Below are 57,671 nucleotides of genomic sequence, written 5' to 3'. Positions count from 1 at the left end.
AACGGACGCAAAAAAAAGGAGATATTTCCTTCTATGCACCATGGGGGAATTTGGCAATTTTTTATAAAGATTTCGGTTATGGACAAGGGCTGGTCAATTTAGGAAAAATTGATGAGGGCAGCGACATGCTGACAAATCAAGGAGCATCATTTGAGGTAACTTTCAAAAAATAATAATGATGAAAAAGCTGGTAAACAGATTTGATAGTAGTATCTAGTAGTTAATCTACAACTAATATCAAATTGGATTTTTAATAAGAAACTCTGGCAATGAGTGTTGACTTAATCTGCGGGTTAAGTGCTAAACTTTTTTAAAAGAATGAACGGAGGAAGTGCTTCATGAGTTTAGATCAAAATTTTTTATGGGGCGGCGCAACAGCAGCAAATCAATGCGAAGGTGGGGTATCTGAAGGTGGTCGAGGGCCTTCAAATATCGATTTTGCCCCTCATGGTGAAGATAGATTAGATGTATTAGAAGGAAGAAAGAAGATGCTTTCCAGAGAAGCAGGCTATTTCTATCCAGCTGTTGAAGCAATCGATATGTACCACCGTTATATGGATGACATTAAATTATTTGCTGAAATGGGTTTTAAAGTTTATCGAATGTCAATTTCCTGGACCAGAATCTTTCCAAATGGAGATGATGAAACACCTAATGAAGAAGGGTTAAAGTTCTATGAAAATATATTCAAAGAGCTGAAAAAATATGGAATTGAACCTTTGGTGACTATTGCCCATTTTGATGTGCCACTTCACTTAATCAAAGAGTATGGGGCCTGGAGAAATCGAAAAATGATCGATTTTTATGTGAGATATGCAGAAACGATTTTAAGGAGATACAAAGGTCTTGTTAAGTATTGGCTTACAGTCAATGAGATCAATATTATGCTTCACATGCCTTTTGTCGGTGGGGGAATCGTTTTTGAAGAAAATGAAAACCAAAAAGAAGTCATGTACCAAGCAGCGCACCATCAGTTAGTCGCCAGTGCATTAGCGACAAAAAAGGCCCATGAAATTGATCCAAATATTCAAGTCGGATGTATGTTAGCGGGAGGGAACGCCTATCCGTATTCGTGCCGACCAGAAGACTATTTTGAGGCGCTGACTCAAGATCGCGAAGGCTATTTCTTCATCGATGTTCAAGCTAGAGGGAAATATCCAAATTATGCCTTAAAGAAATTTGAAAGAGAAAATATTCATGTGGTGATGGAAGAAGGCGATGATCAGATTTTAGCTGATTCAGTCGTAGATTTTATCTCATTTTCTTATTATGCTTCAAGAACTGTTAGTACGCATCCTGAAGAGGCGGAGCAAACAACCGGAAACTTTTTTGGATCGATCAAGAACCCCTATCTTCCTGCCTCTGAATGGGGTTGGCAAATTGATCCGATGGGACTGCGCAGTGCACTAAATCAAATGTACGATCGCTACCAAAAACCATTATTTATTGTCGAAAATGGTTTAGGTGCAGTGGATGTCCTAGATGAGAATGGACAAATCGATGATGAATATCGAATTGACTACATTCGCCAACATATCAAAGCACTGAAGGATGCAGTAGAAATTGACGGTGTTGATTTATTAGGTTATACCTCGTGGGGGTGTATTGATCTGGTTTCTGCAGGTTCAGGTCAAATGAGTAAGCGTTATGGATTTATCTATGTTGATCGTGATGATCAAGGAAAGGGGACATTCGAGCGCTCTAAGAAAAAATCCTTCTATTGGTACAAACAAGTAATTGAATCGAATGGTGAAAATTTAAGTAGCGATCAGCTTGATTACTAAATAGTAGAAATTAGCATAATAAAGGAAGTGAAGATATGTCAAATCCAAAACTGGATAAAGAAACTCTGCCTAAAATTGCATTGGGAACCTGGTCATGGGGAACTGGTTATCGTGGGGGTGATGAGATTTTTGGTAATCAGCTTAGCGAAAAAGAGTTAAGACCTGTTTTTGAGGCAGCTGTAGATAAAGGTTTAGTACTCTGGGACACTGCAGCTGTATACGGGTTGAATGCTTCTGAAGCGATTCTTGGAAAATTTGTAAAGGAAGCAGAAGGTATCTTAATTTCAACAAAGTTTACGCCTCAGTTAGCCAAAGATGATCATGCGGTAGAAACAATGATTGACGGTAGTTTAGAACGATTAGAAGTACCTTTTATTGATATATATTGGATTCATAATCCGTTGGATGTCAGTAAATGGACTGAAAAGATGATTCCTTTATTGAAAAAAGGAAAGATTAAGCATATTGGTGTTTCAAATCATAACTTACAGGAAATTAAACTAGCAGCTGAAATTTTGGCTAAGGAAGACATAACCCTTTCGGCAGTACAAAACCATTATAGCTTGCTCTATCGCGCATCAGAAAAGGCAGGGATTTTGGAATACTGTGAGAAAAATGAAATTTTATTCTTCTCCTATATGGTCTTGGAGCAAGGCGCATTGACCGAAAAATATAGTAAGAAACATCCTATGCCTGCTGAATCACGCAGAGGGAATGCTTTCCCGCCGAGAACTCTGGAAAAGCTAGAGCCATTGATTACGCTCATGAAGGAAATTGGTTTGAGGAAAAATGTGAATGTGGCTCAGATTGCAATTGCATGGGCTATTGCAAAAAATACGATCCCAATAATTGGTGTTACGAAAGTGGCTCAAGTTGAAGATGCGTACCAGGCAAGCTCTTTAACATTAAGTAAAGAGGAAATAGTGCAATTAGAAGCAGCAGCTTCAGCAAGCAATGTTGAAATTCGAGGCGATTGGGAAAAACCAATGAACCAATAAGCCAACAGAAAACTATTTATTTTTGGAGGAATCATTTATGAGAATTAGCGTTAGTGGAAATGGCAAGAAAATTTTATTTGATTTGAATGATAGTTCAGCGGCTTTGGATTTATACAATCAGCTGCCATTAACAATCAATGTTAAAAATTTTAGTACGAATGAAAAAGTATTTTATCCACCAGAGAGCTTAAACGTTAAAAATACTCCTATGGCGAATGCAAAAAAAGGAACCTTGGCTTATTATGCACCATGGGCAGATGTAGTCATGTTCTATGATCACTTTGGGAAGGGTTCTGGGCTTTATGAGCTGGGTGAAGCAGTCTCGGGTAAAGAGTTGATTGAATCATTATCAGGAATTATCGAAATAGAAAAAGTAGAAAAATAGCAGCTTGTATGTTTAAAATTGTCTGGCTACATTTGACGTATTAGTGGAGGATAGCGGTTGTAACAAAGCGTTCAACTCCGAGAAATAATCCGGAAATTGCTGAGAGGCACAGCGAATAGGTTGGTGTCAAACAGTATCTATCTGGAGCTTTTCATATTTTTGTGACTACTCTCCTCATTTTTCGAAAGTGTTGCTTCAGTTACACCGATTATTCGTTATGAAGAGGCTGTGAAGTTTTATGTCACAGCCTTATGATTTTGCTTCCAATTCTTTTTATACTCTTCGATTCGAAGATTTAACTCCTTGACGGTTTCGTTTATTTTATCACATTTGTGGATAAGGTTTTCTTTTTCCTCAACCAAAATTTCGATACGGCCTAACAAAGTATTGTCACCTTCATTACATAACCTTGTATAATCAATCAGCGACTCTGTATTTAGACCAGCCTGTCTCATGCACTGGATAAACTTAATCCATTCGATATCTTTATCTGTATAGATTCTCCCACCGCTTTTGTTTCTTTTGATTGGCGGGATGAAGCCAATTCTTTCATAGTACCTTAACATTGAGGGCGGCACATTTGTTACCTCAGCTGCAGTCAAAATATCCATAGTAATTCTCCTTTATTATCCATTTTTCTTTATAGTACTTCTTAATCTTGAGGTTAAGTCAACTGATTTTTCACCTTATTTAGGTTTATCCCTTGACTTAATCTAAAGGTAAAGGTCTAAGATCATGTTAGAAGAAGGTAAGTGAATCTGATTCGTTCAATTGCATGGAAAAAAGAATTTCTAGGAGGTAGATTTGATGGATAAAGCCAAAGTAACACTACACATTTTCACATCGGTCGACGGAAAAATTACTGGCAGTTATTCTAAGGCAAAGGAATGCAAGCCGGCAAGTGACTTGTTTAAATCAATCGGATTTAAAGATGATCATCCGGATAGCTTTCATTTTCAAGGTTGGATTTATGGGAGTACCACTGCAATGGAGTTCACCAATCACAATACGCCAATCTTAAAAAAAGAGGTAGAAGCAGTTCCAACAGGCGATTTCATTATTAATAAAGGGAAAAACAAATACTTCATCGCTTTTGACAGAAAAGGGAAGCTGAACTGGCAAGACAACAAAACAGCGTATGCCAATGAAGAAGCCTATGTCATTGAAGTCTTAACTGAGCAGGCTTCCGATCTCTATAAAGCGTTTCTAAGAGAAAAAGAAATTCCTTATATTATTGCGGGAAAAGAAGAAATTGATATCCCCATGGTTCTTAAAAAACTTTCATCGATTTTCGGCTTAAAAAATCTATTATTAGGCGGTGGAGGTATCTTGAACTGGAGTTTTCTTGAGGCTGGATTGATTGATGAAATTAGTCTGATTGTAGCTCCTGCTGTTGACGGTGATGCAAATGATACAGCACTGTTCAATTCATCCTTTACTGGAGGTTCTCGTCCAATCGGTTTTACTCTTAATTCAGCCAAAGTCTTAGATGGTGGGACTTTATGGCTTAGATACAGTGTGAACAATAATTTAGTAAAGGAGCAAAATAATGAATAGACCTTATATTTTTTGTCACATGATTACGTCGATTGACGGAAAAATCGACGGAACACACAAATCATTTTCCGAAAGAGGAAAGAACGCATTAGATTTCTATAATATCGCATTTGGGAAAGAAGCCTATTATGCAACGGATGGATGGCTATCGGGGCGTGCAACATCAGAAGCTGCTTTCACGAAAGGAAAGGCGCCGAAACTTGATCGTCTGGATGCGAATGTTCCTGCAGGGGATTACATTGTCGAGACGGATCATAAATACTATGTGTCCATTGATACTGCCGGAAAATTAGGCTGGGAAACGAATAGGGTTCAATATAGAGACACGGAAGCGCACATTATTGAAGTATTAACGGAAAAAGCCAGTGAAGCCTATAAAGCCTTTTTACGACAGTTAAATATTTCCTATGTGATCGCTGGAGAAAAAGAACTTGATATCGATTTATTGTTAAATAAACTGAAAGAAAAATTCGGTATCCAAACGTTAATGCTTGGGGGTGGCGGCGTTTTAAATTGGTCATTCATTCAAGCAGGAGTTTGCGATGAAGTTAGTATGTTAATAGCCCCATTTGCTGACGGTTCTTCAGAAACGCATGCGATTTTTCAAACAAAGGAAGGTGTCAGCCAAGATATTCCTGTTGCTTTTTCATTGGAAAACGTTGAAGAGCGTGAGAATAATGGGGTTTGGTTGAGGTATAAAGTTAAAAATCCTGTATAGCTATTAGAGACAGCAAAACAAATAGTACGGAAGCTAAGCAATAAAACGAATTGGAGGAACAAACAATGGAATATAGAAATTTAGGAAGAACGGGTCTAAAAGTAAGCCGACTAATCTTAGGGACGATGAATTTTGGGGAATTGACTGATGAAGAAACAGCCTTCAAAATTATGGATCGAGCGTTAGAGGCAGGCATCAATGTTTTTGATACAGCTGATGTATACGGCGGCCCTCAAAAGCCTGACATGGAAAAAGGATTTGGAACTTCAGAAGAAATTATTGGTCGATGGCTGGCTCAAGGAAACCGACGGGATAAAATCGTCTTGGCAACAAAATTGTATCAACCGATGGAGACCGGTCCAAATGATCGTGGATTGTCCATGTATCATATTCGTAGAGCCATTGATGCAAGCTTAAAGCGGCTTCAGACTGACCATATCGATTTATATCAAATGCACCATGTGGATCGCAACACAACATGGGAAGAAATTTGGCAAGGAATGGAGCAGCTCGTTCGTGAAGGAAAAATTAGTTATGTCGGTAGTAGTAACTTCGCTGGTTGGGATATCGCGACAGCACAAAGTAAAGCTGATGCTCGACATTTTCTGGGCTTGTCTTCTGAGCAAAGTCTATACAACCTTAGTAATCGTGCTATTGAACTTGAAGTTATACCAGCATTGCGATATTTCAATATTGGTTTGATCCCGTGGAGTCCGATCGGAATGGGACTATTGTCTGGTGATTTTGATCAATCAAAAGGAGGTCGTCGTCAGACTGAAGGATTGAAAAAACAACGAGAACAGCATTTGGATCAATTGGAGCGATATGAAAAATTATGTCAAGAAATTGGTGAGGAGCCTTCTGTGGTTGCATTAGCCTGGTTATTACAAAATCCGGTGGTTAATGCACCGATCATTGGACCAAGAACCGTTAAGCAGTTAGAGCAAAGTCTTCGTGCTTTAGAGGTGACACTTTCAGAGGAAACAATGCAAAGATTGGACGAAATCTGGCCTGGACCTGGGGGCGAGGCACCACAAGCATACGCGTGGTAATGACGAGTAAATGACAGGCATAATTAAAGGAGAGCTTTGACATACAGCAGTCTAAGCTCTTCTTTTTCTAGCGCATATATCAGTCAGTACTAATGAAAAATATTCGACTATGGTTGCGGCTGTTTGATTCAATAGTTGTATCACTTTAGCGTTTAGGACAAAGGTTAGACCAATAGAAAAAGATGAACCTCTTTAAAAAAACAATCTCTTCTATTTGAGTTTTATGGATTGACTTAATCTAAAGGTTAAGCTTTAAAATGAATAATGTAACAAAAAATCAACTGTTGATAGCACAACAAAAGGGAGAGAAAAGATGTACTTAATCAATGTTTCTATTAAGGAAAAATTTTCAAATCAATCAGCAACGGAACGCTTGAAGCAACACCAACATTGGTTTGGAAAATATTTTGATGAAGGAAAGTTCTTGATGGTTGGACCATCAAAAACCCATGAACTCTCCGGAGTTATTCTTGCGCAAGTTGAAAGCCGTGAAGAACTAGATCAAATTCTTTCAGAGGATGTTTACTTTCCAAATGGTGCTATCTATGAAGTAAACGAGTACGTACTATCTAGAATATCCAAAGACATTACTTTGTTTGAAGGTAAATAGGGGGAATAATCAATGAGTAAAATTATGATTCTCGGTGCAAATGGAGCAATGGCACGATTAGTTACAGAAAAACTAGTAAATGAGACAGATCATCAATTGATCTTGTTTTTAAGAAATGCAGATCGGTTACATCAATATAAAAACAATGACCGCGTGCAATTAGTCGATGGAAATGTCTATGACGCGCAAACACTACTTGAGGCAATGAAAAATGTTGATATTGTTTATTCAAATTTAGGTGGTACTGATTTAGACGAACAAATCAATCAAGTTCTTTCAAGCATGAAGAAATTAAACATTAAACGGTTTATTTATATAAGTTCTTTAGGTGCTCATCATGAGGTTCCTGGTAAGTATGGCGAGTGGAATGAACAAGCAATAAAAGACTATTTGCCTGGCTTTAGAAAATCCGCTGACTTGGTAGAAAAATCCGGATTAGAATATACAGAAATTCGTCCTGCTTGGCTAACGAATAAGGATGAAATTGATTATGAAACCACTCAGGTAGATGAACCGTTTAAAGGGACTGAAGTATCAAGAAAAAGCGTTGCAGAATTCGTATTTACTATTTTGAATCAACCAGATTCATATGTAAATAAGAGTATTGGTTTGAATAAACCAAACACAGATGGTGACAAACCAAGTTGGATGTAGAAAACGAAAAAGGAGAAATATTTTATGGCTATCAAAAATAAAGTCGTTGTGATTACAGGTGCTTCAAGCGGAATTGGTAAAGCGACAGCTAATTTGCTTGCGGAAAAAGGCGCGAAGCTTGTTCTTGGCGCTAGACGTGAAGCCAAATTAAAAGAGTTGGCTGATCAAATCAAAGAAAATGGTGGAGAAGCTGTTTATCAGGTCACGGATGTAACCATTCCGGAAGAGAATAACGCGCTGGTAAAATTAGCAAAAGATACCTTTGGAAAAGTCGATGTGATTTTCTTAAATGCGGGCCTAATGCCGAACTCACCATTATCAGCACTTAAGACAGATGAATGGGACCGGATGGTCGATGTCAATTTGAAAGGTGTTTTAAATGGAATTGCTTCGGTGCTACCAACTTTTAAAGAACAAAAATCAGGTCATGTTATCACTACATCATCTGTCGCTGGCTTAAAAGCCTATCCGGGCGGAGCTGTATATGGTGCAACAAAATGGGCAGTACGGGATTTAATGGAAGTCTTGCGCATGGAATCAGCTCAAGAAGGTTCGAATATTCGGACAGCAACAATCTATCCTGCAGCAATTCAAACAGAATTGCTAGATACCATTACCGATACTGAGACTGAAAAAGGAATGTCTGCAACTTATGATAAATATCAGATCGGACCTGAAAGTATTGCTAATATCGTAGCGTTTGCCATTGACCAACCAGAGGATACGAATGTCAATGAGTTTACTGTTGGTCCAACGAAACAACCATGGTAAATATCGTAAAAAGTAAAGAACGACAACTCTAACACCGAATGAACTAGTGAGACTAGAAAAGCAGCAAAGTTTAAAATTCGACTACCAGTACGATAAATAATGGATGAAAACATATATTGATGAATACAAATTCACTCAATAGTCATCAGAATTATCATTAATATTAAAGACTGTAATTTGAAGGATCTGACGAATAAACTAAACGCTAAAGCTAGAAGCCGTTGATCATGGCCTCTAGCTTTTTTCTCTATTTATTTTTCATCTCTCATCCGAAAGTGAAGTATGCAATAAAAAATTCACTTATCCAATTCTGACGGCAATACCTGTTATATAAAAAGACGAAAAACTTTAAAAGTAACAGAAAACAGATACCACTTAGTAGCTCACCTTGACATTGAAAAAGAAATTATAGTATAGTTACTGAGAAGAATTTAAGAGTTAAGCAAAGTTTATTTATGAACGGGGTTGTATTTTTGAGCGTAACAATGTCTATCTAGATGAATTTAATAGCCGATAAGCAAGCATTTATTTGGCGTGTCTATAGATATTCTTACATTCTCAATCATCATTCATATGAACTTGCTTACACCGAGTGTCAGTTGAATAATACCATTGAGAGCTAGGAGAAATCCTAGCTTTTTGCGTGCTTTATTTGACTGCATTCCTTTAGACATCCAACAATAACGGTATCAATCGAACCATCGATTATACTTGCGTGAAGGCGAATCCGATTTTCAATTTTAGGAGGGTTTCACCTTGGAAAAAAGTAACACGAAGCGTCAATGGCGCATGAATGTTCAAATGTTTTTAATGAGTCAATTTTTAACTGGTATCACCAGTATGACCGTTCAGTATGCGATCATCTGGTATCTTACTGAACAAACGAAGTCCGCAACTATGCTGAGCTTTGCGACATTATTAGGCATGCTGCCTATGATTGTTCTGAGTCCTTTCGTGGGTCCATATGTGGATCGCTTGAATAAAAAGGGACTGTTAATTATTCCAGATTTAATTGCGGCTTTATTCGCGATTATTCTATCTGTTACCGGAATCGTTACCGGAACATTCCCGTTTTGGCTGATTTTTGTTTCTCTATTTGTTCGAGCGGTGACGCAAACATTTCAAACACCAACGATTTTAGCAATTCTACCAACCATTGCGCCAAGAGAAGAATTGACTAAAGTGAATGGGCAATTAGGCATGGTTCAATCCGCCAATCGAATCATTGCTCCAGGAATTGGTGCGTTTCTTTTTGCGATTATGCCGTTGCATCTATTATTACTTTTGGACGTTTTAGGTGCAGTATTAGGTCTGCTGTTGTTGATTTTTGTAAAAATACCGAAAACCTCGGAGCATTTCGGAAATACGCTCGCACTGGAAGAGACCAAACAAGGGATCAGAGACCTGCGAAGTAAAAGTGGCCTATGGATCATTGTGCTGATTGGCGCTCTGTCTTCCATCTTTATTATGCCAGCCGCCAGCATGTATCCTTTAATGACGATGGGCTATTTTGATGGCACTGTCAGTGATGCAGGATTGGTTCAAATGATTTATTCTGTCGGCATGTTGGTGGGGGGGTCAATTATTGGAGTATTTGGAAACTGGAAGGATCGAATGAAGCCATTACTATTTTCTTACCTAGTGATTGGTATCACGTTTGCAGCTAGTGGTCTGTTACCTTCAAATAAAACGGGATTGATTTGGTTTATCGTTTTAAGTGCTTTAACTGGAATAGCTGCGCCATTTTTTGATAGCTTATTAATGGCAATGATCCAGCAGAGCTTTCCAGTCAATCAGATTGGACGAATCATGGGTGTAGTAATGGCCTTGTTAAGTTTATTAGCATCATTGGGCTTGATTTTCACAGGTCCAATTGCAGATCTGATTGGTGTAGAAAATGTTTTTGTCATTGCAGGACTGGGCATTATCTTATGTGCCATTATCAATTGGTTAATTGCGCCAGCAAGAGATTACGATAAACAGCTACAAGAAAAAAGTATACTTGATAGTTCAGATTAAGAAGATTGTTTGATGTGGGACTTTCTATTTTATGAGAGTTGCCAATGATAAACATTTAATTAAAAGCCATTTCACTCAACGGATTGCGAGTTTGCCTGATTATATTAAGGCTTACTTGCCGAAATTGTTGTACGAAACTTGAATAACCAGTAGAAGAAATTTCACATTCCCTTTACGGAGAGGAATGTGGAATTTTTTTTTTGCTGAAATAATGGTGTGATTTAAGGAACCAGTTGCGACATTATCTAAAGTCTATTTATGGACAAATAAAAGCTTACTCCTCGCGTTTTTTTTATAATCGATCAGAAGAACGTACCAGTGAATCCGTCCATTTTGTTTATATTTGGTTTGAAATCGTATTCAAAAGCAAGTCGATTTCTAATAGACTATTGATACACAAAGGAGGAGTAAGAAATGTTAATGGAACAGCAGAGAAAACAGATCGTCGAATATGGGAAACGGTTGATTACCAGTGGATTAACCAAAGGAACAGGCGGAAATATCAGTATTTATGATCCAGAACTCGATTTAATGGCCATTAGTCCAAGTGGGATTGATTATTTTGAAACGTTACCTGAAGATGTGGTCGTGACTAAATTATCGGGTGAAATTGTTGATAGTGAACGTAAACCTTCCAGTGAACTAGACATGCATCGGATTTATTATATGCGCCGACCAGATATCCGTTCTGTTGTCCATACCCATTCACCGTTTAGTACGACGATGGCTACTTTACGCTGGGATTTACCAGCATCGAACTATTATATTGCTATTGCTGGCGGCAAGGAGGTCCGCTGTGCCGAGTATGCATCCTTTGGTACTTGGGAGCTGGCAGAAAGTACCTTTAAGGCAATGGAAGATCGCTATGCGTGTTTCCTGGCGAACCATGGATTACTGGCTGCTTCCTATGATTTACCCAATGCTTTTTCAATTGCAGAGGAAACAGAACGAATGGCGGAAGTTTATTGGCGCGCAAAATCAGTAGGCAATCCAGTGATTTTAGACGATGCTGAAGTGGCGTTTATGCTTGAGAAGTTTAAATCATACGGTCAAAAATAGTGTAGTTAGGTGGAGGATGACGTTGAACGTAAAGGATATTTTGAGAGAGGACTTAGTTGATTTATCAGTTGAAGCAGCCAGCTGCACGGATCTTTTTATGAGGATATCGGACGTTTTATTTAGTAAAGGATATGTAGTACAGGAATACGGGCAGCAGCTTCAAAAAAGAGAACACGCGTTTCCGACCGGGTTGGCGACCAAAACAGTGGACGTCGCCATTCCTCATACAGACGCAGTTTTTGTCAAAGAACCATTTGTTTATGTTTTGAAGCCCAAAACGAAGATCGCCTTTCATCAAATGGGGACATTCCCAGAAAATGGGGTACTGGTTCATCCCAAATTAATCTTCATTTTAGGGTTCAGCAAGAATGATATGCAGCTGGCTTTATTACAAACATTAATGAAAATATTCAATGACGAGACGATGATGGATCAACTAATTGAGGCAGAGACAGAGAAGGAACTTTTTGAATTGCTAAGAAAACAAATAGACGATATCGGGGGAGAAAAAGAATGAGAACATTAAATATTGTTTCAGTGTGTGGGTCAGGTACAGTAACCAGTTCAATGATTGCCAACAAGGTAAAGGATCTATTAGAAGATAATGGATTTAACGCAAAAACTGTAGAAGTGAATCCTGGTGGAGTAGATGGCGTATTAAGCAGTGGCACCTTTGACATGATTGTTCATACAAGTCCTTTAATTAGCACCTATGAGATTCCAACCATCAACGCAGTAGGATTCTTAACCGGAATGGGAGAAGAAGAATTTATTGAAGAGCTGTTAGAAACCGCTAAAGATTTAGTAGGCTAAGGGGGAATAACCATGTTACAAGTATTGTCGAGCGTTATGGACGCATTTGGTGCATCGATTGTCGTTCCATTTGTCATTTTCATTATTGCCATGTTCTTAAAGGTAAAACCTAAGCGAGCCTTTCAAGCGGCTTTAAATGCCGGCATCGGGTTGACCGGCTTCAATATGTTGATTGGTGCTTATACTCCTATTGTAACTCCAGTGGTGAACCGGATGGTAGAACATACCGGAGTGAACCTGCGGATTTTAGATACCGGCTGGCAGGCAACGAGCGTGGTGGCTTACTCTACCCAAGTGGGAATGATCTTCTTAGGTGTAGGTTTATTAATCCAAGTTCTGCTTTTCCTATTAAAATTCACCAATATTTTTATGGCGTCGGATTTATGGAACAACTATTCATTCATGCTTTGGGGATCCATGCTGTATATTGTAACGAACAATCTAATCTTATCCATCGGCTTAATGCTGTTAGCAAATCTATTTACACTATTGTTTACAGAAGTTGTGGCGAAACGTTGGAGCAATTATTATGGTTATCCAGGAACCACGATTTCAGCGCCACATGATGTGACTCAGGTGCCATATGCAATTGTCATGGATTGGATTTTGAACAAGCTGGGGGCTGACAAGATCAAATGGAACCCAGAAAATGTCCAAAAACGTTTAGGCTTCTTAGGTGAACCAGTAACGCTTGGATTAGTTCTAGGTTTACTGTTAGGTATGGCGGGGAATTTTATGCGCTTAAGCGAGCTGGCTGCATGGGGTGAAATCGCTAGTGTAGGAATCGCAACCGCAGCTATTATGGCTATTTTCCCTAAAATTGCTGGGATTTTTGCTTCAGCCTTCACCAGCATTACCGACGCAACCAAGAAATCCGCAAAGAGCTCCGGCAAAGGCCGAGAATGGTATTTGGCAATTAATGATGCTGCCGGCTACGGAGAACCTGCAACGCTCTTAACAGGTCTATTGTTGATTCCAATTATTTTGATCCTAGCAATTGTTTTACCTGGAAACGAAACCTTACCGATGGTGGATTTGATTGCGATTCCGTATATTATTCAACCAATTATTGCGATTTCTAAAGGCAACATTTTTAAATCCCTAATTTCGGGAACCATTATTTTGTCAGTCAATCTGTATATCATTACAGCAGTTGCACCAATATTTACCGAAGTGGCTAAAAGTGTCGGCGTGTCCATCCCAGAAGGCGCATTATTGATTGCCAGCTTTGTTGTATTGGGAAATTATTTCTTGGGATCGTTGTTCCTAATTTTCCTGACACAAAATCCCCTATTTATTGGCTTGGCCGTTGCTGTCTATATTGTATTGTTTATCGTAGTAAAAATGAAAAAAGAAAGTATTGTGGGCTATTTAGAACAAGCTGGTGAAATTAAAGAGCTGGAGCCGGTTGATACTAAACAAGAAGTATAAAGGAGTATTGGATCATGAAAGTTGTAGTAATTGGAGATGCATTAGTCAAAAGTGAAACCCTGATCGAAGCAGTTAAAGAAATGTCCTTTGCCAAAGACCAAGTGTTGGATATCGCGGTGTATGAATGGTATTCAACCTTAAGCAAGGACGAGTTTCAGGAACATATATTAGCCATTGAACGAGGTGGCCCTGAAGCAGTTGAGATTCCAGCGGGGATATTAGTCGATTTAGCCGAGGCAGATTATTTATTTTGCCATTATGCCCCCATATCAAAGGCGATGCTGGAGGCCGGAAAAAATCTGAAGCTGATTGGCACCTGCCGAGGGGGAACGGAAAATGTTCATCTAGAGACAGTAAGGAAGTTAAACATTCCCTTCCTGCATGTCATTCGCAATGCAGAACCAGTGGCAGATTTCACTGTTGGATTGATGTATGCCGAAACACGCAATATTGCTCGCGCGCATGCAGCAATTAAAGCAGGCAAATGGGAGAAAAGCTTTGCAAATGATCCTTACAAAACAATATTGCCTAATCTAACTGTTGGGATTGCCGGTGCTGGATATATTGGAAAGCAAGTAATTGAACGACTGAATGGGCTCAAAGTTCCCGTAATGGTCTATGACCCCTTTGTAAATCAACAACGAATAGAAGAGGAAGGGTTGAAGGTCACGTTTGTTTCAGAGCTTGAGGAGCTGTTTAGTCAGGCCGATATTATCTCCTTGCATATGCGGGTAACAGAAGAAACCAAGCACATGGTGAATCACCGCTATTTGAAATTAATGAAGCCTAGCAGTTATCTCATTAATACAGCAAGAGCTGATTTAGTCTGCAAAGAAGATTTACTAGACGTATTGGCCGCCAAGAAAATTGCTGGAGCAGCACTAGATGTCAGCTGGACAGAGCCGATTGATGCAGAAGATCCATTGCTAAAGCTAGATAATGTGACACTAACGCCGCATATTGCCGGCGATACAGTCGATGCTATTCCTCGGTCTCCGTTTTTGTTAAGAAAAGTAGTCAATGAGTATTTAGACAAAGGCTACAGTGATATGGAAGTCCGGTAATTCATAAGCTAGGATAAAGTCTCGCAGACTTTATCCCAGCTTGTTGCTGTTTTGGAGGTGATTTGTAATGAAAGATGAAGCACTTGATATGTTAACGGAAATTGTCCGTTCACCAGGCATTGACCTGAAGAGTCTGCAAAAAAAGCTGACCATGGATGCAGTCAAAAGTGAGTCTACACTAAAGAAAATCAACGTAATGCTTGAGGAACATACCTATCCTCCCGTTGTCAGAAAAAACAAGCAATTATGGGTCAGTTTAGATTTAGAAGAACTAGAACAATTGGAACAGCTAGTGGAAACCGAACAGCTGTATGCCTTAAGCCGCAAGACTCGGTTGATTCTAATAATCCTTATAATTTTTACTCAAAAACAGACATCGCTAAAATCATTGGCAAATCAGCTATATGTCAGTAAGAACACGATTGTGAATGATTTAGCCGTGCTCAAAGAGGATTTAATGCAGGAAAACATCCAAATAGGTTATTCCAGAAAAGAAGGCTATTACTTTTTAGGCAAAGAAATCGCCATACGAATTATGATTATCCGTCAGCTGCACTTTTTAATCGATGGAAAAGCGCAGGAAAAATTACTAGTTACGTATACGGACATTGAACTAACTGAATTATACGAAGAAAAAGAAAAGCTGTTTAAGCTGGAGAAATTACTACATACACAATTTTCGAATCGCCAATTAATGCTGCTTTACTTGTTGATTCCTTTACTAAAATTACGCGCCACAAATTATCAGGAAATATCTACCAGAGAGTATCAAGAAATTATTCAAATTATCGCAGCTTCAGATTATCAGCGAATTATTCAGGCAATGAAGAGTTCGAAGTTATACAGCGAGGCATCTGAAAACGAGAAGGCTTTTTTAGTGATTCAATTGCTAAGTGCGAATGTTATTAAAAGCCGCGGTGAAGAAATGCCGCAATTAGGAGAAGTGATTGATGCAGTGATTGAACGCTTCGAACGACGATCCGTAATTTTTTTCGAAGACCGAAAACGATTAAAGCAAATGCTGTATCAGCATCTTGGACCAGCGATCTATCGAATGAAATACGGTATTCCCTACGAAGATCATGATATAGAACCCATTATCAAAGAATACCAAGGCGTTTTCCCGATGGCGAAACAAGCTCTGCGTCCCTTGGAAAATTATTACCAAATTCAGTTTACAGAAATAGAAACCGTCTATGTAGGACTGATTTTTCAAAGCTTCTTGACTCAAGGACATTTAATGAAACAGCAGCAACGAGTTCGTGCTATGGTGGTATGTGAGAACGGGGTGTCTGTTTCAAACCTGCTATACGAGACACTCAGTCAATGCTTTCCCATGATTGATTTTGTTTGCAACATTTCAGCTCGTGAATTCTATGAGAATCCCTTAGTCTATAAAGATATAGCCGTTGTCTTTTCGACGATTTATCTGCGAACCACTAAGAAAATCTTTGTCGTATCTCCTTTACTTACCCAAGAGGATCGACAGCGCCTAATCCGGATAGTTAATAAGGAACTCTACAATAGAGATCAAGGAATTAATGTAGAAGACATTTTGACTTTGGTCAAAAAGGAAGTGTCCTTGCCGGATGAAGAAAAGCTTCGGGCACGATTAAATGAATACTTTAATCTGCCAAAGAAGCAAGAGCTAGTCACAATGGATTCCAAATTCCATCGTTTATTGCCAGAAGAGCGGATTAAACTTTCTAAGCGGCAGTTTTCATTCGACGAGGCAATTCAATGTGTTGCTGAACCATTGCTTAGAGATAACTTGATTCAGCAATCCTTCGTGGACAAGATCATCGAAAAATATGATGAACGATTCCCTTATTTTGTCATCGCACCAGGAATAGCGATTCCACACGCAGGCTTCAATGACGGAGTGAACGAGTTGGGTTTTAGTCTATTGAAGCTGGATCATCCAGTACGATTTTCTAGTAAGCTGTCGGTTCGTGTTCTTTTAATGATCGCACCCGTAGATAATTACCTTCACCAAACAGCGGTACAAGCATTCTACAACTGTATGCTGAAGGAGGATTATCGAGAAGAGCTTTTCGGTTTACAAACAGCTGCAGAGATAAAGCAATTTTTTCAGAGAACTATTCAATAGGTAAAATCGATCAACCAGCAGGGATAACTTGCTGGTTTTTTTGAGGGGAGAATACGCTATCCATCAATTTCACGTGCAAAAATCCTAAGCAGCTGTCTGTATCACGTCAGTTTCTCAGGAACAGCAAATAAAATCATTCATAATCATTTATCTGCTAAATTGTAAATTAAGAATCATTCATCCCCAACCAACCCACCTTCGCAATGCTTTCAAGGCATAGTACCCCCTCAAAATAAGCATTGGCAGTAGAACAAATTCTCGGGTAAGTTTACTTAATAGAAGGATTAGCTAAATAATCCTTAAAGGTTTTAGAACCGAGAAATTTAATATGCTTTAGGAGAATGGAAAAATGAACAAAAAGAGTTTCCCGTTAATTGGTTTATTGTCTGCCGCTCTTGTTATTGCTTCTGCACCAGCTATTTCAGCAAATATTCCAGCAATCAGTGCGGCTTTCCCCCATATTTCGGCAACGAACATCAGCTTATTTACTACGATACCTTCACTATTTTTGATAGTAGGTGTCTTTCTTACCACAATCGTAGAACAAAAGATCGGTAAGAAAAAAACTATTCTAACAGGTCTATTAATGGTAGGAGTTTTCGGAAGTTTGCCCTTCTGGTACAGTCAGTCCTTTTGGGTATTGTTTGCTTCTAGATGTCTTTTAGGAATAGGGATAGGGCTATTCAATCGTCTCGTTATCCAAATGATCGGTTTATTGTATCAGCGACACCCTGCAAAGAAGGCTCGTGCACTAGGACTAGAAAGTGCTTTTGAAGGGTTAGGCGGTATCTTAATGACGGTTACGGTGGGCCAGTTGGTTAAAATATCCTGGCAATGGTCCTTTATCGTTTATGGTTTAGCCTTTTTAGGCTTTCTATTGATTTTCTTATTTGTACCGGATAAGGAAGCGACTACTCAGCCGAACCAAATAGGTAATCAAACCAAGGTACCACAAGAGACCAGAAAGAAGATGGTTAAGTTAGCCTTGCTGCTATTTCTAATCGTTACCTTTTTTATCATCTACAACCTTCAGATTACACCGTTGTTAATTGAACAAGGCATCGGCAATGCCACACAAGGCAGTAATATGATTGCGGCTATTTCCATCGGTGCCTTTACAGCGGGCAATCTTTTTGGCAAAACCTATAGCTGGTTAAAAAATTATATTGTACCGATTGCTGCGGCCACTGCAGGCTGCTGTATATTTATCACTACCATTTCATCAGCTGTTTGGGTATCTCTGATTTGTTCCGCTGGACTAGGTTTTTCTTTTCGCAATATCATGCCCTACTTTAACCATTTATATACAGCAGGGAATGAAGCAAGCAGTAAATTTGGTACCACCGTGGTATTGATCGCCTATAATTTAGGCTCCACCTTATCACCTTATGCAATTAAAATCTTCGACAGTGTATCTACTGATAGTCAACCCTCTGTCTTATTAACGTTTGTAGCTGCAGGATTCATTGGCATTGGCTTGATTACCTTGGTTTTCAATAAGAAACTATTCGGATCAATTGAAGCATAGGGACTCAAACGAATCGATGAAAACTTCTTTTTAATTCTCAAAAACACGTTCAATTTCAACACCTTTAAAGTTGAAATCTTCAAAAGAATTATAAAAAAATGATAAAAACTTGACCATTATCCCAGAAATGATATAATCAATCGGCCAATGTTGTTTAATGATTGGTTCTAAGGGTGATATATCAATAGATAATTACCTTATTGAAAATTATTATGATGAATTTTACAAAGTATTGTAAATTTAATCGAAGGGATGAACAATGATTACTAATTTGAAAGAAAAAACGGTACTTGCAAGAGTAATTATGTATGAAGAGTGTGAAGAGATAGGCTGCGACATAGAATATAGTGAATTTGAATCGGGAAATGATTTGTTTGAGAATCCAACTGCAGGTTTGTCATGGTTTGTAGAGGGAGTAAGTGTTGAGCAGTACAACCAAACATATTGGTTAGAGGCTTTAGTTGAAGGAATTGAAGTATTTTTGACAAAAGATCACTTATTTGCTGATGCTAGTAAGCTAGTTATCGATATCATTCAGCTACCGTCAGATATTTTACCAGAACTACCCTTATATCCAGTGGATAACATTGAGGTATTCCTAAAGAAAAGAATTAAAGATAAGAGAATACAAAATTTAGAGATTAGTTTTTTTGGTTGATAGCACAATCATTATTCTATGAAACTACACAGTTATCAAAGTAATAATTACACTTCAGAAGACAAAAGATAAAATTTAACGGCAATACCAAACACCGACCTTAAACAAGCCACTAATTCATTGGCTTGTTTTTTTAATTCAAGAATACGAGTTATTATCTGGAAACAGTGGAAGAATAAGGGGAAGAGAATTCGTTTCTTGGTTCAGTTAGGAATATCAGAAGAAGAGACAACAATTGACACTATAGTCTAATTAGAGTATATTGTTCACATCAAAGAAACAGAGGTGCAAAAATTGAAATCAATTTTATTAATTGGACAATCTAATATGGCTGGACGTGGCTTTTTACATGACGTTTCGCCAATCTATAACGAAAACATCGTCATGCTCCGGAATGGACGTTGGCAGATGATGGCAGAGCCTATCCATAATGATCGCGAAGTCGCTGGGGTTGGACCAGGGGCATCCTTTGCTGCCGCATGGTCACAGGATCATCCTGGAGAAAAAATCGGCTTGATTCCTTGTGCCGAGGGTGGCAGTTCTATCGATGAATGGGCACCGGATCAAATGATATTGCGCCATGCAATTTCTGAAGCACGCTTTGCACTAGAGACAAGTGAATTAATCGGAGTCTTATGGCACCAAGGGGAAAGCGACAGTTTAGATGGTCGTTATGTAGAATATGCTCAAAAATTGCAGACTGTCTTTTCGTATATTCGGGAACAACTTGGGGTACCCAATGTTCCAATTATTGTTGGGCAATTACCTGATTTTCTTGGAAAAAGCGGTTTTGGATTAAGTGCAACAGAATTTACAGAGATTAATCGAGAAATGGCCAAAGTCGTAGCGGCAGATGAGCAGGCCTATTTAGTCAGTGCAGAAAATTTAGCTTCAAATCCTGACGGTATTCATATTAATGCAGAATCACAGCGAAGGTTTGGTTTGCGCTATTATGAAGCTTACGCCAAGCAAAAGGATGTATTGCACGCTCTCGACAACGAAGAGGAAAAGCTAAGCAGCATTTATGCACGACCAGCGACAAAGAATGAAAAAATTTATTTATTAAGCCGCGATTTTGCTTTTGGGAAGATGGATTATCAGCAATTTATCGAAGAAATCACAAAAATCACACAGTAAAGGAAGTGAGTAACAGTGATTCCGCTGTTGATTTTAGGATTATTAAAGGAAAAGCCTCAATCGTACGGATATGAGTTATTGGTAGAAATGAAGAAGAACTATTTCCAGTATTTTGTTCGCTTTACGCAAGGATCCTTTTACTACAATATTCAACAATTGGAAGAAAAAGGCTTGATTCAAAAGGTAATGATGGAAGAAGAACAAAATGAAAAAGAAAAAAATCGCTATGTGTTGACTCCAGCTGGCGAAGAAGAATTTGAGCGATTATTCAAAAAATATGGAAATAAAAATGAACCAATTACCTTCCCTTTTTATACGCCTATGCTGTTTGTTGACCAAGTTGACAGCGAAGAGAAGGAACAGCTGTTAACGAGTCAAATCCAGCAAACTCAAGAAAAAATTCGACTGATTGATCTTGCACTAGAGGAACCAAACGAGTTACGCCAGAACTTTAGCGAAATGCTGAAGAATTCCAAGCGACATCATGAAGTCAATCTAGTATGGTTTCAAGAGCAACTAGAAAAAGACCAATGACATTGTTATGAGAATGTCAGTAATTTTAAATGCGGTCAAAAACAATGTGTTCCGAGAAGCACAGAAACAAGAGAACTCAATATCTTAGAATTATTCACTATTCTAAGATATTGGGTTCTTGCTGATTTAGGTTAGGATGCTCCTAGACAGGGGCAGAGGAGACATCAGTTTTGAGTCATTTACTATCAATACTGTCAAAACTACTTATTTTTTTGTCTATTGAATCTCAGTTATTTCTAAACATCTTTTTTATAACTAATCGTCAGGATCAAAATAGTAACTTCTTTATGATTTTATCTGTCGATCATCAATAACACTAAAACCCGTAGTTATGACAGATGAGTCAAACGCAAGGCACTAAGGAATTTAGCAATTTTTGATGTTATCTTTGCTTTAAAATAGTATGAAATAAGTTAAGTCGACAGAAATGACCGAATTAGCCCTGTTGTTACAGTGCTAATTCTATGCGGAATCCAAATCTAAAACAAGGGAATATAAAGACAGGTAGGTTTGGTAGCGAATTGAAAGCCCATTTGTTCGCTAATGCAAAAATAATTCACATTGGTTACTAGAATGAGTGGAGCTGGACAAAATTATAGAAAAGTATGATGAACGGTTCCCTTGCTTCGCCATCGAACTAGGAGTAGCGATTCCGCAAAAGAAAAGGGTGTTAAAAAGCGTAAAAATTGATTCTTATGTCTTTTATTTTTTTAATAGAGGAACCTTCAAAATAATTCGTTACACTGCATCTTTCTCACGGGCTAAAATTAGTTAGTAATTATTTCTCATATTTGAAAGCGATATCCATATTTTCGTTCGTATGTTAGTATCAAAAGCATAGGTATTAAAGAATGGAGAAGGTGGTGGCTGTAAATGAGTGAAATCATCAGCTATTTAGATACCCAAAGTACTATTCAACTAATAACGAAAGCTCGTCTTGTTCAAAAGGATCTTAGGAAGACTGATGTTCTTTATTTAATGAAGGGGAAAGCTGAGCTGCAAATTGATGAAGCGGATTATGAAATGCGGGCAGACGATATTGTAATTGTGAATAAACACGAGAGCTATCAGCTTGTGACCAGTGATGAGGATAGTCTGCTTTTTTACTTTTCAATCTCAGATTTTCTATTATCACAGGCACTTGAAACTGGAGTGATCAGCTTTGATTGTAATTCAATCAAAGAGCCGGGAAAAAATTATCAATCAACTCGTGAATTGATTATTGAAATCATCGATTTATTATTGTTTGAAAATGATCGGACTAATTTTTTACAGATCAGTAAGGTTTATCGCTTGCTGAACGAGCTTAGCAGCTTGTTTATCGAGTATAGTTCATTAGGGATTCATCAGGATAAACGGATTCAGCAGATCACCCGATTTATCAAAGAACGGTATTATGACAATATCACCTTAGCTGAGTTAGCTGAGCTGGTACATATGGATACCGCTTATTTTTCTAAGTTTTTTAAAAAGAATCTGGGAACGAATTTCAAAGATTATTTGAGTCATATTCGGATGCAACATGCGGTGAGAGATTTGCTGGAAACGGATAAATCGATCACTCGCATTGCCATCGACAATGGTTTCTTTAGTGTCAATGGCTTTAATAAGAAGTTCAAGGATCATTTTCAATTGACACCTTCCCAGTATCGCAGTCAAAATGAAACTCAAAAAGCTGCGCCGGTAACGGAATTAGATCAAAAGGTGAAACGGGCTTTTAGTAAGTTCAAGGAAAAACAGCTGACGAAAGATACCGCGAAAAAGTCTTATCTGAATCTGGATATTGAAGGGTTGGAGCCGACACCGATTAAAGAAACTTGGAGCAAGGTATTAAATATTGGGGAAGCCGAGATTGTCTTGAACAGTAATCTTCGACACCATCTGTTGATTTTGCAGCGAGACCTGTGCTTTAAATATGGCAGAGTCTGGGGAGTCTTTAATAAAACTTTGCTTGGAGACTCGTTGAATGTCTATGAGATGATTGATGAAGTGCTAGATTCCCTGTTGGAGCTAGGTCTTACTCCTTGGTTGAGTCTTAACAAGTTGATTGGCACATTTAAGGAAAGCAATTATCCTGACGGAGTATGGGAGGAGGCATTGAATAATTTTTGTCGTCATATCTTAAACCGTTATGGGCGAAAAGAAGTTGAAACTTGGGTGATTGAGATTGTCGCTAGTGATCCTGAAGATAAGGATTTAGTTGCTCAGTATCGACAGTTCTATCAGATAACTACAAATATATTTCGAACGCTGGTACCTAAAATAACAATTGGTGGCGGGAGTTTTATTTTGTCAAATAAGCTTGATTTGGTAAATTTTCTGCATAATGATTTAGCAGATTGCTCGTTTGATTTTTATTCCTTTGTGGTATTTCCTTATTCTAATCGGATGGTGCGGGAGAAACGTAATTATCAGCGAATCACTGATCCTGATTTTCTATTGAACAAAGTAAAAAAGATCAAGGAGATACCTTTATCGAAGCCGGTTTTTATTATTGAATGGAGTAATACCGTTTCCCGCAGCAATCTTTTGAATGATCATTTGTATAAGGGAGCGTTTATTGTTAAAAGTATCATCGATATTTTTGATCAAGTGGAGGGCTTAGGTTATTGGTTAGGGACCGACCTTGCTCAAAAAACGTCGAAACCATCCTCCTTATTAAGCGGCGGGAATGGATTGCTTACTCGAAGTGGTTTGTATAAACCTGCAATGCATGCAATGAAGTTGTTCGATCAGTTAAAAGGCTTGAAATTTCTTTACAAAGACGAGGAGCGGCTGGTTTGCGCACTGGATGGGGAAGAGCTGTTTGTCCTAGGTCATCATTATATTCATCCCAACAGCCTGTATTTCTTAAAAGACGAAGCACATCTTAAAAAGACCGAGTTGGCTAATTTCTTTGAACCGGAAGAAGTTGAAGAAGAGCTGTTATTCTCAAATATTCCAAACGGTGATTATGAGCTGCGAATTTTTTCCTGCTTAGAAAATCATGGAGATTTGTTTGGACTCTGGCAGAAATTCAATTTCAACAAAAATCTTCGTTCATCGGATCTCGACTATTTAGATAAGAAAAATACCCATTTACTAACGTTAGAGGAAGTCCACGTAACGCAAAATCGTCTGGTTGTAAAGAAACAATTGACAAGCAATGAGTTCTATTCAATCAATATAAAGAGAAGACAATAAATTAAAAAGACAAAAATGAGCAGATCATTTTTGTCTTTTTTTTATACTCGAAAGAAAAAGGCAAAAAATGGCTAATAAGAAAAACAAAAATCTGAATTCTTCTTTTCGGAAAGCGCTTTATACTTCAATCATAGAAAAGAAACAGGTGTCAGTTCCGCTTTTCACAGAAACATAGAGTAAGAGAACAAGATAAGTTTTAATAACCGGAAAAAAGTAACTGCGGTATAGCGGAATGATATCCGACGTGAGGATCAAAATCATTTTTCGAACTTTGAAAAATGACTACATTAATACGAAACAGGAGTTGGAAAGCATGAAATTAGGAATTGTGAGTGCCATTTTTGATCAAAGCGATTATCAAGAGATGATCGATATCGTCGCGAGCAACGGTCTCGACTGTGTAGAGGTTGCTTGTTGGCCCCAAGAGAAAGCGACAAGAAGATATGCTGGTGTTTCCCATATTGATGTTGCCAATTTAACTAAAGAAAAGGCGGAAGAGATTTTAACCTATGCTGCAAATAAAAAGGTCGAGATTTCGGCACTGGCTTACTATCCGAACCCGCTAGATGAGGATCTGCAAAAACGTCAAACAGCAATCGATCATCTATATCGTTTGATTGATGCGGCCAAGCTTATGAAGATCAATCTAGTCACGACGTTTATTGGACGAATGCAGACGAAATCTGTCTCAGAAAATTTAGTCGAGATGGAAAAGGTTTGGAAGCCGATTCTGAATTATGCCGAAGAAGCAGGAGTAAAGATCGGCATTGAAAATTGTCCGATGCTCTTTACTGAAGATGAATGGCCAGGTGGTCAGAACTTGATGACGACACCAGCGATTTGGCGAGAGATTTTTTCTCGTTTAGACAGCGAGGCGCTTGGATTGAACTATGATCCTTCGCATTTTGTTTGGCAACAAATCGATTATCTAGCACCGCTTTATGAGTTCAAGGACAAGATTTTCCACGTTCACTACAAAGACATCAAGCTTTATCCAGAGAAATTGAAGGATGTGGGCGTCATGGCAACACCTTTAGCTTACATGAGTCCGAAGCTGCCTGGGCTAGGCGATGTTGATTGGGGAAAATACGTTTCTGCTCTGACAGATATCGGCTTTGATGGTTATAGCTGTATTGAGGTAGAAGATAAAGCCTTTGAAAAGAATTACGAAGATGTCAAAAAATCTGTGACATTAAGTACTAAGTATCTGCGGAATTTTGTGATTTAGAAAGATGGAGGGTAAAACATGTTTGCGATGCGAATGAAACTAAATGAAGAGATCATCAAGCAAGACTCCTTCAAAAGTATCTATATTAATGGAAGAAAAAATGGATTTTCATTTGATGTTCAACTGGCTTATTACCGTGGTCACTATCTATCAGATATTGATTTGATCGAAGTTTATGTTGATGGTGAAAAAATACCCGATGAAGCAGTGACCTTCGAATTAAATGGCAAAGAGCTGCCGTTATACAAATTGAAATATGCAGTGACGGAATTCTGGAGTCAGGTTGATTTGGCTAAGATACGTGTACTTATGCCTAGTGGAATATCTGGCGAGCATGAGGTCGAGCTGAAATTGATGCTGCGGATTCCATACATGCAAATTGGTCCTGAACATAGCTTCATGCCGCTGGATTCAGGGGAGAAAGTTAGCGTTTCGTTAGGGGGAGAGTGAGATGAGCACAGTGAAATTAGGCGCGACATTATTTTGTTACGGAACAGAGTACGCCCGATATGAATACGATTTTGAAGAGTGCGTCAAACAGGCGGCTTTAGCTGGCGCGACAGGGTATGAGATCGTCGGCACACAAATGCTGCCGAGCTATCCGAATGTCAGCGATGAGTTTTTAGGATTGGTTCAACGACTTAAGGCGAAATATGGCATCGGTCCAGTTGGCTATGGAGCCAATAATGATAAGGGCATGATGCATGATCGTAATCTAACCGATGATGAAATGCTGGCGGATACGATCATTGACCTAAAAGCCGCACATAAGTTGGGCTGTAAAGTGATGCGTTCGCAATATATGTTGTCACCAGAAGCCTTTGAACGATTAGCACCTTATGCGGAACTTTACGATGTTCGAGTGGGGATCGAGATTCACAACCCAGAATCACCGCTGTCTCCGTTAATGAGACGGTATTTAGAGGTAATCAAGAAAACCAATTCGAAGCATTTAGGCTTTGTCCCAGATTTTGGCTGTTTTGCGATTGCACCAAATAAGGCTCATTGGATCAAGGCTTTGGAAGCTGGAGTTGCCGAGGAACATCTGGAAATGGCAGCGGAGATGCGTTATCAAGGGGTTCCTTTGGAGGAAGCTAGAGAAGACTTGCTGGCAAAAGGCGCACATCCAGCGATCAATGCCGCATTACAAGGCATGTATGGCTTTGTTCAGTTCAAACCAAAGAGTGAATTATCGAGAATGCTGGAAGAGTTGAAAGAAATCCTGCCATATAGCTTTGAGCTGCATGGAAAGTTCCATTATTTAGGGGAAGATTTGGTCGAACCAAGTATTCCGTATCCTGAGATTCTCGAAGTCATAAAAGCCTCAGATTTTGACGGTTATCTGATTTGTGAGTATGAGGATGAGTTGTACTGCGGCGGTACTGAATTCACGAAACGCCAACTTTCAATGGCGAAAAGCTTACTGGAAGTGACGGAATGATCACGAAGCAAAGAATCAAGCAGTTTTATGAAGAATTCTTCAACCAGCAGCAGCTTTCTGTTGCAGAGGATTTGATCGCGGAAGATTATCGTCAGCATAATCCGGGGGTGGATCAAGGCAGAGATGGACTGATCAAAGCGTTTAAAGCGAAATTTGATTCAAATGAATACTTTCATTTAGAAGTCGATCGGATTGTGTTAGACGAAGAGTATGCGGCAGTTTTTTTAAGAAGTGTCGATGAACAGCAAAACACAAAGGCCCACGTAGTTGATTTGTATCGAATTTCCGACGATCAATTCGTTGAGCATTGGGATTATTTTGATAGGAAGAGGAGGAAATGAAAATGGCAAAAAAAATAAATTTTGGTATTATCGGTTTCGGTTTCATGGGACAGACCCATGCGGAAACGATCAAAAATTTAGAATATGCCGAGTTAAAAGCGGTTTGCGATACGAATGAAGCACAATTTGAGTATGCCTCAGCTGGAGTCAAAACCTATGTGTCCGCGGATGACCTATTGGCGGATGAAACAATCGATACGGTGATCATTGCTGTACCAAACTTGCTCCATTTAGAAATGGTAGTCAAGGCGGCGAAAGCTAAGAAAGATATTATTTGTGAAAAACCGCTGGCGATGAGCTCGGAGGAAGTTAAGGAAATGATGGCTGTGACGAAGGAGGAGGACGTTCGTTTCACTGTTCATCATCAACGGCGTTGGGATCATGACTATCGTGTTGCTAAGGAAATCTATGATCAAGGATTAGTAGGGAATATCTATACAATAAAAAGTTCGCTCTACGGGTTTAACGGAAATATGCATGATTGGCATATTTATCCTGAATTGGGCGGCGGGATGCTTTATGACTGGGGCGTTCATTTGATCGACCAAATGTTGTGGATGATTCCTGCGAAGCTGCAAACTGTTTACGCGGATGTTCGCAATGTCATCAATGAGAATGTCGATGATTATTTCAATATCCAGCTCTATTTTGAAAATGGCGTGAATGCCCAGATCGAGCTAGGAACCTATTTCCTGAACAGCTCTGAAAATTGGTTTGAACGTCATTGGTTTGTCGGTGGTGACAAAGGCAGTGCCAAAATCGACGGGTTTAATCCAAAGGGTGAGATCACTCGGACTTCAGAATTACTGGGCAATGTTCCTGGAAAAATCACCATGACCCATGCGGGACCAACTAGAAGCTTTGGACCAGCGCCAGAGGGAAGAATCTTGACGGAGGAGCTGCCAGAGGTTGAAGTCTCACATCGCATGTTCTTCGATAATTACTATGCTCATATTACCGGAAAAGAAGAACTGACGATTCAGCCGGGTCAAATCTTGCGCCTGATGCAGGTAGTAGAAGCTATCCGAATCTCTGCGAAATACCATCAGAGCATTCATTTTGAATAAATAGTACGAATAGAAAAGAGAGGAAGACAATCATGAAAAAAGTAAGAATCGGAATTATCGGCTGCGGCGGGATCGCGAATAATAAACACTTTCCAGCACTATCCAGCCAAGCGGACAAATGCGAAATGGTGGCGTTCTGTGACAATCAAGTGGAACGTGCAAAAGAAGCAGCGGAAAAATTTGGGACGGAGGATGCCAAATATTACGAAGACTATCATGAGCTGCTAAAAGATAAAACCATCGATGTGGTACACGTTTGTACGCCAAATGTCAGTCATAGTCCAATCACTGTCGCAGCATTCGAAGCAGGCAAGCATGTTTTATGTGAAAAACCAATGGCTCATACGCCTGAAGCAGCCCAATTAATGATGGATGCTTGGAAAAAATCTGGTAAGAAATTTACGATCGGCTATCAAAATCGCTTTAGAAAAGAAGTCACTGCATTACATGAATCTTGTGCCAATGGCGATTTAGGTGAAATCTACTTTGCAAAAGCTCATGCGATTCGCCGGAAGGCTGTCCCAACTTGGGGTGTTTTCCCTGACAAATCGCAGCAAGGCGGTGGACCATTGATCGATATCGGAACACACGCATTAGATATCACTTTATGGATGATGGATAACTACGAAGTTGAATCTGTGACGGGTTCAGTTTTCAATAAACTAGGCAATCTGCCTGGTGCAGAAGAGGGCAATTTATTTGGTCCTTGGGATACGGACAGCTATGAAGTAGAAGATTCAGCGTTCGGTTTTATCAAAATGAAGGACGGATCAACGATTTTCCTGGAAGCTTCATGGGCATTGAATGTCCTGGAATCAAAAGAAGCGGCAACTACCTTATGCGGAACAAAAGCAGGGGCGCAAATTGATGCAGGCATGAGTTATCCAGTCAACCAATTGACGTATAACCGCTCAAAAAATGGCTTGCTTACAGAAGAAAATCTCAGCGCCTCTGGCAATATCGCTTTCTTTGAGGGCGGCGATTCCGATCCTGAAAAACTTGAAGCGAAACAATGGTTGGAAGCGGTGATCAATGACACCGATCCATTAGTAAAACCAGAACAGGCCTTCAAAGTAACTCAAGTATTAGATGCGATCTATAAAGCAGCAGAGACAGGCAACGAAGTAAAACTATAAAACAAAATACCCTCCTTTATTGATCAAATAAAGGAGGTAGGATGTCAGTTCAACTTTTTGCAGGTTGCTAAGTTAGAAAATCCGTTAGTAAGCTTGAGCAAAACAAAGCTTAAAAGCTTTAGTTGAATGATATACGGCATTCGAATCAACCTAATTTTTCCTTGGAAAAATTATTACATTAAAACGAATAAGGATGTCAGTTCAACTTTTTGCAGGTTGCTAAGTTAGAAAATCCATTAGTAAGCTTGAGCAAAACAAAGCTCAAAAGCTTTAGTTGAATGATATACGGCATTCGAATCGAACTAATTTTTCTTTGGAAAAATTATTACTTTAAAACGAATAAGGAGGCTTTCAAATGTTTGAACAATATTTAGTAAATCCAAATGGGTTTCGTAATGTTAAAGAGGACGATCAAGTGATCGGCTATGAAGTGCAGTTACGAATTCCATATTATCGCGGATTACCTATGAGCTGTGTAGAGGTGATTGATTTAACTGTGGATGGGGAAGAGGTTGCCAATGAAGATATGGCGATCACAGTAAAAGGAGAGACTTTTACTTTCGCTGAACTACCAACAGCGATCAATCATCGCTGGGAAATGATCGAAACAATCACCGTATTTGTGAAAAAGCCGGGTGGATTAGCCGAAGGGGAACACAAGGTTCATGCCTTTGTCAGCCTAAGGATATCCTACCTGCCATTTAACAATGTTGGTGATGATGAAAAAGTATTAGTGCTAGAAGCTTAAGACTGGAGGAGATGACACAATGAGTAAGATCAAACGGGGCGTATCACTATACAGCTACCAAGATGAGTTTTATACCGGAAAAATGAACTTAGAAGATTGCATTCGCGAAGCGTCAAAGGCTGGAGCAACAGGGATCGAGTTCCTGCCAGAACAAATGCTGCCGACATTTCCGAATATTTCAGATGATTTTGTGAAACAATGGCACGAGTGGATGGAAAAATACCAGGTAGAACCGATTGCCTATGATGCTTTCTTAGATAATAAGCTCTTCGCAAATCGTATGTTGACTACTTCAGAGAATGTTGACATGATGAAGAGAGACTTAAAGATCGCAAACCGCTTAGGCTGTAAAATCTTAAGGACTTTAGTTTCAACACCACTAGAGGTCGTGAAGCAGAGCCTACCTTACGCGGAGGAAATGAATGTAAAAATCGCGTTGGAAGTCCATGCCCCATTTACCTTTGGAACTCCTTGGTTTGAAGAACGGCTTGATTTCATTAAGGAAAGCGGCACGAAATGGTTTGCGATCATGCCGGACTTCGGGATTTTTGCAAAACGAATCGGGTCGATCTTTCAAGACCGATACATTCGCGAAGGCGGGACACCAGAGATCATAAAAATGGTCAGCGACAACTACGAAAATGGTGTGAACAAGGACGAAACCTTCGAAAAAGTTTCCAAGATGGCTGAAGCAAATGAAACGGATAAGAGCTTCGCGGAATTTTGTCGTCATTTCGTCTATACTGATCCAGCTATTTTAACAGAGAATATGCCTTATATTGCGCATATCCATGGGAAATTCTATGATATTACAGAGGATTATCAAGAAACAAGTATCCCTTACCATGATGTTGTCAAAACATTGAAGGATGCAGGGTATGAAGGCTATATCTGTAGTGAATATGAAGGAAACCGCCATATTCAGGACTATATGGAAGTCGACAGTATTGAGCAGGTACGTCGTCACCAAGCATTATTAGAAAAAGTAATCGGTTAGCAGGTGACGAAATGATTAAGTTGATTGCGTCAGACATGGATGGCACATTAGTCAGTAGTAATCATGATATCTCGCAGGGCAATGTGGAAGCGATCAAAAAAGCTCAGGGGAAGGGCGTTGAGTTCATTATCACGACTGGAAGAAGCTATGAGGATGCTCATCCGCAGGTCTCGTCCGCTGGAATTGAGTGCAACTACCTGGTCATGAACGGCAGCGAATTGCGAAATGCACAAGGAGAGATTATTCAAAGTCTCTATCTTGAGGATGCTATCGTTGAGCAGATCGTGGAGGAGCTGAAACGACAAGGTCTATATGTCGAGGTCTACACGACAGGCGGGACCTTTTCACTAAGCGATGTCGAAACCTGCAAATGGGCTGTCGCCACTAAGATAAATAATTTTCATCCTGAAATATCGATTGAACAAGCATACGAGGAAGCAGAGGAACACTTTTTATACAAAGCGATTCGACGTGTAGATTCAATCAAAGAAATTTTCGAAAACGATTACCAAGTTGGGAAAATTATCAGCTTTTCAAATAATCGGGAAAAAATCGCCGAGCTAAGGGAATGCTTGTCTGAAAAATATCCTGTCAACGCTACGGGTTCCTTCGCGATTAATTTGGAAATTACGAATCCTTTAGCTGATAAGGGAGAAGCTATCAAACATTACGCGAATAACCGCGGGATATATATGAATGAGATCATGACGATCGGTGATAGCTACAATGACTTGGGCATGCTGAGTGAAGCGTTCGGTTACACGATTGCAATGGGTAATGCGATCAAAGAGGTAAAAGAACAAGCGAAGTATGTGACGGATACAAATGATGCAGACGGTGTTGGGAAGGCAATTGAACAGTTTCTCTAGTTAAACTATAAAAAGGAGAATTTCATTATGAGTTTTGTTGATAATCTCGAAAAGATCCAGCTTACAGCAGAAAAAATTTCAGATAATCGCTATTTGAAAGCAGTCAGCAAAGGAATGGTCATGACTATTCCGGCCAGTATCACTGGAGCAATGTGTACACTGGTTGCTAATCTTCCATTTGATGGCTATCAAAACTTCATTCAGGGCAATGGAATAAAGTCTTTATTATTACTACCAGGCTATTTTACAAGTAACATTATGGGCCTGATCGTGGTTTATTTCATTGCCTATAACTTAGCAAAATCCTTCGATATTGAAGGGATGTTTCCTGGATTTTTAGCTATCGTTTCATTCTTGATCTTGACACCGCTGGCAACAATTGAGCAGCAGGTGCATGATACCGTAAGGCCGGTGGATTTCATCAGCTTTGATTATATAGGATCGAAGGGGATGTTCGTGGGTATTATCGTCGGATTGATCGTCGCGCGCCTCTATTATTGGTTCATAAAAAATAATATCACCATCCACATGCCGGAGAGTGTGCCGAGCTTTGTTGAAAAATCGTTTAGTTCGATCATTCCTTTCTTTGCTATCGCCTTTTTAATGTCCTTGGTTTCTTGGGGCTTTGCTATGACTAGCTTTGGCAGTGTGCATGAATTGGTCTATAGTGTTCTGCAAGTTCCAATTCAGCAAATTGGCGGTTCCGTTGGCGGAGTAATGGTAGCGTATGCAATGATTGGGCTTTTCTGGTGGTTCGGTATTCACGGCAAGGCAATTATATTTGGTGTATACGCACCAATTATCCAAACAATGACGATCGAAAACATGAACGCGGCAGCTGCTGGAACAACACCGCCTCACTTGATTGATTTTGGTTTCACGTCTGTTTTCCTAGAAATCGGCGGCGGAGGTTGTGTTCTTGGTTTAGCAATTTGTTTCCTATTATTCGCGAAAAGTGATCAATACAAAAATATCGGGCGAATCACTAGTGTGCCAACTTTCTTTGGTATCAACGAACCAATCACATTTGGGACTCCTATTTGTTTGAACCCGACGTTCTTAATTCCGACAGTCATTACACCGTTGGTCACTGGACTGATTGGCTATCTATCAATTACTACAGGGTTAGTTCCACGCATGATCGGAGCACAGCTGCCAACAGGGACTCCAACGCTACTTAATGCTCTTATCGCTGGCGGCTGGAGAATGTTAATAGCTCAAGCAGTTTGTGTTGCGGTATCGGTAGGAATTTACTTCCCATTCTTTAAGATGGCGGACAATTTAGAGTGTAAACGTGAACAAGAAGCATTGAAAGAAAAAGAAGCAGAAATTACTGATATGGGCATAGAAAATCAAGCTGCGATCACAGAATAGACAAATACGAATTTTAGTTCCTCTTTTACATGATTGATCTATGGCATGAAAAATTGATTCATTAATTTTATTAAGGAGAATAGAGCGATGAAAAAAATTAATATTTTGTTAGTTTGCAATGCTGGTATGAGTACCAGTCTGTTGATCGAGAAAATTGAAAAGGCGGGCGTTGATCAGGCGATCGAAACCAGTGTAGATGCGCGTCCAGTCGATGATGTGAAGAATCACTTAAAGGAAAAAGACGTGATTTTATTAGGTCCACAGGTTAGATTTAAAGAAAAACAAATCAAAGCTTTAGTAGCAGATGAAATCCCGGTATCTGTCATTGATATGTCTGCATATGGCACGATGAATGGTGAAAAGGTGCTTCAACAAGCTTTATCATTAGTAAAAGAGTAGATTAGATCAGGCGGCGGCTAACTCTTAGCCGCCGTCTTTCTAAACCATTCGTTTGATAGATACCGGTAATTTTTAGAAACGGAGAAAACAAATGAGACAAGAAAAGTTAACATTTAAAGTGATTGGAGCAATCATTTCAACTGGACTTTTATCCTTTTGTGGCGTGCTTGTTGAGACTGCAATGACTGTGACTTTTCCTACATTAAGTAAAGAATTCGATGTAAATACGGCAACAGTCCAGTGGCTGGTTACCATTTATTTATTAGTATTGGCGATCATCGTGCCGCTATCAGGTTTTTTAAAACGTTCCTTTAAAAATAGAACGCTGTTTCTGATCGGTATTGGCTTTTTCACTTTAGGAATCGTCATCGACGCGATTGCTCCAACTTTTTCGATTTTATTATTAGGACGGATCATTCAAGGTATCGGGACAGGGATCGGCTTGCCGCTCATGTTCAACATTATCTTGGAGCAGGTACCATCCAACAAAATCGGTATGATGATGGGCGTTGGAACGATGATTCCAGCGATAGCGCCTGCCATTGGACCGACATTCGGTGGGCTGGTAGTTACAAGTTTGGGTTGGCGTTCCATTTTTATTTTACTGATTCCAGTCATGCTGGCGGCTATGGTAGTCGGTTTAATGACGATTGAACAAAAAAGTGAGGTTCAAAAAGCGAGCTTTGATTTTTTAAGTTTGCTGTCTATTATGCTGATGTTTATAGGAACGATTATCGGCTTCAGCAATATGGGAAGTACAAGCTTGTTTTCAATGCAGGTCGGTGGCGCTTTTATTTTAGGTATCATGGGATTAATTTGCTTAGTGCAGCGTTCGAAAGGTTTGACGGAACCAATTTTACAGCTGGATCTATTGAAGAATCGGGCGTATCGTCTGCACGTAATCTGTTTCTTTATTCTGCAATTGGTCTTGATGGGTCTGGTGTTCATTTTGCCGAACTACATTCAATTGGTGAATGGTGCGACACCCCAGATTTCTGGCTTTGTCGTTTTGCCAGGCGCAACGTTAGGTGCTTTATTCACACCACTAGGCGGACGAATCTTGGATCGCTTTGGACCAAAGAAACCAATTATGGCAGGGTGTCTGGTGATTGCTTCCTCATTACTGCTGTTTACGATCTTTAGCGGAGTATTGAGCAATCTTCTAATAGGAATTCTATATTTTATGTTCACTTTAGGCGTTGGTTTCTCATTTGGAAATTTAATGACCAATGGCTTAAAGCAATTAACTGATTCACAACAGGCAAATGGCAATGCCATCATTATGACATTCCAGCAATTCGCGGGCGCGTCAGGTACCTCAATCGTTGCCAGTATCATTTCCCAAAGTCAGTCGGATCAGGCGCTTAGTATCGCACAGTCTACAATCAACGGTTCAAGAATGGGATTCTTGTTTTTAATTATTCTATTTGCTATCGAACTTTTCTTGCTGGTGCGTTTATTTTATAGTCGAGAAACGCAGGCGGATATTCAAGTTCAAGAAATCGATTAAGAAAGGAAACGACTATGATAAATAAAGTAATGGGCATCGACATTGGTGGTACTTCGATCAAGTTGGCTCTTTTTGATGTGACTGGTCTGATGCTAGATCAATGGAGTATTCCGACCAACATTGCGAATGCAGGCAGCGAGATTCCTGCCGCGATTGTTGATAGTATTAAAGAAAGAATGAGTCAAAACAATCAAGATTTAGCTGAGGTTTTAGGAATTGGGATAGGTGTACCTGGTCCAGTAACTGATCAAGTTGTAAAACGAGCAGTCAATCTAGGCTGGACGGATTTTCCTTTAAAGCAAATGATTGAAAATAGCTTAAATATTCCTGTAGTTCTGTTGAATGACGCCAATGCCGCGGCTTTAGGCGAGTTATGGAAGGGATCAACGGAACAGGTTCGAAATATTGTCTTCGTGACAGTTGGAACAGGTGTTGGCGGCGGAATCATCGTTGATGGCAAAATTGTGAACGGCGAGCATTCCTCTGGCGGCGAAATTGGACACATTCCGGTTCAAGCTGAGGAAGAACGAATTTGCGGCTGCGGCAATATCAATTGTTTGGAATGCTACGGTTCTGCGAATGGAATGATTAAGACATTGAATCTTTTGGCGGATAAATCAGTTGTTTCCAATACAAAGGAATTATTTGCGTTGACCCAACAGAATGATTCCCGTGCTAAAGAAGCGTTAAAAATCACCGTTGATTATCTCGGACGTGCGATCGCAGGAATCATTAATACATTAGATCCTGAGGAAATCGTGATCGGAGGTGGCGTGTCTGAAGCCGGAACATTATTCTTATCGCCATTAAAGGACGCTATCGAGAGGTATGCTTTTCCCCAGATTGTTGGAAATTTTCGATTGCGAAAAGCAATTCTCGGAAATGAGGCTGGCATGTACGGTGCTGCTTATCAAGTGGTCAGTACACTGAAAGAATATGCTATTTAAGAGGAAAGGATAGAAGTGGAATGAATAATCAAGCACAATTAGAAGCGGTGATGGGACTAATCATTCACAGCGGTAATGCCAAAAGCGAAGCGATGGAAGCGATCGAGGTCGCGAAAAGCGGAGATATCGCTGGTGCTATGAATAAGATTGAGATTGCAGGAGAAGCGTTAATTAAAGCGCATCACGCACAAACAGAAATGCTGACAAAAGAAGCTCAGGGTGAGGCAACTGAAATGAATTTACTAACGGTTCATAGTCAGGATCACTTGATGACTTCGATCGCCTTTTGTGATTTAGCGAAGGAAATTATCGATGTTTATGAGTATGTGCAAAATAGTCGGATTTAGTTTGTTAAGTAGAATAGTGACAGATTCAATCAATATACAACTGCACAAATAAGACTGATTTAGTTAGTTAGCTTTCTTTTTGTACAAGAAAGGAACTACAAGACCTACGCAGGAAGCAGCAAATAGCTTAAACTTATTATAAGGTTTAGGCTATTTGGTGTTTCTAGCGAGTGATTAAGGGGTTACTTCAGAAGCGTTGTTTTCTATTCTTCAGACGAAAGAAGAATCAATGCCTCTTCTAACGAAGTTACACAGCCGCCGATTAATTTTATTAGATCATTAGAGGTTGAAGTAACCAGTTCTTCAGCAATAGTATTTTGGAAAGAGAATACTAATTGGTTTGCCGCATCATTTGGAATACCTAAATATTGCAAACTATCTAGGACGTTTTTTCACTTTCGTTTTCGTGAATGATCTTTCTTTCACTTAGATGCTCCAACTTGTCAGCGATTGTTCGATAATCAATTAAAGTTGAACTCACTAACCTATAATTTTTATTTACATGATTATTCCCCACAAAAAAACGTAGCATTAACCAAAGCCAAGCCAGTTCTCAATACAAAATTAAATCTTATATTTTTATTGTAGACAAAAGTTCACCTGTTTTTAGTGCTGACTTTATACTAATAGGAGAGGTGTCCCAGCATGTCTAGCGACATTCGTTGAATGTAAGACAAGACATTATGTAGCAATTAAGATAACAAGATTGAAACATGATGTAATGGAACAAATCTCGAACAAGCGTTATGCTAAAATAATTCTAAGCTGCGCTTAATCTTAACATTCGTCTATCACCGATTAGTTACAAGACAGAAACATCATGTTAAGTACAGTGTAAATGGAACGAATGAAGCAGCCGGTTTCTTATGGAAAAGAAGCTGGCTATATCTATATAAAATTCCCATCTCCTCTTAAGCGGAGAGGGAATGAAAAAAAGAATTGGTATGTTACGTATAATTCAACCTTCATCTCAAAATATGTAATTGTCAAAGAACTAATTTGCGTAGTATGAATACTAGACAACCTGCGAATGGGCCCGATTCGCAAGCGTCAGTGTTCGTTTATTTGTCATGGATCATGATCGTCTAACAAATGGTTCACGATAGCCAGAACCACACCGACAATAATCGGGGCTAGAATATATTGCACAAAAGGTTGCACAGTCATCACCTCCCTTCAGTGCAGGATCATGAGCCAGACAAGGGTTATCTACCTACGCTGGTAAATGATCAGACATCATGAAGGGCTATCAGGTGGACTCTTTCGATTTCTTCGTTCTTCTTCCTTCGCTTTTCTCCGTTTTTTACGTTTCACCATTTCCTTAACAATATCGTAAAAATTATCTGAAGGAGCAGCAGCTTCTTCTTTATTGGCTAATGACTTAGTTGTTTCAAGCTTTTCGACAGTGACTTTAGCAGGTTCTGCAGGAGCTTGATTGTTCATGGAAGCAGACAGAACTTCATGAACCTCGCTCCTAATTGCTGGTAAATCTGAAGATACTTCTGGAACTTTTGGTGTTTCCTGCCAGATACAATGAAGAGCTGACAGTTGTTCTGGCTGTTCAATTTCTTCCGGTTTTTCTTCTGGAGCAGGGATGCCAAATAGTTCATCGCCTTCGAAAATAGGGCGTTCAATGGTTTCTACAAATTTGGCTTTGACCACTTCTTGGAACAGAACCACACCATCTTTTTCAAACAGATGTAAACTGCTTAATAGCTTCAATGACTCTTTGATTTCTTCTGGACTTTTCGTCGTATCCGGATCTTTAACCGTAAAATTATGTGTTTTGCCTTCACTATTGAGGAAGGTGGAAACGAGTCTGATCATTTACGTAGCTCCTTTCTATGATTTATTTGCGTAGGTGAGACAGACGATAAGTATCATTTTCAGGTGGCTTCAGTGTCAGCTTCTGTATGGAATAATTTGGCAACTTGTGACTTGATAAGAGATTTGGCTTTTTCGATAAAATTGCGAACAGGGTTCAGCTTTAAATTCAAGATCCGCAATTCACTGGTTTCAAAATAATCTACAAAATACCAGAAAAACTGCTTCATGGTTCTCGTCGCCTTGGTATTCATAAATAAGTGACGAACTAAGTCTTGCAATACCAGAGCGAACTCCTTCGCACCAAGTTGATAACGTACGCGTAAAGCAAGTAATAGTTTGATGGTCATGGTGCTATTCTGCGTTTCCTGATAGTATTCCATGAGTCTTTGTTCAATAGTTTCAAGTTTTAGGTTAAACAGTTGTTGGTGGGTGAAGGGTTGCTCTGACATCATAATGGATTCCTCATTTCTTTTCTTTATAGATAAGCATTCATTCAACCAACTCCTTAGAAAGCTGGTTCAATCATAAAGTAATGCAAGAGAAGCACGACACGTCTGCCGCTGCTTCTCAATTAATAATTAGCGTGTAACAGGAACTTCTTCAAAAATCGGTGTTTCAATTGTTTCGACATACTTGGCACTCACGACGAATTCATATTGGCGAATCCCGTCTTTATGAAAGAGGTTCAATTTCGCCATTTCTTCCAAAAGAGCTTTAATTTGTGAAGGTGTCTTGGTGGTATCAGGATTGCTCAAGCTCCAAGTTTGGTTTTTACCCATACCATTTCTAAAAATAGAGACTAACTTAACGACTTTTTTCATGCTTATTCAACCTCCTTCGTGATACGTGACTGCACAGTCATAATCACACTATCCAATGAGCTGCCTTGTTGAGATAAATCTGCCATAATTTCTCCTAACTTCACCACATCTTCTTCAGGTGGATTGTCAATCACGTTTGAAAAGTTCACTTTCTTCTGTTTGTCTTCACCTGCTTGTTCAATTTGTACTTGTAATTTTGTGCCCAATTTTTGTATCATTTCGATTCCTCCGTTTTCTATAATGTTTTTTTATTTTGGATTATGGTGCTTGTTTTGTTTCCCGGCCGGTGACTAAAAGATATCGGATTTTGCGAAAAAAAGAAAGTCGAGTTATAGGCAGGTTTGGGTAGTTATAGGCACCCTTTATTTTTTGAAAAGGTTGATTTAATAAGGTATTGAAAAAAATGAAATGAAAAAAGGCCCCCTATAACTATCCCAAAATTTTTTTGTCTTTTTGGTTAGAAAAAGAGGAGAAAAGTGCTAGAAATGTTGTTAAATCAAGGAATATGAGGTATAAATAATTTTTGAGATTTTTTTCCAAAAAGATGCTTTTTTTGATAGGGAAACACAAAAAAATAGCAGTCGACTTGTCTTTTCTCAGACAAATCGACTGCCTATTAATTGTTATTTGTAAGCTCTTAATAGCTCAGTAAGCTTTTCAACCGTAAGATTTTCCAAGTCAACATATCGCATCAAGTTCAAGAAATAGCTAAGAATGCTCTCGGCAAAAAGAGCAGAGCGGTAGTCTCCTGCTGGAATCTTAAACGTATGCAATTTGTGTTTTTTACTAATCTGACGAGCGAACGGAGTGTTCGATAGAGAAATGATATCCAAGGGCTGTTCTGTTTGAAGTGGTGCACTTCCTGACAAATCCCGCTTAGAACAAGCATAAGCCAATAACGCATTGGCTGAATAGTTTACGAGGGTTGGCTTTTTGACTCGTACGAACAATCCAGGACCACTCGCTAATTGAATAAAGGTTCGTTGCCCAATCTCTTTAATTTCAACGATAGATAAAGGGTTTATCCAAATGGAATGTTTTGGCGCAGTTAAGGGGAATAGCACGAAATTGTCGCTAATTATAGGATTTCTCCGTTGCAAGAAATCACCTAGACGATCCAGCACTCGACAAGTTACCGTGTAATCTTGAAAAAGAACAGCTTCTTCCTTGTGCTGCAAAGTAGTCAATGTCCGATTTCTCGAATGGTAACACTGATTATCATTATAAAAAATGAGGGTTTCGGCCTTCCCAGGAATAGGCAGGACGCAGTGGATCATGGGAACTTCCATACGGGAGAAATGAGGAAGAGCTTGGTCAATCGCCTCCTCCCAGTCTGATGACCAGTTGTCACAGTCCAAGTGTAGAGTAGGTGTATCGCTTTCATTATTAGAATCCATTGTTTTTTTGTAATCTGTCATAAATTTCACTCACTTTCAAGATAATAGTTTTGAATGATAGAATCATTGCTATCCTATTATACCTGAAATTTAATCAAAAAACATAAAATAACAACAATTGATTATTCATATAAGGTTACATACAATAAAGTGTTTCACAGAATAATATTTAAATGTTTATATTATCGTTAAAATATTATATACTTAGATAATGATATATTCCGTTGTGAAAAGTTTATAACAGATATAAATAGAATTAGTGAGAGAATAGTTGCTGCTTAGAATTAATTTTCGACTATATAGTTTCTTAGTTTTAATCAGACTAAGGACTATAAAAACTAATGATTCATTCAGAATCAATAATTAAACACTTTGCTTTACTAATTATAGAATACTAAGAAAAAATACGCAATAAGTTTTAAAAAAATAATTATTATGAACAATAAAGTTTATTGTGCTGATAAACAGGTGTCGAAAACACCTAGATATTAGGCGGTTTCTTTGAGCCGTCAAAAATACCGTCATAAAAATAGAAAGGCTGGTAGAGTATGCGCAGAGGCGAAAATATCTACAAACGGAAAGATAAAAGATGGGAAGGGAGATTTTGGATTGGCAGAAAAGAAAATGGCAAGCCTAAGTATCGTTCAGTGTACGGCAAGACTTTAAAAGAAGTACGAGAAAAACTATATCCTTTGAAGTTGAAATATCAAATTATCCGCCAGACTCAGGGAGAAAGCTGTATCACTTTGCAGGAATGGAGCCATTTTTGGTTAAACACTGTGCAGTCAGAAATTAAACAATCTACCTATGCCAATTACCGACATAAACTGACTTATTATGTACTATCTACAATTGGCGATTGTCAATTGAACGAGTTGGATCATGAAGCTGCAAAGAAATTGTTGGTTTCTCTACAAGAACGCCGCTTGAAGCCTTCAACAATCCAAGCGATATTCAGAATTGTCAATCAATGTATTAATTATGCTATACAAGAGAATCATTTAACACGTAACCCTTTCTCTTCAATTAAATTGCCAAAAATAATGAAGAAAGGTGATCAAGCCTTGACTAAGACGGAACAAAAAGAGTTGGAAAAAGCAGCTGTAGCAGAAGAAAAAGGCAAAGGTCTACCTATTCTCTTAGCGTTGCATGCAGGTCTTCGGATCGGCGAAGTGTCCGCATTAGCCTGGCAGGATATTGATTTTGAAAGAAATTTAATCCAAGTTAAATCAACCTTTCAACGCGTGTTTACAGTAGTAGAAAACAAAAAGACTGAATTGGTTTACACAAGTTCAAAAACAGCCGCTTCTGTCCGTTCAATTCCGATGAGCCAGACATTAAGAACAGCGCTGCTGCAGCATAAAAAGCAATCAGCAGGCAATTTTGTCTTCTCTAGTAAGGCAAACCCTTCAGAACCAAGGCTGTTAACCTATCATTTCCATAAAATTCGAGAAAGAGCCAAGCTGGAACATATTCATTTCCACCAGTTGCGTCATACATTTGCGACTCGCTGTATTGAAAGTAATGGGGATATTAAGAGTGTTAGCCAGTTAATGGGCCATAGCTCAGCTAAGCTAACGTTAGATACCTATACGTCCTCTTTAATGGAGCAAAAGGTTCTTGTCGTTGAACAAATGGAACGAGCAATCAGCTAAATTCTAAAAAAAAAATTTTTGATGTTTTTTTTTGGGGTAGCTTTTTTTCTTTTAAAAAAATGAGTGATCACTCAGTTAAATTTCTTGATAGTTCTCTCGATCTACCAAATCGAGATAGAGAAATGAAATAAGAAATGCTATTTTAGTTTTATAGGGAGAAATATTATTTTATAGCCAAAAGGCAAAAAAAGTTTCACAACAACCTTTTTGCCGTCTAAAGCCGTCTATTGACGGTTTTTTTGCTGTTTTTACGGGGTTTTTAATGCTTTTCTTAGTCTGATTAAGACCAAGAAAAATAAACGTAAGTTTTTTAACGTAAATTAGTGATTCGTAACTCTCTTTTTTAAAAGAAGACGATAATTGGTTCAATAATTTTTAATTGATTACTTTAATTGATTTATATCAATAAAGTAATTGGTAATAAGTACCCAGGAGGGAAGGCCATGGACATTCATAGACGCAACCCGTTAGTGGAATCGTTTCATTATGATCGAATAAAAGAAGACACTACGGACCAAGTTCTCAATTTAAGTATTCTTCCATTAGATACAGAGCAACCTGAATCATTGGAACATGAGACAAGTACCATCGGGACTCGATTGGATTTTTCACTAACAGTAAAAAAACTCAAAGTTTCTGGTGGGATCAGCCAAATCAACCACATTAAAAATAAACGCATAGAAACTGAGGAGGATCTTACTGAGAACGAAATCGCTGAATTAGTCACCCCCTTATTAGAACTTGTTCAGCGTTTAACCTATGAAATTAGTGAAATTGCCTTAAATGAACCAGGGATATCACTGGATTTTAATCAAATGAACGATTGATTTTTCTACAAATATAATAATCATATAGAAAACAGAAGAATTATTCAAGAAACACGTTAATTTAGTTAAAAATGTTAAGCGTAATAAATGCGAGGAGAGAAGTCAGTTGAAAAAATATCAGCGAATGTGGAAACAAGAAGTTTTTCGTTCAAGAAGCAAGCATCCAAAATTTAAAAAAGGAATCATTGGGACTACGACTCTATTAGGTTCAGCTTCGATTGCCTTAAACAGTACTTCTGTTTTGGCTCATGCGGCAGAAGAAGTTATTCCAACTGAAAATCAAGCAGTAAGTGAAAAGACATCAACTAGTGGCTCTATTACTTTCGACTCTTCAGCGAAAGCAGAAGTGGCTGAAACAAGTGTCACCCAAGTCAAACCTGCACCAAACGTTGAAGCGAATGAAGGAACACCAATAACTACAGAGAATGAGACAAGTAATGCAGCAAAAAATGTTTCTCCAGAAAAACAATTAAATTCTAATACAGAAGAAACATTAATTAATAAAGAACAAGAAGCTTTGGAAGCACCAGCAATTGATTCTAGCACTGGAGAAGAACCAATCCCAAATTCTGAAGAAGAAGTTGAAACACCTACTCCGGATCCTTCAGAAGAGGTGGAGACACCAACTACAGATCCAATTGATGAAGAGGAGGAAGAACAGCCGACACCTGTTCCTGAGCCAGAAGAAGAGCCAGCTCCAACACCAGAACCAGAAAAACCAGAGCCAGAGGAACCAACACCAGAACCTAAACCGGAAGCTCCAGCACCCGAACAGCCAAAACCAGCTGAACCGGAAAAAGAGGTTCCGACAACTGAATCAGAATATGAAGTCAATTATGTGCAACAGCCTGTGGAACAACCCGTTCAAGAACCAGCGCCTGAACCGATCGTTGTTCACTCACCGGAAAATGTTGTCCCGGTTGGCCCAATACAAACGACGCCTAGTCATGGGTCCATTAAGTTTGATCGGAATTTGACAACGACAGAGTTCATTGAAGAAATTGGGGAAGCCGCAAGAGAAGTCGGGCAAGAGCATAATTTGTATGCCTCAGTTATGATCGCTCAAGCGATTCTGGAATCGGGTTCTGGTGGTAGCCAATTGGCGCAAGCGCCGAATTACAATTTATTCGGCATCAAAGGACAACACGAAGGCAAGAGTGTCAGCTTTGCCACTCAAGAAGATACTGGTGGCGGCAATATGACTACCATTCAAGCCAGCTTCAGAGCCTACGACGATTACGAAGATTGCTTTGAAGATTATGCCAAGCTGTTAAAAGAAGGGATTTCCGGTAACTCTGATTTTTATAAGGGTGCTTGGAAGACTACAACAGAGAATTATGAAGAGGCCACAGCCTTCTTAACTGGCAAGTATGCAACAGACACTTCTTACAACAAGAAACTGAATGGGCTAATTGAAACCTACAATTTAACCCAATACGATCATCCGAAAGAAGAGGGGACAGCAACTAATCAAGTCGCTTCATCGGGGTATTTACTACCATTAAATGATTTTGTCGTGTCTAGTTCCTTTGGGATGCGTGGCAGTGAATTCCATCGCGGGATTGACTTAGCTGCAGGAGAAGGCATGCCTATTTTCGCTAGTAAAGCGGGCACAGTATTGATTGCAGAATACCACTATTCATGGGGCAACTACGTTGTGATTCAACACGACAACGGTGAAACCACCTTGTACGCCCACCAACGCAACTTCGCAGTCAATGCAGGGGAGCGGGTAGAACAAGGACAAACAATCGGGTTTGTTGGCTCAACTGGTAACAGTACCGGCAGCCATTTGCACTTTGAATTGTGCTTAGATTCAACATTAGCAGTGGAACGGCTGGTTGATCCAGCGACTGTGTTGTTTTAGGAAAGGTGGGATTGGATGAAATTTGATTCAGAAAAGATTAAAAAGACGACCTTCCCCGTCGCATCATTTTCCGGCTATCGCAAATACGATGTGGATGATTTCCTCCATTATGTAGCCAAGGATTATCGGCGCTTTGAACAGGACAAAGAGGATTTAAAAGAAGACATCGAAATGATCACGGAGCGCCAGAAGAAGCAGGAAGACGAGTTCAGTAAAGAACGCTCTCGTTATGTAATCGAACTCCATGAACAGAAGAAACGCATGGAAGTGCTAGAAGAACGGTTAAAGCAGGTCTCACTGGAAAAAGAACAGGAAGCTGCTAAGAAATCCAGCAGTACCTTCCAGGAAGCGATTCTGATTTCACAGGAAACAGCACTAGAAATTGAGCGCAGTGCTGAACGAGAAGGCGCCAAGATCATTGAAGAAGCCCATGTGGAACGGGGCCGCATTATTAAAGAAGCCAAGGAAGAACAGGCAACGATCTTGAAAGAAGCTGAAGCCAGACGTAATGCCCTGCAGCTGCAAGCGAGAAACGCATTGAATGAAGCTGAACAGAGAAAACAAGAAGTAGATGCCTACTGCCAAGAAGAGTTGCGCAAGCTGGAACAGGAAAAAGAAGTGATGCTGCAACAAGCCAAACACGAACTGAGTTTGTTGGCGGAGGAAATGGCTCAAACCAAACAGGAAATTGAAGCAGCCAAACGAGAAGAAATCAACTTCCGCGACACACTGATCTACGACTACAAAGAAGCCTTAGCCAAAGTCAACGATGTGAAGTGGCAAAACTGGCAACAGACCTTTGAAGACAAGCTGCATCAAATCCAAGCATAGAAAGGAAGGAATCCATGAATTTTGAAGCAGTGGAGCTGCGCAAGCTCACCTTTAAGAAGAACGCCTTAGGCGGTTTTCGCCAAAGCGATGTCAATGATTTCTTGCGAAACGTTGCCGATGACTACGAAACCTATGACGAACGGATTCGTCGTCTGATTGAGGACAAAGAGAAATTAGAGAAGGAATTGGCATCAAAACAAAACAGTCAACAGCGTTTAACTACGCAGCAAGAAACTGAAAAGAACAATTTACTACAGAAGCTTCAACAATTAGAAGCAGAATTAACTCAACTACGAACACAAAAAGCCGAATGGGACCAGTTCAAGCAGCTGCATCTGGAATATCAAGACATTTCCAAGATGAAGCGGATTGCCCAACAAACCTTGGAGGCCGCTGAAAAAGCTGCCAACAAACTATTGGAAGAAGCGGAACGCAAAAAACAAGATGTGCTGACTGCTGCTGAGCATCAAAAGAAGACATTACTATCTGAGGCGGAACAACAAACGCAAGCTATGAGAAACCAAGCCGAAGAAGAGCGACTCCAAAATCTCTTCAATAGTAAGTTGGAAATCAGTGCCTTGCAAAAGGAACAAGAAGATCAGGCAGCTGAGCTAGAACAACAACGGCAGATTCTAGAACACAAGCAGCAAGAACTAGTCCAGCTGAAAGCCGAGCTTCACAATGAAATTCAAACCTTCGCAGGCATGATGACAGCGACCAGACAAGAGATCAGCCAAGAATATACCGACAGTATTGAAACACTCACTAAGAAAAACGAAGCCGTACGAAAGGAAACCAAAATCATCCACCAGCCAACGATCCATGTGCTGGAACAGGAAAAAGAGGTTATGTAAGTGAAGAATGAAGAGCCGCGGCTAACTTCCATCTATGATCCTTTTGTGCTGCGCTATCTCACCTTGGCGAAAAAATTCAATCACAAGGTCGTGTTTCTCTATGAATTCAAGGAGTACAAAACCCTGAAAGAGATTTTATTGTTGGCGGATCGAGTAAAGGAGCTGAGGCGATCATGATGCAAATCCTTCAAACGGTAGGACTTTCTTCGTTGGAACTCGCTGCTGGGGCGAGTGGATTCAACTTTAGACGAATCCTTATCTCCCTCACCTTTACCATGATGGCGGTACGCTATTTACAAAATCGGTGGAAGCATCGCCAGATTACAGCAGAAGAAGAGAATCAGCGGATTGAAGCTACCTATGAAAAAGATGAGAACGGTCTGTATCCTTGGGAAGCTGATACAGATGACAGCCCCGAGCGTGTCTCACCAGACAGTAAACCGATGGTGAACAGCTGGGGACCGAAGCGCGGCCGTTGGCGATAAACAACGGCAAGAAGATTGTTGGAGAAGGGAACGTTTTTGAGTGGAGCAACAAGTAACAAAGCTGGAACGATTACTAAAACAAGTGCCGATTGAGACAAATGAACGACACCTATTCTTATCTGTTTCCAAAGGCAACGAGCGAGCCAAGGTAAAAAATATCCGAGCAGCAAACTTAGAAGGCTGCATCGATTGGTTAAAAAAAGAACTAGCAAAAGCCGATAGTAAGAAGCAATACATTCGAGTAGACGTAGTCAAAACCATTGAAGAATGTAGCTATCTAGAATTAATGCGAAAGTTTTCCGTTGTTACGCGGAATAATTATTTTCGCAGAGGGATTGCTTTTGATAAGAAATTCAATACCGCTTTTCTAGCAGAAGAACTGATGGGCAATGCCCTGATCAAGCCATCAGCCAATCACAAGGTAGGGTTCAATTCACCTGAATTGTCTTTTGATCAGAAGAATATCGACAGTTACATGAAGAAAAAATATGGACAAACACTAAAGAACAAAATTCCCCAACGTAAATTCTACGTGTTTGAAACCCAGGGGTATTACCTGGAAGCAGGCAATTGGTTACCTTTGTCTACTCAACCTGATCAAGCAGGGATGCGTACGGTAGATTACAAAACATTACCACCATCTATTGATTGCGCAATCGAACAGGGTGCTGCTTTTTTGCAACGGCAAATACAGGATTCTGGTCAGTTCGTTTACGGCTACTATCCAACTTATGATTACCAGTTAACTGGCTACAATTCTGTTCGACATTTCTCCAGTTTGTATGCTTTGTTAGAAGCCCAAGAGTATCTAAAGCAAACCGAAGAATTGAAGGCTTCAGAACAAGGCTTGGATTGGGGACTATCCAATCTAACGATTCAAAGAGAAGATGCGTTGTATATCAAAGAAAAAGCGGCATCGGGTATTTCGGTCAAACTGGGGGCACAAGCGTTAGCTGTTTTAGCGTTAGCGAAGTTCCAACTGATTACTGGGAACACCAAATACGAAACAGCGATTAATCAGTTAATTCTAGGGATGGAACGCCACTTTGTCGATGAAAAAGGCGAAACGACACATATCTTAGATGAGAATCTCGAGACCAAGAAAAAGTTCAATATCATTTACTACGATGGAGAAGCTGTTTTTAGTATTTTGCGAGGCTATGCCATCACGAAAAATCCGCAACATCTGGCACTAGCAAAAAAATTATTTGATCGTTTTGTAGCCAAAAACTATGAACGATACCACGATCACTGGTTGAGCTACGCCACCAATGAGATTTTGTTGTACCTAAAAGAACAAAAATACTATGAATTTGGTTTAAAGAATGCCTTTGAGAATTTAAACTTTATCGAGCATCGCGATACCGCCTATCCAACGCTGTTGGAATTACTAATGGCAGCCATCAAAATGACGGATCAGTTGAAAGCGTCCGATGATTATAAAAAGGGAAAGTTTACTCAATTTGTCTCAAAAACTGATTTCTGGCGCTTGCAGCAAGTCGCCATTAAACGAGCCGTAATCGAAATCGAAAAAGGAGTAATGCATCCTGAAATGGCAATGTTTATGAAACGACCAGATAAGATTGTCAATGGCTTCTACACCAGACACGATAAATTCCGGATGCGGATTGATGATCAGGAGCATTTCCTAAGCGGACTGATCAATTTCTATACCTATTTCTACAACTAGTAACTAGATATAAAGGGAGAAAATAGCAAAAAGGGGAGTTGCAAAACGTATGAGTAAGAGAAGGAAAATGGTTTATCGGCATGAACCGATCAAGAAATACCGGATGCACAAGGTGAAAAAGAATTGGGTAGTTAAAGGCGGCGTTGCTGGGGCAATGTTGGTCAGTACGGTTGCAGTTCCAGCAAGTAATATGGTTGCACATGCGACAGAGAATGAGGTTGCGGATGTCACAACTGGTGAAGAGATAGGCACTGTTGCTAGTAGTGATCCAGTGGAGGAAGTGGCACAAGCAGGAAATGAAGTGGCGAATACTGAGGTTGACACGACCACACAGCAGATTCAGCCCTTAGCTACTGAGAATCCTGATGGGTCGACTACTTGGGTTGCGGGGGAGGACTCTGAAGCTTCCATTAGTGGTTTTACACGAGTAAATGCAAGTGGAACTCCTATACCTGTAACTTCTGATTCAACTGATAGTACGGGAGTAAATAGCGGAGTCCAATTCTCTCTAGTGATTGATAATTCAAATAATACGATTGAAGTTGGGGATAAAATTACGATTCCCATAGTTTCAGATAGGCGTGGAATAAGTCTCTTTTCCGGATTGGGAGCTAATATTTCTGGAGTTGGAAGAATCTCATTTGTTTCGGATAATGTTGGTTTTCAGTTGACTGTTAACCAACGAATAGAGAACAAGAAGGAGATAAACGTAACGTTACCAGGTAGTCCAGTAGCATTTGTTTATAGTTATGATGCAGGAAGAAATTGTATGGTTGCTGAACCAATTAACATTTATGTTTCTGGAGTGCGGGTTCGAACACTCAATACATCAAGGACTCTAGCAGGTACAAGAGTTGTTCGAGGTATCGGTGGAGGAGGCCAAGCAGTTGGTCCAACTGTAATGGCTTTTTCGCACACATACACTAATACAACATTAGTTTCTGGCGCTCTTCCTGGAGGGGTTACTGAAAATCTATACAGTGTCAATGATGAAGATATAATTCAAATGACTCATTTTTCAACTGATTCCGAAGTACAAGAAATATATCCTATTTACGCTACTTGGAGCAGGCTATACGTTCCAAATCCATCGGGTGATGGCAGTATGATTGATACTGTTGTTAGTTTGAGTATGAGGACTAGCTATACACAACTTGAACTACCATCAGATTCATCAGATGATGCAATTGAAGCTGCTTTACGTGAGTCTGGGCCAAACTCATATGCTTTTATTGATAAAGGGTCTGGAGAGTATACATTTGCAACAAATATTGGAAACGAACGAAACGGTTACAACATTCGGGATACTTATCAATATCAAGCTTTGCAACCTGAGTCACCAGTCGATTTCTTTGAAAAGCATTTGGGAATAACATATACAGATCCAAATATGATAAATGCGATTAACACAATTTATTCGCGGGATGTAATATCCCTTGGGCTAAATGCACGTATAGATTTCGAGGATGACTCAGCAATTCATACTGCAAACTATAGTTATACGGATAGCATTGGCAGTGAAACATCAGGAAGTGTAAGTACAGTTCCTAACGTTGTAGCTGTTGTAAGCCAAAGTTCACTAACAGCAAACTACGAAACAGCGGATGGCGATACAGTTGATGTATCTGAAGCAATTTCCTATGGTTTCCCAGATGAAGCTAAGGGAATTACGCCAAAAGAAATTGCCGGCTATGAATTTGTAGAAGTACAAAGTGCGCCAGATAATTTTATCACTAAAGAAGATGGGACTTATGAATACACTTTCACAGAGAATACAAATGAAGAAGTAACTTTCATTTATCGCGCCTTGGAACGAACTGTATATGTTGAAGATTATTTAGTTGACGCAGAAGATCAAAAAATCCGACAACTAGGTACTACAAGAGAACTGACAGGAACTACTGGTAGTATTTTGAATGCTAGACCAGGCGATTATAGAGCGCAAGGGTATCTTTTAACTAATCCACTTCCACAGAATCGTTACACAGTGCTTGCTGACGCAGAACAAAAGGTTGAATATCTCTACAAAGAAGTGGGTATGTGGGATTATGACACAACAGCTTATAGGGGTTCAGATGAATTAACTGGTTTAACAGATGCACGCTATACAGTGAATGCTAATTTAACGACAGTCGCAAATCTTACTGTCAGTGGTGTGCCTGCAGGCTATCATTTAGAAGGTGCAGACGGAACTGTTTATGAAAATGGAGCAACTATAACTCCTGCTGATCCTTTAGAAGACACGGTACTAACGTTAACACCAAACAGTGCAACGATAACCTATAATTTTGTTGACAGTGAAGGTGAAGTGCTGCGAGAACCTATCGTTATTGATGATGCATTAGTTGGGGATGATATTCCTGACATGATAACCGCGATTCAAGGATATCATATGGTTGATATAGAATTCTCAGGCATTGAAAGCGCTCCGGAATTGACACTTGGAAGAGTTGATTCTAGCGGAGAAGTAATAATTGATTGTACCTTTGAAGAGATGGGTAGCTATGTTTTTGTTGATGAGAATGGGAATCAAATAGGAGAACCCATTAAATATGAAAACAATCCAAATGGGGATCCGAGGACCAATAATCAAGATCAGATCATTCCTTATAGAGAAGGATATACACCAGTAGATGAGAATGGACAACCCTTACTATGGATTGATCCAACAGATGAAGAACAAGGATACAGAGCTCCAATAGTAGAAATGGAAGACTTAAGTGAAGACACACAGATAAGACTAGAACTAAATGATGATGAAAGCGATTCGGATAGCGATTCAGACTCAGACAGTGATTCAGATTCGGATAGTGACTCGGATTCAGACAGCGATTCAGATTCCGATAGCGATTCGGACTCAGACAGTGACTCAGACTCGGACAGTGACTCAGATTCGGACAGCGACTCGGATTCGGATAGTGACTCAGATTCCGATAGTGATTCAGATTCAGATAGTGACTCAGATTCCGATAGCGATTCAGATTCAGATAGTGATTCGGACTCGGACAGCGATTCAGATTCAGACAGTGACTCAGACTCGGATAGTGACTCAGATTCGGACAGTGATTCAGATTCGGATAGCGATTCAGACTCGGACAGCGACTCAGATTCCGATAGTGATTCAGACTCGGACAGCGACTCAGATTCGGATAGTGATTCAGACAGCGACAGTGATTCAGATTCGGATAGCGATTCAGATTCGGATAGCGACTCAGATTCAGATAGTGATTCGGATTCAGACAGCGACTCGGATTCGGACAGTGATTCAGACTCAGATAGCGATTCAGATTCCGATAGTGACTCAGACTCGGATAGCGACTCAGATTCCGATAGCGACTCGGACTCGGATAGTGATTCAGATTCCGACAGTGATTCAGATTCGGATAGCGATTCAGATTCGGATAGCGACTCGGATTCGGACAGTGACTCGGATTCAGATAGTGATTCAGATTCCGACAGCGATTCAGACTCGGATAGCGATTCAGATTCGGATAGCGACTCGGATTCCGACAGCGATTCAGACTCGGATAGTGATTCAGATTCGGATAGCGACTCGGATTCCGACAGCGATTCAGACTCGGATAGTGATTCAGACTCGGATAGCGACTCGGATTCCGACAGCGATTCAGACTCGGATAGTGATTCAGATTCGGATAGCGATTCAGACTCCGATAGTGACTCAGATTCGGATAGTGATTCGGACTCGGATAGTGACTCAGATTCAGACAGTGATTCGGACTCAGATAGCGATTCAGATTCAGACAGTGATTCGGACTCAGATAGCGATTCGGATTCCGACAGTGATTCGGATTCCGACAGTGATTCAGACTCAGATTCTGATAGTGACTCGGATTCCGACAGTGATTCCGATAGCGACTCAGACTCGGACAGTGATTCAGATTCCGATAGCGACTCAGACTCGGACAGCGATTCAGACTCGGATAGTGACTCAGATTCAGACAGTGATTCGGACTCAGATAGCGATTCAGACTCAGACAGTGATTCAGATTCGGATAGCGATTCGGATTCAGACAGCGATTCAGACTCGGATAGTGACTCAGATTCGGACAGTGATTCAGACTCGGATAGCGATTCAGACAGCGACAGTGATTCAGATTCCGATAGTGATTCAGATTCCGACAGCGATTCGGATTCCGATAGTGATTCAGATTCAGACAGTGACTCAGACTCGGACAGTGACTCAGATTCCGATAGCGACTCGGATTCGGACAGTGATTCAGACTCGGACAGCGATTCAGACTCAGATTCAGATAGTGATTCGGACTCCGATTCTGATAGTGATTCGGACTCAGATAGCGACTCAGATTCAGACAGCGACAGTGATTCAGATTCGGACTCGGATTCGGATAGTGACTCAGACTCAGACAGCGATTCAGACTCGGATAGTGACTCGGATTCGGATAGTGACTCGGACTCAGACAGTGATTCAGACTCGGATAGTGACTCAGATTCAGACAGCGATTCGGACTCGGATAGCGACTCAGATTCAGATAGTGATTCAGACTCGGATAGTGACTCGGATTCGGATAGTGACTCAGATTCGGACAGTGATTCAGACTCGGATAGTGACTCAGATTCAGACAGCGATTCGGACTCGGATAGCGACTCAGATTCAGACAGTGATTCCGATTCGGACAGTGATTCAGACTCAGACAGTGATTCAGATTCGGATAGCGATTCGGACTCAGACAGTGATTCGGACAGTGATTCAGACTCAGACAGCGACTCGGATTCGGACAGCGACTCAGACTCGGACAGTGATTCCGATTCAGACAGTGATTCGGACTCAGACAGCGACTCAGACTCGGACAGTGATTCAGACAGTGATTCGGACTCAGACAGCGACTCAGATTCAGATAGTGATTCCGATTCAGACAGTGATTCGGACTCAGACAGTGATTCGGACTCGGACAGCGATTCCGATTCAGATAGTGACTCAGATTCGGACAGTGATTCGGACTCAGACAGCGACTCAGATTCAGACAGTGATTCGGACTCAGACAGCGACTCAGATTCAGATAGTGACTCAGATTCGGACAGTGATTCAGACTCGGACAGCGATTCCGATTCAGACAGTGACTCAGACTCGGACAGCGACAGTGATTCGGACAGTGATTCGGACAGCGACTCAGACTCGGACAGTGATTCAGACTCAGACAGCGACTCAGATTCAGATAGTGATTCCGATTCGGACAGTGATTCCGATTCAGATAGTGACTCAGATTCGGACAGTGATTCAGACTCGGACAGCGACAGTGATTCGGACAGTGATTCGGACTCGGATAGTGATTCGGACAGCGACTCAGACTCGGACAGTGATTCAGACTCAGACAGCGACTCAGATTCCGATAGTGATTCCGATTCGGACAGTGATTCAGACTCAGACAGCGACTCAGATTCCGATAGCGATTCAGACTCGGACAGTGACTCGGATTCGGATAGTGACTCAGATTCGGACAGTGATTCGGACTCAGACAGCGACTCCGATTCCGATAGTGATTCCGATTCGGACAGTGACTCAGATTCCGATAGTGATTCCGATTCAGACAGTGATTCAGATTCCGATAGCGACTCAGATTCAGACAGTGATTCGGACTCAGACAGCGACAGTGATTCCGATAGTGATTCGGATAGTGACTCAGATTCGGACAGTGATTCGGACTCAGACAGCGACTCAGATTCAGACAGTGATTCCGATTCGGACAGTGATTCGGACTCAGACAGCGACTCAGATTCAGACAGTGATTCCGATTCGGACAGCGATTCCGATTCGGATAGTGACTCAGATTCGGACAGTGATTCAGATTCCGATAGTGATTCAGACTCAGACAGCGACTCAGATTCCGATAGTGATTCCGATTCGGACAGTGATTCGGACTCAGACAGCGACTCAGATTCCGACTCGGACAGCGATTCCGATTCCGATAGTGACTCAGACTCGGATAGTGACTCGGACAGCGACAGTGATTCCGATAGTGACTCAGATTCGGACAGTGATTCAGATTCCGACAGCGACTCAGACTCGGACAGTGACTCGGATTCGGACAGTGATTCAGACTCGGACAGTGACTCAGATTCCGATAGCGACTCAGATTCGGACAGTGACTCAGACTCGGATAGTGATTCCGATTCCGATAGCGACTCAGATTCGGACAGTGATTCAGATTCCGATAGCGACTCAGATTCGGACAGCGATTCAGACTCGGATAGTGATTCGGACTCAGATAGCGACTCGGATTCGGACAGTGATTCAGATTCCGATAGTGACTCCGATTCAGACAGCGATAGTGATTCAGATTCCGACAGCGACTCCGATTCGGATAGTGACTCGGACTCGGATAGTGATTCCGATTCGGACAGTGATTCGGACTCGGATAGTGACTCGGACTCCGACAGTGATTCAGACTCGGATAGCGACTCAGACTCGGACAGCGACTCAGATTCCGATAGCGACTCAGATTCGGACAGTGATTCAGATTCCGATAGCGATTCGGACTCGGACAGCGATTCAGACTCGGATAGTGACTCAGACTCGGACAGCGATTCAGACTCGGATAGTGACTCCGATTCGGACAGTGATTCGGACTCGGACAGCGATTCGGACTCGGACAGCGATTCAGACTCGGATAGTGACTCGGACTCCGACAGTGATTCAGACTCGGATAGCGACTCAGACTCGGATAGCGACTCAGATTCGGATAGCGACTCAGATTCGGACAGTGATTCGGACTCAGATAGCGATTCAGATTCGGATAGTGACTCAGACTCGGACAGCGATTCGGACTCCGACAGTGACTCAGACTCGGACAGCGATTCAGACTCGGATAGTGACTCAGATTCGGACAGTGATTCAGATTCCGACAGCGATTCAGACTCGGACAGTGACTCGGATTCAGACAGCGACTCAGATTCCGATAGTGATTCGGATTCAGACAGCGACTCAGATTCCGATAGTGATTCAGACTCGGACAGTGATTCAGATTCCGATAGCGATTCAGACTCAGACAGCGACTCAGATTCGGATAGTGATTCGGATTCAGACAGTGATTCAGACTCAGACAGTGACTCAGATTCGGATAGTGATTCGGACTCGGACAGCGATTCAGATTCCGACAGTGATTCGGATTCCGATAGTGATGCAGATGCTGATTACGATCATTGGGTGGTCAATCCACCAGCATTAAATCCTAATAAAGCTGGAGATACTGTTATTTCTGGAAGCGTACCGAGTCAAAGCATGGATTATGATCGGACTTACACAGTGGATATCTATGTGAATGACCAGTTGATTGTTAGCGGAATAGCTGTTGATCCAGGTGGAAACTTCTACTATGATTTAGCGGAAATTGCTAATGAATATGCGAGATTGACTGGACGAGTGCTTGAAGAAGGCGATATTGTGACTGCTATCGTTAAAGGACATCAAGAAGGCAAAGAAGATAAAGAAAGTCAAAGTGCAAGTATTGTAGTTCAAGGTGATTCTGAATCAGACTCCGACAGTGATTCGGACTCGGACAGTGACTCAGATTCGGACAGTGACTCGGACTCCGACAGCGATTCAGATTCCGATAGTGACTCAGATTCGGACAGCGATTCAGACTCGGACAGTGACTCAGATTCGGACAGCGATTCAGATTCGGACAGTGACTCAGATTCGGACTCGGATAGCGACTCAGATTCGGATAGTGATTCGGATTCAGACAGTGATTCGGACTCAGATAGTGACTCAGATTCGGATAGTGATTCGGATTCAGACAGTGATTCGGACTCGGATAGTGACTCAGATTCGGACAGTGACTCAGACTCAGATAGTGATTCAGATTCCGATAGTGACTCAGACTCAGATAGTGACTCAGACTCAGATAGTGATTCAGATTCAGACAGTGATTCGGACTCGGATAGTGACTCAGATTCGGACAGTGATTCAGATTCTGATGGTCCAAAGAAACTTACAAATACGAACAATAGTTTCGGGAATTCTGCTGGTAAAAAGACACTTCCAAGCACAGGAGCAGAAGACAATCAACTTCTCTACTCAGTTGCTGGTTTAGGAATGGTTGGCTTAGGACTTACTTTCTATGGTGGTTCAAAGAAAAAGAAAAAAGGAAGCGAACTATCTGAATAAGTAAGCTTATAAAAACCGACTAGTGAGGTCACACAAATAGATACCAATATATTGTGTGACCTCATTTCTTAAAAGGGAGGAGTTTGTTGATGAATTTTGATGAAATGAAAAAGAAATATCAGCCATCTGAAGAAAAAAAGATCATTTACCGTAAATATGGAAGAAAATTTATCTTTACCAGTAGTCCATTTATCGCATTGTTTATTAGCTCATTATCCATCGGGAATGTTTATGCTACAGGATATGAATCGCCTATGATGGATACGAATGAAACCAATTTTACTTTTGAAACCGTTGAAAATATTGTGACCATGACAAATGGTTCCGATGAATTTATTCCAAGACCAGAATTTAACTCGAATAATGAAATAAATGCGTATAACCAATATGCCCTACCCGTTTTTGAAAAGGCTAAGTTAGTCAGCAATGAAGATGGAGTAATGGATGGGATTAACCGGGTTTTAGAAGTAAGAAAGAATGACTTGATTAATGCTAAGGGAGAATTTGCGGAAGCTGCCAAAGAATTAGATGAATTTGTTACAAGGTTGCGAAATGAGCGCAGTGATGCGATTAGAAAAGCAAATGTGGCAAAGAAAAACGATCTTAGAACTTATCTAGGACCTGAGGTAACGTATCACAATTATTTGGATACGCCCTTTGAAACGCTGCAAACGATGATTAATGCTGCTGGAAAAGAACCGACAGTAACAACGGCAGAATTGATCGACTATACTGCTACTTGGGAAAGGCTTTTAGCAGACGTATGGGCAGAAATAGAAGAATATTACGAAACAGGAGAACT

Annotated in this window: 52 protein-coding genes and 1 pseudogene (2 of these 53 only partly in view); 47 read left to right on the top strand and 6 right to left on the bottom strand. The window is 40.2% G+C overall.

Going from position 1 to position 57,671, the window contains the following annotated elements:
* Window positions 1-67 carry the final stretch of a cyclophilin-like fold protein gene (locus I588_RS27725; RefSeq protein ID WP_010759173.1) on the top strand. Its footprint begins 341 nt before the window's first position, so the window shows 67 of its 408 coding nt (coding positions 342-408); the start codon falls outside the window, past its left edge; its stop codon occupies window positions 65-67.
* Window positions 1-173, top strand: the 3' portion of a protein-coding gene (locus tag I588_RS28210) for a cyclophilin-like fold protein (RefSeq protein ID WP_211219408.1). It extends 13 nt beyond the left edge of the window; only the last 173 of its 186 coding nucleotides appear in the window; its start codon lies beyond the left edge, outside the window; the stop codon is at window positions 171-173. Before I588_RS27725 ends, I588_RS28210 begins: the two co-directional genes overlap by 80 nt.
* A 165-nt stretch (window positions 174-338) precedes the next feature.
* The gene (locus I588_RS12810) at window positions 339-1,784 is read left to right on the top strand and encodes a 6-phospho-beta-glucosidase (RefSeq protein ID WP_010759172.1); all 1,446 of its coding nucleotides are present in this window, start codon (window positions 339-341) and stop codon (window positions 1,782-1,784) included.
* A gap of 35 nt (window positions 1,785-1,819) precedes the next feature.
* Window positions 1,820-2,782, top strand: a complete 963-nt coding sequence (locus tag I588_RS12805; RefSeq protein ID WP_010759171.1) for an aldo/keto reductase — start codon at window positions 1,820-1,822, stop codon at window positions 2,780-2,782.
* Between the two features lie 37 nt (window positions 2,783-2,819).
* A complete protein-coding gene (locus tag I588_RS12800; protein WP_010759170.1) occupies window positions 2,820-3,167 on the top strand; it encodes a cyclophilin-like fold protein in 348 nt (115 codons plus the stop codon).
* A gap of 236 nt (window positions 3,168-3,403) precedes the next feature.
* On the opposite strand, the gene I588_RS12795 is transcribed toward I588_RS12800, so the two are convergent.
* On the bottom strand, window positions 3,404-3,778 hold the full coding sequence (locus tag I588_RS12795; RefSeq protein WP_010759169.1) for a MerR family transcriptional regulator: 375 nt from the start codon (window positions 3,776-3,778) through the stop codon (window positions 3,404-3,406).
* 196 nt (window positions 3,779-3,974) lie between these two features.
* Here I588_RS12795 and I588_RS12790 point away from each other — a divergent pair, with 196 nt between their 5' ends.
* The 32 genes from I588_RS12790 (at window position 3,975) to I588_RS12635 (ending at window position 36,469) form a co-directional block, all read left to right on the top strand.
* On the top strand, window positions 3,975-4,724 hold the full coding sequence (locus tag I588_RS12790) for a dihydrofolate reductase family protein (protein ID WP_010759168.1): 750 nt from the start codon (window positions 3,975-3,977) through the stop codon (window positions 4,722-4,724).
* The gene (locus tag I588_RS12785) at window positions 4,717-5,442 is read left to right on the top strand and encodes a dihydrofolate reductase family protein (protein ID WP_010759167.1); all 726 of its coding nucleotides are present in this window, start codon (window positions 4,717-4,719) and stop codon (window positions 5,440-5,442) included. Before I588_RS12790 ends, I588_RS12785 begins: the two co-directional genes overlap by 8 nt.
* 65 nt (window positions 5,443-5,507) lie before the next feature.
* A complete protein-coding gene (locus I588_RS12780; protein ID WP_010759166.1) occupies window positions 5,508-6,494 on the top strand; it encodes an aldo/keto reductase in 987 nt (328 codons plus the stop codon).
* Between the two features lie 313 nt (window positions 6,495-6,807).
* Window positions 6,808-7,104, top strand: a complete 297-nt coding sequence (locus tag I588_RS12775; RefSeq protein ID WP_010759165.1) for a YciI family protein — start codon at window positions 6,808-6,810, stop codon at window positions 7,102-7,104.
* Window positions 7,105-7,116: 12 nt separating this feature from the next.
* Complete coding sequence (locus I588_RS12770) at window positions 7,117-7,758, top strand: NAD(P)H-binding protein (protein WP_010759164.1); 642 nt, start codon at window positions 7,117-7,119, stop codon at window positions 7,756-7,758.
* Between the two features lie 24 nt (window positions 7,759-7,782).
* A complete protein-coding gene (locus I588_RS12765) occupies window positions 7,783-8,529 on the top strand; it encodes an SDR family oxidoreductase (RefSeq protein ID WP_010759163.1) in 747 nt (248 codons plus the stop codon).
* A gap of 789 nt (window positions 8,530-9,318) precedes the next feature.
* Window positions 9,319-10,548, top strand: a complete 1,230-nt coding sequence (locus tag I588_RS12760) for an MFS transporter (protein WP_139243974.1) — start codon at window positions 9,319-9,321, stop codon at window positions 10,546-10,548.
* A gap of 414 nt (window positions 10,549-10,962) precedes the next feature.
* On the top strand, window positions 10,963-11,607 hold the full coding sequence (locus I588_RS12755; protein WP_010759161.1) for an L-fuculose-phosphate aldolase: 645 nt from the start codon (window positions 10,963-10,965) through the stop codon (window positions 11,605-11,607).
* Window positions 11,608-11,629: 22 nt separating this feature from the next.
* Window positions 11,630-12,124 carry a PTS sugar transporter subunit IIA gene (locus I588_RS12750; protein WP_010759160.1) on the top strand — a complete coding sequence of 165 codons (495 nt, stop codon included), beginning with the start codon at window positions 11,630-11,632 and terminating at the stop codon, window positions 12,122-12,124.
* Complete coding sequence (locus I588_RS12745; RefSeq protein ID WP_010759159.1) at window positions 12,121-12,420, top strand: PTS sugar transporter subunit IIB; 300 nt, start codon at window positions 12,121-12,123, stop codon at window positions 12,418-12,420. Before I588_RS12750 ends, I588_RS12745 begins: the two co-directional genes overlap by 4 nt.
* Window positions 12,421-12,432: 12 nt before the next feature.
* Window positions 12,433-13,851, top strand: coding sequence for a PTS galactitol transporter subunit IIC (locus tag I588_RS12740; RefSeq protein ID WP_010759158.1), 1,419 nt, complete (start codon window positions 12,433-12,435; stop codon window positions 13,849-13,851).
* 14 nt (window positions 13,852-13,865) lie between these two features.
* A complete protein-coding gene (locus I588_RS12735; protein WP_010759157.1) occupies window positions 13,866-14,915 on the top strand; it encodes a 2-hydroxyacid dehydrogenase in 1,050 nt (349 codons plus the stop codon).
* Window positions 14,916-14,982: 67 nt separating this feature from the next.
* Window positions 14,983-17,025 carry a BglG family transcription antiterminator gene (locus tag I588_RS12730; protein WP_010759156.1) on the top strand — a complete coding sequence of 681 codons (2,043 nt, stop codon included), beginning with the start codon at window positions 14,983-14,985 and terminating at the stop codon, window positions 17,023-17,025.
* Between the two features lie 349 nt (window positions 17,026-17,374).
* A complete protein-coding gene (locus I588_RS12725) occupies window positions 17,375-18,553 on the top strand; it encodes an MFS transporter (protein ID WP_010759155.1) in 1,179 nt (392 codons plus the stop codon).
* A 259-nt stretch (window positions 18,554-18,812) separates the two neighbouring features.
* Window positions 18,813-19,211, top strand: coding sequence for a hypothetical protein (locus I588_RS12720; protein ID WP_010759154.1), 399 nt, complete (start codon window positions 18,813-18,815; stop codon window positions 19,209-19,211).
* Between the two features lie 294 nt (window positions 19,212-19,505).
* On the top strand, window positions 19,506-20,348 hold the full coding sequence (locus tag I588_RS12715; RefSeq protein ID WP_010759153.1) for a sialate O-acetylesterase: 843 nt from the start codon (window positions 19,506-19,508) through the stop codon (window positions 20,346-20,348).
* Window positions 20,349-20,363: 15 nt separating this feature from the next.
* Window positions 20,364-20,882, top strand: a complete 519-nt coding sequence (locus I588_RS12710) for a PadR family transcriptional regulator (protein WP_010759152.1) — start codon at window positions 20,364-20,366, stop codon at window positions 20,880-20,882.
* Between the two features lie 873 nt (window positions 20,883-21,755).
* Entirely contained in the window at window positions 21,756-24,065 is a 2,310-nt protein-coding gene (locus tag I588_RS12705; protein ID WP_010759151.1) for a GH39 family glycosyl hydrolase, read from the top strand.
* Between the two features lie 313 nt (window positions 24,066-24,378).
* Window positions 24,379-25,293: a sugar phosphate isomerase/epimerase family protein gene (locus I588_RS12700; protein ID WP_010759150.1), complete on the top strand. Its 915-nt coding sequence runs from the start codon at window positions 24,379-24,381 to the stop codon at window positions 25,291-25,293.
* Window positions 25,294-25,311: 18 nt separating this feature from the next.
* The gene (locus tag I588_RS12695; RefSeq protein WP_010759149.1) at window positions 25,312-25,743 is read left to right on the top strand and encodes a C-glycoside deglycosidase beta subunit domain-containing protein; all 432 of its coding nucleotides are present in this window, start codon (window positions 25,312-25,314) and stop codon (window positions 25,741-25,743) included.
* Window position 25,744: 1 nt separating this feature from the next.
* Window positions 25,745-26,734, top strand: coding sequence for a sugar phosphate isomerase/epimerase family protein (locus I588_RS12690; protein WP_010759148.1), 990 nt, complete (start codon window positions 25,745-25,747; stop codon window positions 26,732-26,734).
* Complete coding sequence (locus I588_RS12685) at window positions 26,731-27,075, top strand: nuclear transport factor 2 family protein (RefSeq protein ID WP_010759147.1); 345 nt, start codon at window positions 26,731-26,733, stop codon at window positions 27,073-27,075. The genes I588_RS12690 and I588_RS12685 overlap by 4 nt, the downstream gene beginning before the upstream one ends.
* A gap of 2 nt (window positions 27,076-27,077) precedes the next feature.
* Window positions 27,078-28,142, top strand: coding sequence for a Gfo/Idh/MocA family protein (locus I588_RS12680; protein WP_010759146.1), 1,065 nt, complete (start codon window positions 27,078-27,080; stop codon window positions 28,140-28,142).
* A 32-nt stretch (window positions 28,143-28,174) separates the two neighbouring features.
* On the top strand, window positions 28,175-29,278 hold the full coding sequence (locus I588_RS12675) for a Gfo/Idh/MocA family protein (protein WP_010759145.1): 1,104 nt from the start codon (window positions 28,175-28,177) through the stop codon (window positions 29,276-29,278).
* A gap of 355 nt (window positions 29,279-29,633) precedes the next feature.
* Window positions 29,634-30,026: a C-glycoside deglycosidase beta subunit domain-containing protein gene (locus tag I588_RS12670; RefSeq protein ID WP_010759144.1), complete on the top strand. Its 393-nt coding sequence runs from the start codon at window positions 29,634-29,636 to the stop codon at window positions 30,024-30,026.
* Between the two features lie 19 nt (window positions 30,027-30,045).
* Window positions 30,046-31,023: a sugar phosphate isomerase/epimerase family protein gene (locus I588_RS12665; RefSeq protein WP_010759143.1), complete on the top strand. Its 978-nt coding sequence runs from the start codon at window positions 30,046-30,048 to the stop codon at window positions 31,021-31,023.
* 11 nt (window positions 31,024-31,034) lie between these two features.
* Window positions 31,035-31,892: a Cof-type HAD-IIB family hydrolase gene (locus tag I588_RS12660; RefSeq protein ID WP_010759142.1), complete on the top strand. Its 858-nt coding sequence runs from the start codon at window positions 31,035-31,037 to the stop codon at window positions 31,890-31,892.
* A gap of 27 nt (window positions 31,893-31,919) precedes the next feature.
* Entirely contained in the window at window positions 31,920-33,266 is a 1,347-nt protein-coding gene (locus tag I588_RS12655) for a PTS sugar transporter subunit IIC (RefSeq protein WP_010759141.1), read from the top strand.
* Window positions 33,267-33,353: 87 nt separating this feature from the next.
* A complete protein-coding gene (locus I588_RS12650) occupies window positions 33,354-33,665 on the top strand; it encodes a PTS sugar transporter subunit IIB (RefSeq protein ID WP_010759140.1) in 312 nt (103 codons plus the stop codon).
* Window positions 33,666-33,756: 91 nt separating this feature from the next.
* Window positions 33,757-35,175 (top strand): MFS transporter, encoded by a 1,419-nt coding sequence (locus I588_RS12645; protein WP_010759139.1) that lies wholly within the window; start codon window positions 33,757-33,759, stop codon window positions 35,173-35,175.
* A 14-nt stretch (window positions 35,176-35,189) separates the two neighbouring features.
* The gene (locus I588_RS12640; RefSeq protein WP_010759138.1) at window positions 35,190-36,122 is read left to right on the top strand and encodes an ROK family protein; all 933 of its coding nucleotides are present in this window, start codon (window positions 35,190-35,192) and stop codon (window positions 36,120-36,122) included.
* Window positions 36,123-36,142: 20 nt separating this feature from the next.
* Complete coding sequence (locus I588_RS12635) at window positions 36,143-36,469, top strand: PTS lactose/cellobiose transporter subunit IIA (RefSeq protein ID WP_010759137.1); 327 nt, start codon at window positions 36,143-36,145, stop codon at window positions 36,467-36,469.
* Between the two features lie 1,236 nt (window positions 36,470-37,705).
* Here I588_RS12635 and I588_RS26880 read toward each other — a convergent pair.
* From I588_RS26880 to I588_RS12610, 5 genes are all read right to left on the bottom strand, one after another.
* The gene (locus tag I588_RS26880) at window positions 37,706-38,296 is read right to left on the bottom strand and encodes a DUF2922 family protein (RefSeq protein ID WP_010759136.1); all 591 of its coding nucleotides are present in this window, start codon (window positions 38,294-38,296) and stop codon (window positions 37,706-37,708) included.
* A 59-nt stretch (window positions 38,297-38,355) separates the two neighbouring features.
* Window positions 38,356-38,748 (bottom strand): hypothetical protein, encoded by a 393-nt coding sequence (locus I588_RS12625; RefSeq protein WP_010759135.1) that lies wholly within the window; start codon window positions 38,746-38,748, stop codon window positions 38,356-38,358.
* 126 nt (window positions 38,749-38,874) lie between these two features.
* Window positions 38,875-39,117 (bottom strand): DUF2922 domain-containing protein, encoded by a 243-nt coding sequence (locus I588_RS12620; RefSeq protein WP_010759134.1) that lies wholly within the window; start codon window positions 39,115-39,117, stop codon window positions 38,875-38,877.
* Window positions 39,118-39,119: 2 nt separating this feature from the next.
* A complete protein-coding gene (locus I588_RS12615; RefSeq protein ID WP_010755458.1) occupies window positions 39,120-39,335 on the bottom strand; it encodes a DUF1659 domain-containing protein in 216 nt (71 codons plus the stop codon).
* A 405-nt stretch (window positions 39,336-39,740) separates the two neighbouring features.
* The gene (locus tag I588_RS12610; protein ID WP_010759133.1) at window positions 39,741-40,535 is read right to left on the bottom strand and encodes a hypothetical protein; all 795 of its coding nucleotides are present in this window, start codon (window positions 40,533-40,535) and stop codon (window positions 39,741-39,743) included.
* Window positions 40,536-41,062: 527 nt separating this feature from the next.
* Here I588_RS12610 and I588_RS12605 point away from each other — a divergent pair.
* The 10 genes and pseudogenes from I588_RS12605 to I588_RS12565 form a co-directional block, all read left to right on the top strand.
* On the top strand, window positions 41,063-42,169 hold the full coding sequence (locus tag I588_RS12605) for a tyrosine-type recombinase/integrase (RefSeq protein ID WP_010759132.1): 1,107 nt from the start codon (window positions 41,063-41,065) through the stop codon (window positions 42,167-42,169).
* Window positions 42,170-42,612: 443 nt separating this feature from the next.
* Window positions 42,613-42,996: a DUF1149 family protein gene (locus tag I588_RS12600; protein ID WP_010759131.1), complete on the top strand. Its 384-nt coding sequence runs from the start codon at window positions 42,613-42,615 to the stop codon at window positions 42,994-42,996.
* A gap of 124 nt (window positions 42,997-43,120) precedes the next feature.
* Window positions 43,121-44,863 carry a glucosaminidase domain-containing protein gene (locus I588_RS12595; protein ID WP_081633059.1) on the top strand — a complete coding sequence of 581 codons (1,743 nt, stop codon included), beginning with the start codon at window positions 43,121-43,123 and terminating at the stop codon, window positions 44,861-44,863.
* A 15-nt stretch (window positions 44,864-44,878) separates the two neighbouring features.
* Window positions 44,879-45,694, top strand: coding sequence for a DivIVA domain-containing protein (locus I588_RS12590; RefSeq protein ID WP_010759129.1), 816 nt, complete (start codon window positions 44,879-44,881; stop codon window positions 45,692-45,694).
* A gap of 14 nt (window positions 45,695-45,708) precedes the next feature.
* Complete coding sequence (locus I588_RS12585) at window positions 45,709-46,548, top strand: DivIVA domain-containing protein (protein ID WP_010759128.1); 840 nt, start codon at window positions 45,709-45,711, stop codon at window positions 46,546-46,548.
* Window positions 46,549-46,725, top strand: coding sequence for a hypothetical protein (locus I588_RS27590; RefSeq protein ID WP_010759127.1), 177 nt, complete (start codon window positions 46,549-46,551; stop codon window positions 46,723-46,725).
* The gene (locus tag I588_RS12580) at window positions 46,722-47,033 is read left to right on the top strand and encodes a hypothetical protein (protein ID WP_245569608.1); all 312 of its coding nucleotides are present in this window, start codon (window positions 46,722-46,724) and stop codon (window positions 47,031-47,033) included. The genes I588_RS27590 and I588_RS12580 overlap by 4 nt, the downstream gene beginning before the upstream one ends.
* Before the next feature lie 40 nt (window positions 47,034-47,073).
* Window positions 47,074-48,723, top strand: coding sequence for a hypothetical protein (locus I588_RS12575; RefSeq protein ID WP_010759125.1), 1,650 nt, complete (start codon window positions 47,074-47,076; stop codon window positions 48,721-48,723).
* A gap of 49 nt (window positions 48,724-48,772) precedes the next feature.
* A complete protein-coding gene (locus I588_RS26875) occupies window positions 48,773-56,869 on the top strand; it encodes an LPXTG cell wall anchor domain-containing protein (protein ID WP_016250062.1) in 8,097 nt (2,698 codons plus the stop codon).
* Window positions 56,870-56,958: 89 nt separating this feature from the next.
* Window positions 56,959-57,671: pseudogene (locus I588_RS12565) on the top strand (hypothetical protein); the annotation flags it as partial.

Source organism: Enterococcus pallens ATCC BAA-351 (assembly GCF_000407485.1).
GTDB lineage: Bacteria > Bacillota > Bacilli > Lactobacillales > Enterococcaceae > Enterococcus_A > Enterococcus_A pallens.
This window is presented reverse-complemented; position numbering and strand designations above follow the sequence as displayed.

Bases quoted from the DNA above. Each gene is read 5' to 3' on its own strand.
- I588_RS12800 (WP_010759170.1), top strand. From the start codon at position 2,820: ATGAGAATTAGCGTTAGTGGAAATGGCAAGAAAATTTTATTTGATTTG.
- I588_RS12760 (WP_139243974.1), top strand. From the start codon at position 9,319: ATGAATGTTCAAATGTTTTTAATGAGTCAATTTTTAACTGGTATCACC.
- I588_RS12770 (WP_010759164.1), top strand. From the start codon at position 7,117: ATGAGTAAAATTATGATTCTCGGTGCAAATGGAGCAATGGCACGATTA.
- I588_RS12795 (WP_010759169.1), bottom strand. From the start codon at position 3,778: ATGGATATTTTGACTGCAGCTGAGGTAACAAATGTGCCGCCCTCAATG.
- I588_RS12670 (WP_010759144.1), top strand. From the start codon at position 29,634: ATGTTTGAACAATATTTAGTAAATCCAAATGGGTTTCGTAATGTTAAA.
- I588_RS12780 (WP_010759166.1), top strand. From the start codon at position 5,508: ATGGAATATAGAAATTTAGGAAGAACGGGTCTAAAAGTAAGCCGACTA.
- I588_RS26880 (WP_010759136.1), bottom strand. From the start codon at position 38,296: ATGATCAGACTCGTTTCCACCTTCCTCAATAGTGAAGGCAAAACACAT.
- I588_RS12635 (WP_010759137.1), top strand. From the start codon at position 36,143: ATGAATAATCAAGCACAATTAGAAGCGGTGATGGGACTAATCATTCAC.
- I588_RS12730 (WP_010759156.1), top strand. From the start codon at position 14,983: ATGAAAGATGAAGCACTTGATATGTTAACGGAAATTGTCCGTTCACCA.
- I588_RS12740 (WP_010759158.1), top strand. From the start codon at position 12,433: ATGTTACAAGTATTGTCGAGCGTTATGGACGCATTTGGTGCATCGATT.
- I588_RS12735 (WP_010759157.1), top strand. From the start codon at position 13,866: ATGAAAGTTGTAGTAATTGGAGATGCATTAGTCAAAAGTGAAACCCTG.
- I588_RS12725 (WP_010759155.1), top strand. From the start codon at position 17,375: ATGAACAAAAAGAGTTTCCCGTTAATTGGTTTATTGTCTGCCGCTCTT.
- I588_RS12580 (WP_245569608.1), top strand. From the start codon at position 46,722: ATGATGCAAATCCTTCAAACGGTAGGACTTTCTTCGTTGGAACTCGCT.
- I588_RS12590 (WP_010759129.1), top strand. From the start codon at position 44,879: ATGAAATTTGATTCAGAAAAGATTAAAAAGACGACCTTCCCCGTCGCA.
- I588_RS12620 (WP_010759134.1), bottom strand. From the start codon at position 39,117: ATGAAAAAAGTCGTTAAGTTAGTCTCTATTTTTAGAAATGGTATGGGT.
- I588_RS12615 (WP_010755458.1), bottom strand. From the start codon at position 39,335: ATGATACAAAAATTGGGCACAAAATTACAAGTACAAATTGAACAAGCA.
- I588_RS12675 (WP_010759145.1), top strand. From the start codon at position 28,175: ATGAAAAAAGTAAGAATCGGAATTATCGGCTGCGGCGGGATCGCGAAT.
- I588_RS12700 (WP_010759150.1), top strand. From the start codon at position 24,379: ATGAAATTAGGAATTGTGAGTGCCATTTTTGATCAAAGCGATTATCAA.
- I588_RS12695 (WP_010759149.1), top strand. From the start codon at position 25,312: ATGTTTGCGATGCGAATGAAACTAAATGAAGAGATCATCAAGCAAGAC.
- I588_RS12805 (WP_010759171.1), top strand. From the start codon at position 1,820: ATGTCAAATCCAAAACTGGATAAAGAAACTCTGCCTAAAATTGCATTG.
- I588_RS12600 (WP_010759131.1), top strand. From the start codon at position 42,613: ATGGACATTCATAGACGCAACCCGTTAGTGGAATCGTTTCATTATGAT.
- I588_RS12755 (WP_010759161.1), top strand. From the start codon at position 10,963: ATGTTAATGGAACAGCAGAGAAAACAGATCGTCGAATATGGGAAACGG.
- I588_RS12655 (WP_010759141.1), top strand. From the start codon at position 31,920: ATGAGTTTTGTTGATAATCTCGAAAAGATCCAGCTTACAGCAGAAAAA.
- I588_RS12785 (WP_010759167.1), top strand. From the start codon at position 4,717: ATGAATAGACCTTATATTTTTTGTCACATGATTACGTCGATTGACGGA.
- I588_RS12775 (WP_010759165.1), top strand. From the start codon at position 6,808: ATGTACTTAATCAATGTTTCTATTAAGGAAAAATTTTCAAATCAATCA.
- I588_RS12720 (WP_010759154.1), top strand. From the start codon at position 18,813: ATGATTACTAATTTGAAAGAAAAAACGGTACTTGCAAGAGTAATTATG.
- I588_RS12585 (WP_010759128.1), top strand. From the start codon at position 45,709: ATGAATTTTGAAGCAGTGGAGCTGCGCAAGCTCACCTTTAAGAAGAAC.
- I588_RS12680 (WP_010759146.1), top strand. From the start codon at position 27,078: ATGGCAAAAAAAATAAATTTTGGTATTATCGGTTTCGGTTTCATGGGA.
- I588_RS12650 (WP_010759140.1), top strand. From the start codon at position 33,354: ATGAAAAAAATTAATATTTTGTTAGTTTGCAATGCTGGTATGAGTACC.
- I588_RS12625 (WP_010759135.1), bottom strand. From the start codon at position 38,748: ATGATGTCAGAGCAACCCTTCACCCACCAACAACTGTTTAACCTAAAA.
- I588_RS12765 (WP_010759163.1), top strand. From the start codon at position 7,783: ATGGCTATCAAAAATAAAGTCGTTGTGATTACAGGTGCTTCAAGCGGA.
- I588_RS12810 (WP_010759172.1), top strand. From the start codon at position 339: ATGAGTTTAGATCAAAATTTTTTATGGGGCGGCGCAACAGCAGCAAAT.
- I588_RS26875 (WP_016250062.1), top strand. From the start codon at position 48,773: ATGAGTAAGAGAAGGAAAATGGTTTATCGGCATGAACCGATCAAGAAA.
- I588_RS12665 (WP_010759143.1), top strand. From the start codon at position 30,046: ATGAGTAAGATCAAACGGGGCGTATCACTATACAGCTACCAAGATGAG.
- I588_RS12595 (WP_081633059.1), top strand. From the start codon at position 43,121: ATGTGGAAACAAGAAGTTTTTCGTTCAAGAAGCAAGCATCCAAAATTT.
- I588_RS12685 (WP_010759147.1), top strand. From the start codon at position 26,731: ATGATCACGAAGCAAAGAATCAAGCAGTTTTATGAAGAATTCTTCAAC.
- I588_RS12605 (WP_010759132.1), top strand. From the start codon at position 41,063: ATGCGCAGAGGCGAAAATATCTACAAACGGAAAGATAAAAGATGGGAA.
- I588_RS12705 (WP_010759151.1), top strand. From the start codon at position 21,756: ATGAGTGAAATCATCAGCTATTTAGATACCCAAAGTACTATTCAACTA.
- I588_RS12660 (WP_010759142.1), top strand. From the start codon at position 31,035: ATGATTAAGTTGATTGCGTCAGACATGGATGGCACATTAGTCAGTAGT.
- I588_RS12690 (WP_010759148.1), top strand. From the start codon at position 25,745: ATGAGCACAGTGAAATTAGGCGCGACATTATTTTGTTACGGAACAGAG.
- I588_RS12745 (WP_010759159.1), top strand. From the start codon at position 12,121: ATGAGAACATTAAATATTGTTTCAGTGTGTGGGTCAGGTACAGTAACC.
- I588_RS12610 (WP_010759133.1), bottom strand. From the start codon at position 40,535: ATGACAGATTACAAAAAAACAATGGATTCTAATAATGAAAGCGATACA.
- I588_RS12790 (WP_010759168.1), top strand. From the start codon at position 3,975: ATGGATAAAGCCAAAGTAACACTACACATTTTCACATCGGTCGACGGA.
- I588_RS12640 (WP_010759138.1), top strand. From the start codon at position 35,190: ATGATAAATAAAGTAATGGGCATCGACATTGGTGGTACTTCGATCAAG.
- I588_RS12645 (WP_010759139.1), top strand. From the start codon at position 33,757: ATGAGACAAGAAAAGTTAACATTTAAAGTGATTGGAGCAATCATTTCA.